Genomic DNA, 57,671 nt, shown 5'->3' with positions numbered 1-57,671 from the left:
TGCAGATGGCGCTCGCCAACGATGCGACTCTGTTCTACGGATGGCCGCGTTCACTCACGATGCTGGCAACGATCTGGACGCTTCCTGCGCTCACGGTTGTGGTCATCGTCTGCGCAGCGCTCTCCTGGGCGCGCGGATGGTGGTCGATTGCGGGGCGTGTGTATTACACGTTTCTGACCCTGGCAGCGATTGGATGTACGGCGACGCTGGCGTGGATGGGGGTGATGGTTTAAGGTTTAAGGTTTAAGGTTTTAAGGTTGGAAGGTTGCACGTGAGCAGGCCTGACTCTATGCCCTCGATGGTCAGCAAATCAGCAGGAGTTCTGGCTTTTGATACGGCTGCCTGTAATGCCCTGGCTTCGGCAACGTAAGGCGTAGCACGACGATTCTTTTCAAGCGCAAGTGCAACAAAGCCTGCACGTGTGGCTTCATAAGTTGTAACAAGGTCATCACTGGAACTCAGATGGCTCTTGTAAAGGAGGCGAGGGGATCATCATTTTCGCCAGACATAAACGCATTTTCGCAAAGACTCCCGTCCATGCTCCCCCATCTGTTGGCTGCTATTGCCTTTGCCATCAGGCAAGACAAGAATATGTTCGACAGAAAAACCCAATGTTTCGGCAATATCAGACAGAATCACATCGACTGAAATACTTGCGCCAGCGTATCGCACATTGTCATTCACCATAAACAACCGGGCGCCGGGCTTAAGCACGCGCGCACACTCCGCGATCACACACGCCATCTCATAAAAATAGCCCCTGACCATTCTGGGGATGCCATTGTTATTCAAGGCCTTTCGCGCTTTTTGGTCTTCCAGGTAGGTCAGAATGGACTGTAACAGTTTCTGCTCATCAGCAGCAGCCAGCGCCGTCGTCCATCGTGGATTAATGCTTAGCAAATCTTTGGTGCGATTTTCCACGGTACAACTGAGCATCTCCTGGCGGAGGCGCAGCAGCCCTTGCTTATCGATGCCGGGCAGGGCCAGCTCCAGGGCATACGTGCGCGTGTAATCGTAACGGTTACAGTAGGGCGGAGAGGTCATAATAGCAGCGATAGACAGGTCTCGTCTTGTTAGCCTGAAAACTGACGAGAAGGCGCGAGAGGGAAGGTTGAACAACGAATTTACTTTTGAATCGCAGAGACAACTGCTCGTTGAGGCGATCTATCTCGCTGAGAAGCACGTTCTGTTTTTCAGACGAAGTATTGGAAACTTTGACCGGATTGAGCATCACGTTGCACTCCAGATTTGTAACAGTTGAAGCAAGGATACAGCGTGGACAGCAATGCGTCGAACTGCTCACTACGATAGTCAGAGCCTCCGATCCACACGCTCGACCGCCAGCGCGGCGATCTGATCGCCCTGTGCATTGGGGAGGTACACATACTCTCCGGCGAGCCATTCGGCGAGTTTGCGCGCCTCGCCCCGGCTCAGGTATGTTCGCTGCGTATCAACCACAATTGTCTGAATACCGGATGCTACCACCGCACGACCGAGTGTTTGCAACTCTTCGGCAACCTGATCGCGCCCGGCGCGCAATCCAACGTTCGCTCGCCCATCGGTCAACAACACCAGCACCGTTTGCATAATGCCGCGCGCGCGCGCCTGTTGCGCCACGTCGATGGCTGCCAGCAGCGCGGCTGCCAGCGGTGTGCCGCCGCCGGTCGGAAGCAGATCGAGTGCGCGTCGCGCAAGCTCGACACTCTGCGACGGCGGCAGGAGGAGTTCGGCGCTTTGCCCGCGAAATGCCAGCAACGCCACCCGATCACGGTGGACATACGCCTTCTGAAGCAGGGCGTGAACTGCGCCTTTCGCCTGACGCATGCGGTGCAACGCCATACTGCCGCTGGCGTCCACCGCGAAAAGGAACAGCGCGCCAGCCTTGCTCCGGTACTGTTTGATCCGCAGATCATCGGCGCGCAGCAACACCCGCGATGATTGAGCATCCGCGCCAGCCTGCGAACGACGGAGCGGCTGGAATGGCGCAGCAACTCGCAGGGTGGCGGATACATCGATCCTGCCGCGTCGCGGATCTCCGGGGATGCTCCGAATATGCCGTCCGCGCTTCCCTGCAACCGTTCCACGCGAACCGGTCTTGCCGCGCCGCAACGCGCGGAACGGCAGTTGCTCCAGTTCCACCGGCAATTCGGCAGCCAGCGCACTGAGCACCTGTTCGGGCGGAATGGTCAACTCTTCGTCCGAGGGCGGTTCAGGCGGTGCGTCAGACGTGTCGTTTTCGGCATCGGGGGGAGGCGGAGGCGGCGCCTGATCGGGCGGTTGATCCGGCGGAGGGGGAAGACGGGTCGCGCGCGGTAGAATCACCAACCGAACTGCCAGCTCCAGGTCTTCCTGCTCGACCCGGTCGCGCAGACCAAGCGCGGCTGTGGCACAGGCGGCATAGACGGCAAACGTATCGGCGCGATGCCCTTCAACGCCACAGAGCGTTGCCATCGCCAGCAACTGTTCGATCTGCTCGTCTGCGATCTGCACCTGCGGCAGTTGCTCACGCGCCGCCAGCACCAGCCCGCGCAACAGATCGAGTTCATCGGTGTACGCATCAGAAGCCTGCGCGGGTGCGCGACTCATGTTGCGCCGCACAATTTCGGCGCGCGCCTGCTCGTTCATCGTGCGCGGCAACACCAGCAGCAGACCGAGCCGGTCGAGCAGATGGCGACGTGGCAGACCCTCAGCCGGATCGTAGGATCCGATAAAGACGAAACGCGCGGGAGACCGGATGCTGAGACCCTCGCGCTCCAGACGCACTTCGCCCGTATCGATTGCGGCGATCAGCGGATTGATGATCGCATCAGGCAGCAGATTGACCTGATCGGCATAGAGGATGCCGCCATCGGCGCGCGCCAGCGCCCCTGCCCGTGCGACCCGCCGCCCGACGCGCAGCGTCGCTTCGATATCCAGTCCCCCCAGCAGACCGGCTTCGTCGATGCCGAGCGGCAATTCCACAAATGGAACCGACCGGTCATCAGAGCAAAGCAGATCACGCATGCCACGCGCCAGGCTGCTCTTCCCTGCGCCTGCAGGCGCACCCACTGCCATCCCCCGCAGGCGCGGCTCGACTGCCAGCAGCAGCAACGCCTGTTGCGCAAGTTCCAGACCAACCAGTGCAGGCAGGGGAAGTGTCGCCATTACAAACGCACCGTCTTACTCTGCGCCCTCGAGCGGAAGGTTACAACAAATGCGCCCAAACGCACAACTGCGCCATCAGGCAGCGCAACCGGCGTCTGTGGCGTGAGCGCCGCATCGTTCACGAACGTTCCATTGGCGCTGCCCAGGTCGGTGATCGTCCACTGACCGCTGGCATAGCGCAGCAGCGCATGCCGCCGGCTGACACCGCTGGATCGCGCATCGAAGGGTGACAGATCGATATCGGGGAAGATATGATCCGCCGGGTCCTGACACCCGATCAGCATCTCGGCGCGATCGGTCGGCAGCGCCACGGTTCGCCCATCGTTCAGCACCAGCGCAAACGGCGGCACGGAAACCGGACCGGTCATCGTCAGAAGTTCGGTTTCGAGGCGCGCGAGTTCACTGCGGGCACGTTCGAGCAGGGCATTAATCGTCGCCTGATCCTGCTCGAGTTTGCGGATCTCCTCCTGTTTGCGCCCAATCTCCTCAACCTTCGCCAGCGTGCGCTGCGCATTCGCCAGCGTTTGCTGCGCAATCTGAAGTTCCGCCTCTTTGCGCGCCAGGCTGGCGCGCGCTTTCGCCAGCCCCTCTTCGGTGATTGCGCGCAACGATGAGGGTTGATTCTGGAGCGCCTGCTCATTGGCAGCGATGTAACTGCGGGTCGCAGCGATCTCCTCGGTCAATGCACTGATCGTCCGTTGCGCATCGGCGATCTCCTGCGCCAGCGCCTGTCGCGTGGTCATTGGAGTCCTCCCTCGTCCTGCATCAACGTTCTTTACTGAGAAAGACGTTGTGCGGGAGCGCGCTGTTGCGATTATAGCACCGAATCTTGTCGTCCTTTGCAACTTCTGATATACTCACCCCGAACACCTGTGCAGATATGCTGTGCTGTTGGAGGATGCATGCAACTTCTCTGGATCGATCCGCGAGCGCTGGAGCCGGATCCGCAGGGCGTTCGCGAGGACCCTGGCGATATTGATGGGCTGGCGGCGACGATTGCCGAGTATGGCTTGCTGCAACCGCTCGGCGTTGTCGATCTCGGGCGTAGCCGCTACCGGGTGGTGTATGGCAATCGACGGCGGCTTGCTGCGCTGAAACTGGGGCTGGAACGGGTGCCATGCGTGCTGCTCGATCCCGATGATCCGCGGGTATTCCTGCGCCAGTTGACCGAAAATCTTCAGCGCCGCGACCTGAATGACCTCGAGCAGGCGCGCGCATTTCAGAAATTGCGCGAACAGATCGCGCTCGATCGCGGCATCAGCGAAGAGAACGCGCTCGATGAAGCCACTGCACGCATGGTTGGTCTCTCACCCCGCACGGTGCGGCGCTACCTGGGTCTGCTCGACCTGCCGCTCGAAATTCAGGAGTATCTGCGGAAAGGCGAACTGAACGTCACCCAGGCGCAACATCTGCGACGTGTGCCGAATGAACGCACGCAGATCGAACTGGCGCGCGCTGCGGTTGAAGAAGGCATGTCGGCAGCCGAGATCAGTCGTCTGGCGAGTTTTTTCGCTGCCAACCCCAATCTCTCGCTCGATGATGCGCTGCACGCGCTCCAACAGGGGATCGATCTCACGGCTGGCGCGCCGGTTGTTCCCCGTCCGTCGTCTGACGGTTCGTTGCTCAAGGGCGCCGCAGTCGGTACGCTGCCCGACGATGAGCACGACGCCGATCTGTGGGATGAGGAAACGTCGGATGTGGATCTGGACGCTCCCGGCATCGAGGAAGAGACGATTGAGAATCAGCCAAAGAACAAAGCGCGCGTCTTCCGCATTCGTTCACTCGACCAGATGCTCGATGAAACCGACCGCCTGTTCCGTGCGCATGCCGAGGGCGATCTGATCAAGTGGGTGCGCAAGGATCAGGATGCGCCGATGAAAGTCGGGCTGCTGCTGAAGCAACTCGAGGCGCTGTCGCGCGCGTTGCGCGAGATCGCGCGTCAGCAGAACTGGGTTTTCGAGGAGGGGTGATTCACATATCCTGGATGCGCGGGCGTCTCACCCGCAGGGTGCGCGGGGATCTTGCCCGCAGGGGGCGCGGGCGTCCCGTCCGCAGGGAGCGCGGGCATCTTGCCCGCAGGGGGCGCGGGCGTCCCGTCCGCAGGGTGCGCGGGGATCTTGCCCGCAGGTGTGTGGGCATCTCACGTGCAGGGTGCGCAGGGATCTTGCCCACAGGGTGCATGAGCGTCGCGCGTGCAAGCAGCGATACCATCCATCTGCTTCTCCTTCTGTGGGGGAAGAGGGTTGCTTACAGTGGCAGGTTTTTCGAGAATCCCCTGCGTTTCTTCTCTCGTTTTGGGCATCAGAACGCCCCAACTCCCCCTTCGCCCCTTTGTGGGAGAAGGGGGCAAAGGGCATCAGGACGCCCCAACTCCCCCTTCGCCCCTTTGTGGGAGAAGGGGGCAAAGCGCATCAGGACGCCCCAACTCCCCCTTCTCCCCGTGTGGGAGAAGGGGGTTGGGGGGAAGAGGGGGCAAAGGCGCATCAGGACGCCCCAACTCCCCCTTCTCCCCGTGTGGGAGAAGGGGGTTGGGGGGAAGAGGGGGCAAAGGCGCATCAGGACGCCCCAACTCCCCCTTCTCCCCGTGTGGGAGAAGGGGGTTGGGGGGATGAGGGGCAAACGGACACCGGCACGCCGCTGCCCCTGAGCGCCCTATCGTCCCCCCATGCCGGTCAGGGTGACACCCTGGACGAAGAGGCGTTGTGACAGGAAGAAGACAGTGAGAACCGGGATCAGCGTAATGATCGACACCGCCATCAGCAGGTTGAACTGGGTGAAGTTCTGCCCGCGGAACAGGTTCAGTCCAAGTGCAAGGGTGTACAGGTCCTGCGAACGAATGTAGATCAGCGGATCGAGCAGGTTGCTCCAGTTCCCGATGAACGCAAAAATTGCCACAGTCGCCAGCGCCGGTTTGGAGAGCGGCAGAATGATCTCGAAGAAGATGCGCAGCGATGATGCGCCATCGATACGCGCTGCATCATCGAGTTCGGTCGGGATCGTCATAAAGAACTGTCGCAGCAGAAAGATGAAGAACGCATACCCGAACCATGCAGGAAGGATCAGGGGCCAGAGGGTGTTCACCAACCCCATCTGGCTGAACAACAGGAAGCGCGGCACGATCGTCACCTCACGCGGGATCATGAGGGTCGCCAGCAACGCCAGGAACAGAATGCCCCGCCCGCGGGCGCGCAGTCGCGCAAACCCGAATGCCACCAGGGAACAGGAAATCAGGTTGCCGATCACATTCGCGGAGGTGACAATCAGCGAATTGATCAGGAAGGTATTGAAAGGAAGAATAGTCCAGCCGCGCGGATAGTTCTGCCAGAGAAACGTCGTCGGAAAAAAACTGGGCGGGTAGGTAAACACATCTTCGCTCTGCTTCAGCGATGTTGAGACCATCCACAGAAACGGCAGAATAAATACCACCGATAACGCCAGGAGCAATGCATAGACTATCACCCGCTGTGCGAGCCGCTGATTACGCATGCCGAACAGCGGTCCGCTCTGCGTTCGCACACTGACTATCGTCGTCTGTTGCAGATCGGCATCCATTGATCACCTCTTCCGCCACACGCTTAGCGCGCAGCCTCGCCCTCGTAGAACACCCAGTACTTCGCGCCCAGGAACTGGAGCGCGGTGATCGCCATGATTACCACCAGCAGAATCCACGCCAGCGCCGATGCATACCCCATCTGGAAGAACTGGAACGCCACCCGATAGATGTACAATCCGAACATCAACGTCGCATTCGCCGGTCCGCCATTCGTCATGATCAACACCAGCACGAATCCCTGAAGCGATGCAATGAAGCCAACGATCAGGTTGTAGAAAATGACTGGCGACATCATTGGGACGGTCACATGCCAGAACTTCATCCACGGTCCCGCGCCATCGATGGAGGCCGCCTCATACAGATGCTGTGGCACACTCTGTAACCCGGCGAGATAGATCACCATTGAGCCGCCGGCGCCCCACAGACTCATCAGGATCAGCGCTGGCTTCGCCCATTGCGGTTGCATCAGCCATCCCGGACCCTTAATGCCGAACCAGGAAAGCACGGTATTGATCAGACCAAAATCCTGGTGCAGGATCATGATCCACAGGATTGCGACGGCAATACCGCTCACCACCGATGGCAGGTAGAAAATGGTGCGAAAGACCGAAATGCCCAACACCTTCTGGTTCAGCAACAACGCCAGCAGAAATGAGACGATCAGCCCCAACCCGACGCTGCCAACTCCGAAGTAGAGCGAATTCCACATCGCGGTGTAGAAGAGCGGATCGGCGATGAGACGCTGATAGTTCTGCAACCCCGTCCAGTTGGGCGGCGTCATCATCGACCAGTTCGTGAAACTGATGGCAAACGATGCCAGAATCGGTCCGGCATCGAACGCGATGAACCCGATGATCCAGAGCGAAATGAAGAGATAGAATTCACGCTCTTCGCGTCGCGCCAGTTTCCCCAGTTTGGGCTTCCCCATCGGTTTTGCCGCGGCGCGCCCGACGCTCTCTTGCACAGCCATACACAGTCCCTTCGCAGACAATGTTGGAGTCTGGAGGAGCGGCGCCCCCCCCCAGACTCGTTGACATCCATTACGCCCGGTTGACGGCAATGATCGGATCAACGGCGGCAAACACCTGGTCACAGGCTTCTTTCACGCTCAACTGACCGGCCACCACCAGGTCCCAGATCGGTCCTGCCGCCTGCGTCACCTGCGGACCGGTCGGTTGATCGATGATGTCGTGGCTGGCAATCGTGCGCATCGCCTGTTCGACATATTTTGCGCCAGGAGGGGCGAACTTCGAGTTGAGGTACGAGGGCCACGCCGAGAGGCGCGCCGGGCTGCCGCGACCGGTAATCCCCCACATATACGATTGTCCGGCGGTTGAGAGATACTCGTTCAGGTAGATCCATGCCGCGTCGGGGTTCTTGCTGTCGCGGGTGATCATGTAGGCGCTGCCGGCGGAGAAGGTGACATGCGCCTTCGGACCACGGGGCCACATGGCGATGTCCCAGTTGAACTTTGCGCCGGCCCGGATCGGCGGGGTCGCCCACGAACCCTGCAAGGTCATGGCGATCTTGCCGAACTGGAAGGCGGGCCAGGCGACGTTCTGCAGATCCGCCGGACTGGGCACGGCGCCCTTATCGCGCAACTCCTGCCACCATTCGAGCGCTGCGACCGCTTCCGGTTTATTGATCAGACACTCGTCCTCCTTCGGCTCGCGCAGGTATTGGGCGCCGAACGGCATCAGGTATGGCGGCGCAACCAGCGAGTCACCGAGGGTTGGAAGTTCACCCAAACCGAAAATCTTGTTCGGTCCTTCGCCCTGGGTCAGTTTCAGTGCAACTTCCTTCAATTTCTCAAGGTCCCACGTTTCATCGGGATACGGGATGCCAGCGGCATCGAAGATATCCTTGTTGTAGTACAGATTGGCAGGACCCTCATCGTATGGGATGCCCCACAGTTTGCCGTCGCGCTGGTAGGAGACGAGAGATTGCGGCGTGAAGTCCTGGAGGTTGAAGTCCTTCTCTCTGGCGATGTAGTCGTCGAGCGGGCGGAACAGACCATTCTTGATGAACTCCTGCGCCCAGGAGAACTGACAGTACATGATATCGGGCAGGGCGTTGCCAGCAGCCTGCGCGACATACTTCTGTCGATACTCGCCAAACGGCGTATTTTCCGCTTTCACGACGATGTTCGGATGACGCTGCATGAAAAGGGCATCGAACTGCTTCTGGCGCTCGAAGAAGACTGCGTCCCATGCATGAGCGACGCTGATCTCCACACGCTCTGTCGGATCGGAGACGGCGTTGGTGGGCCATCCGCTGTTGCCTTCCTCCGGATCATAGAGGGATGCTGGCGTCGGTTCAGTTGCTGGCGGAATGGTCGGCGCAGCGCCCGTTCCGGGTTGCTGCGGCGCCTGCCCGCATGCTGCCAGCACTGTTGCGATTGCCGCGCCACTCAAACCAAGACGCGCGCCGATCTGCAAGATTTCCCGTCGACTCAAACCGCGTTGTTTCAACTCATGCGCGAGTTCTTCCTCGTGATGGGTTGCCATAACGTGCTCCTCCATTGTTGCCAGCGTATATCTCGATAGTCTTGCCTGATCGTGATGGTTGCCACCGCCATTATGTCGTATTGGCGCAGTCGCACTGCCTGTGAGGGGTATCTGTACACTCGACCGTCACTGGAAGACCGATCTGTGTCGAACGATAAGATTCTCCTTTCTTTTCTGCACACACTTTTATAATTCAGTGAGGCGCAGGATGGGCGGTCATAAAGGTGAGCATGAACATCGACCCTTTATTCCCCTGCTTACAACCGGTTGACCGTTGCAATGACACAGCAGGGCGCTTCGAGATATTAGTTGAGCCATCCGGCGATCAGGACCTGCGCGATGACACAGCGAGGTGCATCGGGAGACGGAGAAGACACATGTATCTTATAATTTTCCGAATCGATTGTCAAGAAAAAGTTTACGTGCCATCGCCAACAGGCACACTCGTCAGTCGGATCACCTGGGGAGGCGTGTCAGAATGAGAAGAACGCAGGATCAACCAGACGGTGTAGACGGCGGGATCGCGCCCAGACGGGTCGAGCAGGCACGATGTCGCATACGAACACTCCGGAACCGTCGAGCGACGCCCCAGCACCTGAATCAGACCCATATCGAGCGCAAACTGTGGCGGTGTGATAGCCTCACGACGGACGTCAAACAGAACCACGGTGCATCCGTACACAACAACCAGCGCAAGAGCGACGAGCGACGCCGCGATCATTGGGCGTTGTCGCGCAAAGAGGCGCATATCACGTATCCCCGCTCATACACTCCACATCCTCTGGGGCAATGAAGATCGCTTATCGTTCATCGACATGTTTACCGTTGGCCATCGACGCAACTGTTGGTGTTGGTTCACGCTGTATGATATCGAGCAGACTGACGACCGTCTGATGCACTTTGTAGCGCACCAGCAACGCCAGCGCATCGGGGTCGCGTCGGTGACATGCCTCGAGGATCGCCTGGATTTCGAAGAGGGAAGTGTGCATCCGCTCCGGGAAGGCGTACAACTGAAACCGCCGGTAGCGCGCGCTCAAATCCCAGAGTTGCGTGAGCAACTGGAGTAAATGCCGTCGCCCGGCGGCGCGGTAGATAGTGAAGTGAAAGTCGCGGTGCAGATCGAGAAAGGCTTCGAAATCGTCTATCTTTGCGGTCTGTTCCATCTCAATCTTCAATCGATCAAGGGTTGCCAGATCGGCGGCGCTCAGGCGCGGCGCGGCGAGACGGGACGCAAGGTCTTCAAGCGCCTCGCGCACCTGGTAGATATCGAGCAGTTCTTCAACCGACAACGACTCAACAAAGACGCCGCGATGCGGCACGATGCGCACCAGCCCGCTCGATTGCAGGCGCGCCAGCGCCTCGCGCAGCGGCACCAGGCTGACGCCGAAACGTCGCGCCAGGTCGTTCTGATCGAGACGCGACCCCGGCGCCAGTTCGCCGCTCAGGATCATATCACGCAGGCGCGCCATAACCTGTTCGGTCATGGTGCGTTGTGGCAGATCGGTCATGATACGTTGAACACAATAATCTGGAAGGTGATAATGACTTCACTGCAACCATGCACCGCTGAGACGCTGAGCGCACAGAGAACGCCAAAAACAAAACGTGGTTCGATGCGCGGCGAAGCATACGTCTGAGCCAGACAATAGACTTTCTCTGTGGACGCCGCGTCTCTGCGGTGAAATATCCTTTTTGCAGTTGGACTTTGATATTTTATATTGCTTTCGCTGGCTCTGTCAAGACCCCATTCAAAGATAACTATGGATGCTTATTCCCATTCTGCCGCGTCGCACCAGGTAAGACTTGACACTGAAGAGACACCATCGTACACTACGCCTGTCGTATATATTTTATTGGAAAAGGCGATGGGGCGTATGGCGATCACCATTATCGGCGCCGAAGCGCGCGACATTCGGTTTCCCACCTCCCGCACCCTCGATGGTTCGGACGCGATGAACCCCGATCCCGACTACTCGGCGGCATATGTTCTGCTGCACACCAATGTTCCGGGTCTGACCGGGCACGGGCTGACCTTCACCATTGGGCGCGGCAATGAGTTGTGTGTCGCTGCCTGCCACGCCTTGTTCCCCATGGTGTTGAACCGTTCCCTTGAGTCGATCACCGCCGACATGGGCGCCTTCTGGCATATGATTACCGGTGATAGCCAGTTGCGCTGGATCGGTCCGGAGAAGGGAGTCATCCATCTGGCGACCGCCGCAGTGGTCAATGCCGTCTGGGACCTGTGGGCGAAGGTCGAGCAGAAGCCGCTCTGGAAGTTGTTATCCGATATGTCGCCGGACGAACTGGTACGCTGCATCGACTTCCGCTACATTTCCGACGCTCTGACACCCGACGAGGCGCGCGATCTGCTGCGCCGTCAGGAAGCGACACGCGCCGAACGCGAGTCGGAGATGCTGGCGCAGGGATTTCCTGCCTATACCACGTCTGCCGGATGGATCGGCTACTCCGACGATAAGGTTCGTCGGTTGTGCCAGGAAGCGATCAACGCTGGCTTTCAGCATATCAAAATGAAGGTCGGGCGCGATCTCGACGCCGATCGCCGCCGCGCCCGCCTGATCCGCGAGATTATCGGACCTGATCGCAAACTGATGGCGGACGCCAACCAGGTCTGGGATGTGCCGCAGGCGATTGCCTGGATGCACGACCTCGCTGAATTCGACTTCTGGTGGATCGAAGAGCCAACCAGCCCTGACGACATCCTTGGTCACGCGGCGATCGCCCGCGCAGTCGCGCCGGTCGGCGTCGCCACCGGCGAGCACGTGCAGAACCGCATTATCTTCAAGCAACTGTTGCAGGCAAACGCCATCAGTTTCTGTCAGATCGACGCCTGCCGCCTTGGTGGGGTGAACGAGGTGCTGGCAGTCATCCTGATGGCGGCGAAATTCGGCGTGCCGGTCTGCCCGCACGCTGGCGGCGTCGGGTTGTGCGAATATGTGCAACATCTGTCGATCTGGGATTATATCTGCGTCTCCGGGTCGCTGGAGAATCGTGTGATTGAGTATGTCGATCACCTGCACGAACATTTTCTCGATCCGGTCGTCATTCGCAATGCCCGTTACATGCCGCCGCAAAAGCCGGGGTATAGCATCGAGATGAAGCCCGAATCACTGGCGATGTACGAATATCCGCACGGTCCGGCGTGGCGGTTGCACGTTGCACGTTGAAGGTTGCGGGGGCAGCGGAGCGCTCCTCGTGGTCGCCCGATGTCGGAGCTTTCCCGTAACGGCATATCGAACCTCCAACTCAGAGAAAGGAACAGCAATGACGTACGAACCAACCCTCGAGTCTGTCCGTGCTCACGTCGTTCCCGACTGGTTCCACGACGCCAAATTGGGGATTTTCATTCACTGGGGTCTCTATTCCGTACCCGGATGGGCGCCGACGACCGGACCGCTCCACGAGGTGGTGGCAAGAGAGGGGTGGCAGGGATGGTTTGCACGCAACCCTTACGCCGAGTGGTACATGAACTCGCTGCGCATTCCGGGCAGTCCGACAGCATCGTACCATGCACAGCACTTTGGCGCCGACTTTCCGTATGAGCGTTTTGCCGAGACCTTCAACCGCGACACGTCGTCCTGGGATCCATCACGGTGGGCAGATCTGTTCAGGCGCGCCGGTGCGCAGTATGTCGTTCTCACCACCAAGCACCACGATGGCTTTCTGCTCTGGCCCAGCGCCCGTCCCAATCCGTTCCGCGAAGGGTACCACGCCTCTCGCGATCTGGTCGGCGACCTCACCGGCGCCGTGCGTGATGCGGGGCTGCGCATGGGTCTCTACTATTCTGGCGGACTCGACTGGACCTTCAATGATCGGGTGATCGCCGATATTATCGATCTGTTCATGGGCGTGCCGCAGCAACCCGAGTATGTTGAGTATGCGAACGCTCACTGGAAGGAGTTGATTGACCGCTACCAGCCGAGCGTGTTGTGGAATGACATCGGGTATCCGGCGGCTGCGAATCTGCCCGAACTGTTCAGTTATTACTACAACACTGTTCCTGAAGGCGTGATCAATGATCGTTTCACCCAGGCGCCGGTTGGCGACGGTCCGCCTGACCCGGCGGCGATCATGCAGGCGATCGCGCAGGGGATGCTGCCTGCTCCGCCGCACTTCGATTTCCGCACGCCAGAGTATGCCGTCTTCCCCGACATCAAAGCCGAAAAATGGGAGTCGTGCCGCGGTTTGGGGTATTCGTTCGGTTACAATCGCAATGAAACCGTTGACGATATGCTCTCGCCCGCCGAACTGGTGCGCTCCTTCGTCGATATCGTCAGCAAGAATGGCAACCTGCTGATCAACGTCGGTCCGATGGGCGATGGAACCATTCCGACCGAACAGGCGGAGCGCCTCGAAGCGCTTGGCGCGTGGCTGGCAGTCAACGGCGAGGCGATCTACGGCTCACGTCCCTGGACGCGCGCCGAAGGAACAACCGATGGCGGTATCGGGATGCGTTTCACGCGCAAAGGATCAGACCTGTACGCGATACTGCTCGACACACCGCAGCAACCACAGGTGACGCTCACCGGTCTCACTATCCCTGCCGGAGCGAGCGTTACCCTGTTCGGCTATGGCGACATCGCTGCGGTGCAACACGACAGCGGGCTGACGGTCACGCTGCCATCGCCGCTCGCCGACGCGCCTGCGCACACGATCAAAATCGCTGGCGGCGCCGCGTGAAGTAGTGTTGCACCGCTGAGAACGCAGAGGTTTCAGGGTTTTCGCTCTGCAAGCGTCACAGCGGTGGTCGTTCGCCGTCACTCCTGATCCGGCTGGTTCAGTTCAACCGCGAAGGTGACATCGATCTCCGGGTGCAGCGAGGAGCGCACTGAACAGTATCTGTTGAGCGCCAGATCGACTGCGCGTTGCACCTTTTCGAGCGTCGCCCCCGTGGCAACTACCCGGTAACAGAGAGCGATCCGGCGGTACCGCCACGGCGGATCGGCGTCCTGCTCGCCATCGACAGTAATGATCAGTCGATGGGGCGTCGTCCGCTGTTTCTTCAGAATTTCCACCAGATCGACCGCCGAACACGAAGCCAGTGCGATCAACAGGGTCTCCGAGGGTTTGACCCCTACGCCGCCGCCGGGCGAAAGGACAATACTGTGATTGGTGCTGTCCACGCCGAGGAATGTCCGATCGGGGATCCAGGTGAGTTCGATGTGCGCCATAGCGTTTGTCTTCCTGTCGAACAAAGCGTTTTGTTGTCATTGTACCCGACAATGTTACGACGCAGGCGACGCGGCCGGAACCGGCGGCTGGCGTTTGGGAAGCTCGATCAACGGGATTTCGTTCAGGCGCGTGACACCCTGCAACTGCAACTGCTCGGCGAAGTGGCACGCAACCCAGTGCTCACCGCCAATGTCGCGCAACGGCGGTCGTTCGACCTTGCAGATATCCTCAGCGTACCGACAGCGTGGATGGAAGTAGCACCCTGACGGAGGATTTGCCGGACTGGGCACATCGCCCGGAAGTTTGATCGGTCGTGTCCGCTTGCGTGGATCGGGTTTCGGAATGGCGGCCAGCAGCGCCTCGGTGTACGGATGTTTGGGATGGTAGTAGAGATCTTCAGTGCTCGCCATCTCGACGATATAACCGACGTACATCACCGCCACGCGATCCGAAATATGCTCAACCACGCTCAAATCGTGAGCGACGAAGAGATAGGTCAGATCATACTTCTCCTGCAAATCTTCTAGCAGATTGAGCACCTGCGCTTGGATCGACACATCGAGCGCCGAGACCGGTTCATCGCAGACGATCAGTTTCGGATTGAGCGCCAGAGCGCGTGCAATGCCGATACGCTGACGCTGACCGCCGGAGAAAGCGTGCGGATAGCGCGTCATATTCTCCGGGCGAATACCGACCTCTTGAAGCAACTCAGCTACCCTATCCCTGAGCGCCTGCCCGGATGCCACCTTCTGGATTTCAAGCGGCTCGCCGACAATCTGCCCAACCGTCAGGCGCGGATTCAGCGACGAGAAAGGGTCCTGGAAAATAATCTGCATATTCGGGCGCACCCGCTTAAGTTGCGCGCGACTCAGTTTCGCCAGGTCCACCTTCCCGATATTCGGATCATCAAAAATGATCTCACCCGCCGTCGGATCGAGGAGACGCAGGATCGTGCGACCGGTCGTACTCTTGCCACACCCCGATTCACCGACAAGACCGAGCGTTTCGCCCTTCTTGATATAGAAATCGATCCCATCAACGGCTTTAACATACCCGGACACGCGCCGCAGGAAACCGCTGTGGATCGGGAAGTGCTTCTTCAGACCCCGGACTTCGAGCAATATCTCGTCTGATTTGCCATTTTTCTTTGCGGTATCCATAGCGCTCCTCTACGTATACAGGTGACAGCGAACCGTATGCGTCTGCGATCCGGCGACGAAGATCTCTTCCGGCATCACGGTATCACACAGACCGGGGATGGCTGCCGGGCAACGCGGATGGAACGGGCAACCGGGCACGGTCGAATACGGATCGGGCACAGACCCCTTGATCGATTCGAGTTTCTGACCGCGGGCAATACCGAGACGCGGAATCGAACGCAGCAGCGAGATCGTGTAGGGATGCTTCGGATCGTAGAACATATCATCGACAGCCGCGCGCTCGATGATGCGACCGAGATACATCACAGCGACCTCATCGCACATCTGCGCCACCACACCCATATTATGGGTGATGAACATGATCGAGGTCCCGATCTCGTGCTGCAGATCGCGCATCAGGTCGAGAATCTGCGCTTCGGTCGTCACATCGAGCGCCGTCGTCGGCTCATCGGCGATCAGCAGGGTTGGCGTGCAGGAGAGCGCCATCGCAATCATTGCGCGCTGACGCATACCGCCCGACAACTGGTGCGGATAACTATCGGCGATGCGCTCCGGGTTCGGCATACCGACCTTGCGCAGAATATCAATCGTGCGACGGCGCGCCTCAGCTTTATCCTGCGTCTGATGAAGCAGGATCGCTTCCTCGATCTGATGACCGACTGTGTAACACGGGTTGAGCGACGTCATCGGCTCCTGAAAGATCATCGAGATATGGTTGCCGCGAATGCGGCGCATTTCAGGACCATTCTTCTCAAGTTTGGTGATATCGATCACTTCGCTAGTGTTGAACTCGCGGAACAGGATGCGTCCCCCTTCAATACGTCCAAACGACAACTGCATAATCGCAAGACCCGTCTGGCTCTTGCCACACCCTGACTCGCCGACGACGCCGAGCACTTTTCCGCGTGGGATATTGAACGACACCCCATTGAGCGCCCGCACGACCCCCAGCGAGGTGTAGAAACTGAGACGCAGATCCTCAACCCGCACTACATCGTCTTCACTGACGATCTGAATGTCGGTGTGCTCTGTTCCCGTCGCTGCTGCATTCGTCATATGAAGATCTCCTTATGCGTATGGATCGACTGCATCGCGCACGCCATCGCCGAGCAGGTTGAAACTCATCACCGTGATGATCAGCAGAATAACCGGTATCAACAGCCAGGGGTAGGTCACAACCGCCTGGACGCTCTGCGCATCGCGCAGGAGGATGCCCCAACTGACCGCTGGCGGCAGAATGCCGAGCCCCAGGAAGCTCAACGCCGTCTCCAGACCAATGGCGCCAGGAATGGAGAGCATGCCGACGACCACGATATGGCTCATGGCATTGGGCATGAGGTGCCGCGTAATGACGTGCCAGTGCGATGCGCCTGCCGCAATCGCGGCGGCGGTATAGTCTGCGCTGCGAAACGCCAGCACCTTGCCGCGCACTTCACGCGCCAGACCAGTCCAGCCGACGAGTGCGATGATCACCGTGATCAGGAAGTAGCGCACGGTGATCGGCACATTGAGCGGCAATGCCGCCGCCAGCGCCATATAGAGCGGCAGGTCGGGGAAGGAGCGGATCAACTCGATCAACCGCTGGATCAGGTTATCGAGCGCACCGCCAAAGTACCCGGAGGCAGTACCGACAATCGACCCAATCAAGACGAACAGAAACACACCAAAGAACCCAAGGGTCAACGAAATCTGTGATCCTTTCAACACCCGCGAGAAGAGGTCGCGCCCTTCTTTATCGGCGCCCCACAGAAACACGCGCGCATTGGCGTCGGGCGGCGCTTCAACGCCGAACAGATGCAGGCGTGACGGGAACAATCCCAGGAAATAGTACTCATGACCCTGAACGAAGAAACGGATAGGGTAGATCACACTCGGATCAGGCGTGTATATCCACTGGAACCGTTCCATATCCAGTTCCTGTTTCAACCCATAGATGCCCGGTCCCTCAGGACCCCAGACAATCTGCGTCGGGGGAGCGAACGCATTGTTCGAGTCGAGCACATCGTGCGGGTAGGGCGCCAGAAAATCCGAGAAGATCATAATCGTATACATCACACCCAGCACAATCAGCGCACCGACCGACAATTTGCTCTGGCTGAAGCGCCGCACCATCAACTTCCACTGCGGAATCTGGCCGACATCTTCCTGCTTCTTGCCTTTGGCGACTTTAGGCAGTTCACTTGCAGTCGTTGCCATAGCGCTAATCCTTACTAACAACGTTCAACGTTCAACGTTCAACGTTCAACGCTCCCATCGTCTATTCGAGACGCACACGCGGATCCACCCAGGCGAGCAGCAGATCGGCGAGCAGATTCCCGATCAGCAGCAACGCTGAAAGCATCACAAGGATGGTTCCCGCCAGGTACATATCCTGCGAGCGCAGCGCATCCAGGTAGAGCGGACCGATCGTCGGCAGACTCAGGATGATGGCAATCAGCGTTTCACCAACGACCAGAGCCGGCAACAGCGTTCCGAGCGCCATCACCAGCGGGTGAATAGCATTGCGCACCGCGTGCTTCCAGATCACCGTCGATTCTTTCAACCCCTTCGCGCGCGCCGTCTGAATGTACTGCATATTCAGCACGTCGAGCAGGTTTGCGCGCATCACACGAGTCAGACCGGCAGTAGTGCCGATTGCCAGCACGACGATAGCGATCCAGACGTGGCGCAGAAAATCCAGCACTTTGGCGATGCTCCAGGGCGCGTCGGCATACTGCGGTGAGAAGAGACCGCCAATCGGCTGATCCCACAAACGCGACGCAGTGATCAGCAAGATCAGCGCCAGCAGGAAACCGGGAATCGAAAGACCCAAAAACTGAATGAAGGTGATGATGTAATCGGGCCAGGTATAGCGATGTGTTGCCGAATACACGCCGATTGGAATGGAAACCACCCAGGTGAAAATGAGCGCGATCACCGACAACATCACAGAAAAGCCCAACCGATTATAGATGCGCTCTGCAACTTTCTGATCCGTCTCGAACGAGGTGCCGAAATCCCCCTGTAACGACCGCGAAATCCACTTCCAGTATTGAACATAGAACGGATCATCAACGCCATAGCGGTCACGCAATGCCTGAATCATCGATTCGGGCAGGTTTCCCCCCTGCATCCGCAGGCGCTGGATCTGCACATCGAGGATCGATCCGGGGGGAAGTTGAATGATCCAGAACCCAACAAAGGAAATTACGATCAACAGAAAAAACATGTTGACCAGGCGCCGGGCAATGAAGTTGATCATCTTTGCCTCGCTGCTCTCGATTCAGTACTGCGTACCGGGTGCTGATTTGCGGATTTGTACCTTACCCCCTCAATCCCCCTCTCCGTTACGGAGAGGGGGAGGCGCGTCAGCGCCAGGGGTGAGGTTCAAATGCGAACTACGCCTGGTGCGCGTCGGGGTTATCCCAGTACCAGGTCTCCGGGTCATAGACCGCCGGCGACGGGATGATCCACGGGTTGACGAAGCCACCCAACCCTTCCTTCAACAGGTCATCGCGGGTTGGTACGTTCATCAGGCCCTTCTTGACCAGGATAATGCGCGGCGGGTTGGCGATCGTTCCGGTGAAGAACGGCCCCTCCTCGATGTGGACCTTGATCATGTCCCACACGAGCTGGTGGCGCTTCATGGCATCCGGTTCCACCTTGCTCTTGTCGAACAGGTCGTGGAGTTTCTTAATCGCCGGCATATAATCCGGATCGGTGGGATTGATACGCGGCGGGTTGCGATCCCACGGATTCTTGTCCAGTTCTTCCTTCTCCGACGCCGTGCCGCGCAGTGTGTACCCGCGCCCGTGCAGCGGCGCCCAGCGCTCGGTCTCGTCCGCCACCAGCCACGATGGGAAGACCAGGTGGTTCGGGCCGTCGCCAACTTCCCACTCTGTCTTCATCGGAATTTCACCAGCGCGCCATTTCTCATCGGCGCCCTCACCTGGAATGGGCGTCAGCACTGCATCAATGCCGATCGCCTGCCAGTCGCGCACCAGACGCTCGTTCTTCGACAGGTGCTCGCCGCCAGGCGTTGCGTTGGCGCCATAGGTCACCTGGATCTGCAGCGGGCTGCCATCCGGCATGGTGCGCTTGCCGTCGGGACCCTTCTTGTAGCCTGCTTCATCCAGAATCTTCTCCGCCAGCGCCGGATCGTACTTGACGTAGCTATCGCGCCATGCAGCGTACACCTGCTTGCCCTGATCGTTGATGTTGTACTCGATCGCCTTCGGGCTGAAGGTGCCGGTGGTCAACTCGCCAAGCCCGAAGTAGACCGCCTTCTGCACATCGGCGCGGTTGTAGGCGTGCGACAGCGCCTGGCGGAACTTCGGATCGCGGAACACCGCGCGCATCTTCGGGTCTTTGAAGTCCATGTTGAAGAAGTAGAGCGAACCGGTGCCCGATCCAGAGTCCCAGAAGCGAACTTCGAGCTGGCTCTTGGACTCGGCATCGCGTAGCGACTGGACATCTGCCAGACCCTGACCGTGGAAGTGCGCGTGGTCGGCGCGTCCCTCCGTGTACGCCAGTTTCTCGATCTCCTTGTCCTTGACCGCCGTCACAATGATCTGATCGATATACGGCAACTGATTGCCTTCCTTATCGACTGCCCAATAGTAGGGGTTGCGCGACCAGACAGCGCGGACGCCTTCCTCGAACACATCCAGTTTCCAGCCGGTCAGACGCGGGCAGTCGGGGTTGTTGTGGTTGAACTTGCGCTGATGCTCTTCCCAGTCCTTGTACTTATCGGGGTTGAGCACCGGGTTGAACTGTTCCATATAGTGGCGCGGCATCACCCATGCCGGACCGATGAACATATTGACCCACATCGCCAGGCGGTCCGCCGTGAGTGGCGCCGGTGCATCGAAGACCATCTCGAAGGTATAGTCATCCGGTGCGTTGAGGGTCATCAGCGTGCCGGTGCCGGATCGCGCTTCATCCGGCGGGGCGTTGATCGGCTTGAGGCCGGCGGGGAACTCCTTCTCCTTGCCGTTACCGCCAACCGTATACTCCCACCAGTACATGATGTCCTTTGTGGTGAACGGCTGACCATCGCTCCACTTGATCCCCTCGCGGATCTTGAACGTCCACTTGCTCGCGTCCGCATTCGACTCCCAGCTTTCAACAAAACCGGGACCGATCGCCAGTCCATCCTTGAGCCAGCGCAGCGGCGACGAGCCATACTGCATCTCGTGGATGAAACCGGTAATACCCCAGTTGTTGTTGTAGGTCTTCTTCAGCACACCGCCATACTTGCCGACGGTAAGCCAGGAGTGGGGCGGCGTGTAGGGGTTCTTCGGCAGGCGCTCATCCACCGGCGGCAACTTGCCCTCCTGCACCAGTTTCGCCAGCATCGGCGCTTCTTTGAACTTGGTTGTCACCGGAGGAACGGCAGTCGCTGCGGGAGGAGTGGTCGGAGCGGGCGCGGCGGGCGCAGTGGTCGGTTGAGGCGCGGCAGGCGCAGTGGTCGGTTGAGGTGCGGCAGGCTGGCCGCCACAGGCTGCGATAGCGGCGCTGGCCGCCGTGACGGCTGACAGGCGCAGGAATGTGCGCCGGTTGAGCTTCCGTGCGTTGCTCACGTGGTACCTCCTTGTGCAGGGCATCTGTTACTCATGCATTGAGTGATCGATTCGGTCGTCAGAGAAGGGAATCTGAGAGTAATGCTCACCGTGACGGAGCACATACTGTATATTCGAGGGAACTATGCCATGATCCCTCCTTTCCAGATTCTGTACACGGTGTTCAGAGGTATTGTATCGTTGTTTTGAAAGACTGTCAAACTGAACCGGTCAACCTGAAACGAAGCAACCTGTGGATGCTTTTCGAGCACGTTTGATACAAACGTCACATACCCGAATGAACGCACTATCTGGATCACTTGCCGCAACCACTCCGTCCAGGGAAGCGGTCGCACGCTGCTGATGTCGGGGATCGGCTCGCGGTCGATGCCAAAGCGCGCAATCGTCACCCGGCATCTGCGGCGATCATCAGCGCATTCGAGACTTCCAGGCACAATCGTGTCATCTGGCAATCTGACGCTCACCGTCGCGCTGTACGGGTAGACCGACGGACCGTAGGCGTAATAGTTGACGGCCGCGGGCCAGACCTGATCGGTCGTGACGCGCTCGTAGACAATACCGCGCTGATCCAGGATCGTGGCGATGGCATCCGCATGGCTGGTAATCGGGCGCGGGCGGAGGGCGAACAGCAGCGCAGCCGCAAGCACACACGTGACAGACGATGCAGCGATCAGGATGAAACCAGATCTGGAGCGGCGCATGGATGTCAAGAACCGATAGCCGATAGCCGATAGCCGATAGCCGATAGCCGATAGCCGAGAACTGGGGATCAGAAACTTGCAACCTGCCCCCGTTCAACGTTCAACCTGCAACCTTCTTCACGACCACAATGTTATGCCAAGCGTCTGCTCGATCCAGACAACCCACGGCAAACGCTGCTGCTGCGTCAGTTCAGGCAACGCCTCGCGGTAGATCCCCAATTCGCGCACCGTGAAGAAGCAATCCGTCTTCCATCCGCGACAGTCCAGTCTCCCGGCGAGTTCTCCCTGCGCAGGAGTCACAATCAGCAAATTCGCGCCATAGGTGATGTCGTTGACAGTATCGGGCCAGGTGCGATCAATAAACACTCGTTCATAAGGGATGCCGCGTTGTTCCAGCACATAGCCAATTGCGTCGGAGAACGTGGTGAAACTGCGCGGACGAAGGAACGCGGCTGTGAGTGCCAGCGCTGTGCAACTCAGAAGGCACACGCCGATGACGAGAAGCGGCAGAACACGTTGTACAGAGGGTCGCGAGTTGGACGTCTTCTCCACGTTCGCACCCACTCTTGAACGTTCAAGGTTGAAGGTTGAACGTTGCAACCATCTTTAACCTTTCAACCTTTCAACCTTCCCCGTCCTTCGCGCGTCCCCGTCTGACCTTTTCCTTTCCGGGCAGACCTGTTTTCTTCGTCAGGTCGCGGTCGGTCGCAAACCAGAGTTCGGGTGGAATGCTGAACAGTGCAAACGCATAGTTGCCCATCGGCAGCCAGTACTCCCACTCTTCCGGCGTGCGCCCCTGATAGGTCAGCACGATCTGCCACTGCGCGACGTACATGATCCAGACCTTGCGCTTGCGCACGTCGTCGCCGTCACGGAACGTGTAGATGCGCTCGAACTTGATCAGATTGCCGTAGGTATCATCCGAACTCGACTCGATTACGCACTCCGGCAGTTGCGCCAACCCGTCGGCGATGCCTTTCTGCAACAGCGGCAGGTCTTCAGCAACTGCTTCCGTTTCGAGCTGGCGAACCCATGCCGAGAAGAACGTTTTCGGATCCTCGCGCTCAGGCGAGAAGAGAACCCCTTCCAGACCATGGTCAAGTTCAAAACGATGCCAGTCGGTGGGATACCGGAATGTAAAGCGTCCATGCGGATCGCAGTAGGTATCGACGCCAATAAAACGTGGACGGGGGGGACGTGCGGTATCGGTCATAGGAACACTCGTCTCTTTCGTTCTCGCAGCAACGGGATGTAACACTCATTAATGCTGATCCGGGCAACGCTGTATGCTACCATAAAAACATGCACGCAGCAAGCGTGGCAGGTGCAGGATGGATAACTGACTTTACAAAACCGTCACACGATGTTAAAATACAGCATCAAGAATATGGCAAAGAAAGCCACACAGGGCAACAGCCGCCCGCCTCTCCAGGCGGGCGCTTTCTTATATGCTACAACTGGAGAACGCCCATGTCGCGGAACAACAACTCAAATCACACCTACCACTGTCCAACGTGTGGCAGCACACTGATGCAGGAACACGACCGGTTGCGCTGTCCTGAGCCTGATTGCCCCGAGCATACCGCCAGCCTGTTTATCCCCTACGGTCCACGTCTGGTTTTGCGTGCACCCCGCGCCGATGGGCATACTGCTGTGACGATGCCCTGGGAAATGCCGGTTGATAAGCATGTCGCAAGGTGATCAACCTCAGGCGTCGCTTTCTCCTGAATCAGGGACGCATCCGCTCCACACCTGTCTCGTGACGTCATCCGCCTGCCCTGGTTGATGGTTGCCTCTTTATCGGCTGGCTGACGAGTCTTAAGAACTTTAGCGATTCTCCTGGAGGTTGAAAAAATGATCCTCCCGCAGGCTGCGAGCCTGCAGGAGGGTGTCATCCATTGAACCTATTGGGCAAGGTTGAACTCTCCACCAGAAGCAGGCGCCGCGTACAGTGCGGCAGACGCGAACGATGGTCAACGTATCTCCGCTCTCGCCTGCGCAGGCGGGCTTCGCCTTGCCTAGCCGAGGGCTTATGGTCTTTGAGGAATTATTCCGCTCTCGCCCGCGCAGGCGGGCTTTGCATTCCATAGCCGAGGGCTTCAGCCCCACGGCCAGCACAGTATAGCGGATTTATTTCTCAATCTTCATTAGCCCGACGGCACGAGGCGCATACGGATTAAGTGCTCAACCTTCATCAGCCCCACGGCGCGCCGTCGCCTGAAGGGCCTGGCTATCAGGGCGACGGCCGCTGACGCCGCCTATCGATTTAGCCCGCGCAGGCGGGCTTCGCCTTGACCAGCCGAGGGCTTATGGTCTTTGAGAATTATTCTGCTCTCGCCCGCGCAGGCGGGCTTCGCCTTGCCTAGCCGAGGGCTTATGGTCTTTGAAGAAATATTCCGCTCTAGCCCGCGCAGGCGGGCTTCGCCCTGGATAGCCGAGGGCTTTAGCCCGACGGCAAAAGGCGCATACTGGATTATATTCTCAATCTCCATTAGCCCGACGGCACAAGGCGTATAGCGGATTTATTTCTCAATCTCCATTAGCCCGACGGCACGAGGCGCATACGGATTAAGTGCTCAACCTTCATCAGCCCCACGGCGAGAGGACGAATACCGGTTTCTATGTTCATTCACCACCCGCCGCCGCTGCGCCCGCCGCCGCCAAAGCCGCCGCCGCTGCGCCCGCCGCCGCCAAACCCGCCGCCGCTGCGCCCGCCGCCGCCGAACCCGCCGCCGCTGCGCCCGCCGCCAAAGCCGCCGCCGCCGCGACTACCGCCGCTCCAGCTGCTCCGACGGGGCCGGCCATCGCTCAAGAGCGTTCCGACCAGTACGCCGCCGATGAAATCGCCGAGGCTATCATCGCGCTGCGACGCAGCGCGTATCTGTTCCTCAAAGATTCGTGACGCGCGCTCGGCTTTCTCATACGCCTCCTGCGCCCAGCGCAGTGCGCGCTGCATATCCGCCTCGTTATAAACCTGCCCGATCTGGTTATAACTGGTGCGCGCTTCCTGCAACAGAGCAAATCCGGCAGCGTCCCGGCTCACCAGACTCCCCGCCCGTGCTGACAGTTGCTCAGCGCGGCTGATGGCCGCCTTCGCGCGCTCTGATTCGGCGCGCACCCGTTGTCGCATGGCTTCGAGACGCTGGAAATGGCTCCGGATCTCTTCATAAATGCTGGCAGCCTGCTGTTCCAGCGCGGTATACCGCTCAATGGCATCACGCAATGCGGCTGCGCGCGCTTCCTCTTCTTTCTGATCGACGCTTTGCGCCGCTGCATAGGCCGCCTGGAGATTGATCTGCAACCCGTTGATTTTATCCTTCGCACCAACCGGAATGTCGCGCGGGTGAACGCTCACAAACTGAACGATCTTTTGCACTTCGGCGGTGGCGACCTGTTGCATCCGCTTGAGTTGCTCACGCAGCCGGTTCATCGCCTCGACTTCCGAGCGTGCTCCACGCAACGCCTCATCCGCCAGATGATTGGCTTCGTGCGCCAGGCGAATGATCTGCAACCAGTCGGGACGTTCCTGCCCGATTTCGGCGCGCGCCTGGGCCAGTGCCGACTCGGCGCGTGCAAGGAGTTTTTCGGGTTCCTTGCCCACATCGGGGTCGTTGGCGGCGATGAATGCGCGCCCCTGCATGATGTCTGCCTCGGCAGCCGCAATTTCGTCGCGCGCGGCGTCACGCGCGGCCTCCAGGTCTTTCAGGCGCTTGATGATCGCCTCGATGAGCGCGCGCGCGTATGCGATCCGCTCTTCCGCTGCATCCAGATCCGCGCTGGCTTCAATGAATTCCTGCCGTTCCATCGAGTTGCGTTCGGCTGCCCGTTCCCACAACTCCTGCGCCTCATCGGCGGCGCGCTCGGCTTCGCTGCCATTGCCGCGAATGTCGCTCCACGAACTTTCGGCAAACTCATCAACGATGTCGAAAACGCGCCATCCTTCATCGATGAATGCCGCAAGCGCTTCTCCCGCAGCCTTGACGTTCTCGATCCGTTCGAGGTTGGCACGGTAGCGCGCCGGCAACCCGCCGCCGCGAAGCACGCCCATCTCACGCGCTTTGTCTGCCTGATCGAGCAGACTGGCGACCCCTTCCGGTCCGACGACGGGCAGCGCCGCTGCCGCCTGACGCAGCAACCCTTCGGCAGTGTTGAACGATGCCATGCCTGCTTCGACGCGAAAACCCTGCGCTGCGACGCGTTCGGCTGCGGCTCGTCCGGCTGCGATCCCATCGGAAATATCGCGCATACGCGCAACAACATCGGCAAACGACGTTAGTGTGGCTGACGCTGCCTGAGCCGCCGTGATTGCATCGGCGGCGCGACGCTCCTCCAGCAATTGCTCAGCGCGTTCGACCAGCGACCCGGCGGTGCGGAGCGCCGCTTCGGACTGGAGATCGGCGCTGAGCGCGCTGAACTGCGCGGCAACGTCAGCCAGCGCTTTTTTTGCTTTGTCCACCTCACCCGGCGCAGCCTGCGCAATCCGGTCGAGTTCGGCGCGACGCGCTTCGACCTGCGCAAGTCGCTCGCGAGCGGCGGTTATCTCCTGCTCCAGCTGGCGGTACTGTTGCGCAACTGTCTCATAATCCGCCTGGGCTGGCGTCCGGCGCAGCGCCAGGTGCTTCTCGATCTCTGAGAACCGCTCCTGAAGACGCGCAACCTGTTGCTCGACGTCGCCCTGCATTGCAGCAAGCTGACGCACATCCGACTCAGTGTAGGAAACTTTGTCGAACTGCGCTTTTTCCCGGGCACTCCGCAGCGCCTGACTGACATCCACAATCGCGGAACTGGCGGATCGCCGCGCTTCTTCCGCAGCGGTGCGCGCCGCTTCCAGCGCCTTTGCCGCCGCGCGCCGCTTCTGGAAGCTGCTCCAGAACATTGGACCGCCAATCGCCAGCAGCACCAGAAAAATAACCCCGACCACAATCGGGACCGGGTTGATGGTGACGGTGGTTCCGCCTGCGGGAACGGGCGGTGAAGCAATTGAACGCTCGATCTCCGTGAGGGCATCAACCACGCCGCGGGTGGTATTGCCGCTCGCCAGACCGGGGTTCAGCCGGTTCTGGCGAATGGTTTCACTATTATTGTTCGTGCGCAGCGCCGCATTCCAGCGGTCGCCATACGCAATCTCCGAGTAGCTCGGACCGAACGACACATAGATAAGGATGGCATCGGCGTTGATCGCGCTCCCGTCGGCAAAACCGGCGCGCTGATACCTGCGCAGCGCATCATCCTCGCCGCCGCGCTGTACAACGAAGACACCGACCTGCGCACCGCGCGCGATGAGCGGTTGCGCGACACGCTGAACCGCATCCGTGTCCAGTTGTCCGGTTTCATCAATAATCGTGGGGTTCGACTGCGCCAGCGCCGGGGCGGCCAGGAGGGTCAGCAGCAGCGTCATCAGCGCCAGCGCGCGTGCCATGGGAACAGGGTTCGGAAACATCACGGGCGCCTCCTGTATTCACACATGTTCCCATTGTAGCACGGGTTCGCCGCACGTAGGGGCGCAGCGCCGCTGCGCCCCCAGGTAGCGCGACGGTTGGGGGATGGGCACGCCGCTGCGCCCCCAGGTGGCGCCACGGTTGGGGGATGGGCGCGCCGCTGCGCCCCTACGTGGTGCGACGGTTGGGGGATGGGTGCGGTGGCGCACCCCGCCGGAACGAACCGCCCCCTGATCCCGTGCAGGGAGAGGGGGCGACCGAAAGGCGTCACGATGCCGCAAACCGGCGCCTACCGCACGATAAGCGGCAGATACACTCGCTTCGTGGCAAGCGCATAGCGGGCGATGTAATCGGCGAACGGGTTGTTGCCGGTGTTGAGGAAGTTGCCGCCGGCGTACACGTCATCGCTCGACGGCACGGCGAGCGCGTAGACCGGACCGAACACTCCCGCCGTGCCGCTGACCAACGCCGTCCACTGTACGCCGTCCCAGCGGGCGAGGTAGTCGGCCGCACTGTTTCCGCCCGCTTTGGTGAAGTCGCCGCCGACGTACACGTTCTCGCCACTGATGGCAACGGCATAAACATTGTCGTTGATCGCACTCGCCCCGCCGACGGCGTTCCAGTTCGTGCCGTCCCAGCGGGCGATGTTGTTCGCGCCGCGCACGCCGCCCGCGTCGGTGAAGTTGCCACCGACGTAGACATCGCTTCCGCTGAGGACGATAGCGCGAACAGCGGTGTAGAAATCGCCGCTAATCGCATTCGCCCCGCCGATGCGATTCCAGGTGTTGTTCGCACTGTTCCAGCGGGCAATGTAGTTGGCGCCGCGCACGCCGCCCGCGTTGGCGAATCTACCGCCAGCATACACGTCCGTGCCGCTGATGGCGATGGTGTAGACGGAGCCATTGAGCCCGACCGTCCCGCTGAGCAGCCCGCTCCAGCTCGTGCCGTTCCAGCGGGCAATGTAGTTCACGCCGGACGCGCCGAGCGTAGCGTCGGCGGTGAAGTCGCCGCCGACATACACGTCCGTGCCGCTGATGGCGATGGTGTAGACAGGTCTATTGAGTCCGACTGTCCCGCTGAGCAGTCCGCTCCACTGCATGCCGTCCCAGCGGGCGACAAAGCTCGATCCGGGTATGTCGCCGGCGCTGATGAAGCTGCCGCCGACGTACACGTTCGTGCCGCTGATGGCGATAGTGTAGACCTCGCCGTTGATCGCATTCGCCCCGCCGACGGCGTGCCACTGTGCGCCGTCCCAGCGGGCAATGTAGTTTGCGCCGGGCACATTGCCAGCGTTGGTGAACCGACCGCCGACATACACGTCCGTGCCGCTGACGGCAACGGTGTAGACAGTCCCATTGAGCGGTCTGGCGGTTTTGCTGCCAGGCGGAACGAATGACGAACCGGTCCAGCGGGTAAGGAAGTCGTTTGCGTTGTTCCCGCCCGCGTTGGTGAAGAAGCCGCCGACGTAGACATCCGTGCCGGTGATGGCGATAGCGTAGACGGCGGAGGAAGAGCCGGGAATCGCATTCGCCCCGCCGACGGTGTGCCATTGCGCGCCGTCCCAGCGGGCAATGGCGTTCGCACCGGGCACACCGCCAGCGTTGGTGAACCGGCCGCCGACGTAAACGTCCGTGCCGCTGAGGGCGATGGTGTTAACCTGGCTGTTGATGCCGAAGGTGCCGCTGAGCAACCCGCTCCAGGTTGTGCCGTCCCAGCGGGCAATGTAGTCCGCGCCGGTCACGCCGCCTGCGCCAGTAAAGTTGCCGCCCACATACACGTTCGTGCCGCTGATAGCGATGGCATTGACAAAGTTATTGATCGCACTCATTCCGCCGACCTGGTTCCAGGTGTTATTCGCGACGTCCCAGCGGGCAATGTAGTTCGCGCCGCTGACGCCGCCAGCGTCGGTGAAGTTGCCGCCGACGTACACCTCCGTGCCGCTGAGGGCGATGGTGGTGACGACGCCAAAGCCACTGATCCCAGTGCCGAGCGCGTTCCAGTTCGTGCCGTCCCAGCGGGCGATTCGGTCAGCATTAGAGTTGCCGCCAGCGTCGGTGAAGTCACCGCCGACGTACACGTCCGTGCCGCTGATGGCGATGGCGTTGACAGGTGCGCTGATTGCGTTTGCCCCGCCGACGGCGTGCCACTGCGCGCCGTCCCAGCGGGCAATGTAGTTCGCGCCGGTCACGCCGCCAGCGTTGGTGAAGTCGCCGCCGACATATACATCCGTGCCGCTGATGGCGATAGCGGTGACGATGGTGGAGAAACCGCCGCTAATCGCATTCGCCCCACCGACGGCATGCCACTGCACGCCGTCCCAGCGGGCGAGGTAGCTCGCGCCGGTCACGCCGCCAGCGTTGGTGAAGCTGCCGCCGACGAACACGTCCGTGCCGCTGATGGCGATGGCGTTGACTGACCCGTTGAGCACTCCTTCTACCCCCGTGCCCAGATTCTCCCAGGTGTATGTGAGCGCCTGCGGGCTAAAGATCGGGCCGTTGTCCGGGTCGAGGGTCACATTCCAGCCATTGATGTCCACCGCGCCGTTGAACGTCCCATCCAGATGTAGCGTCCCGTCCGGGGCGAGCAGGTCTTCCGCCGGAATAGTCTGTGGGTTGTTGTCCTCATCATTGTCGGTCGCCGCAACGGGTGCGGATACGGCGCCTGTCGTGTGCACTGCGACCGGCGGCGCTACGGCGACAACCGGCGCGGGCGGACCCGCTACCGGAGCGGAGTGGACGACTGCGCCCGCTGCTGGTGCAGCGACGGCGACCAGCAGCAGCGCTGCGAGCATACGTGCGATGCGGATGAGCGCCATTGGTCTGGACCTCCTGTGTCTGAAGCGCGAATGCAGGGCGACTGTGTCTCCCCTGTGGATGCCCGCTGCCGGGAGCGGGAAATAAGGAGCGGATGGCAAAGCGCAGGAAGAGATGCCCCAAACGCATTGGATCAGAGTGAACCGTCAACATGGACGTGTGCATCGCACTAGAAGATACGAGTCGCTATTAACCACGATAGTGTGCACGTTTAACGAAGGCAATAGGACTTTAGTACCATGCAAAAATAGGAATATTGGGAGATACAAAATAGTACTATTGTCTCATTATCTCGTGGGATCGGTGCAATGAACCGCAGGAGGGGTGCGGCGACGCTGCGCCCTGCGCAGGGTTTGGGGTGGGTGCGGCAGGGCGGCGGCGCAGGGTGGGCGCGGCGGCGCAGGGTCCGTGATATACTCTGCTGCATCAATCAACGCCGACCCGATGGCGAAAGGCGCAGCTATGCCCTCCACCCGTCACATCTACATCGCCCAAACGCAACCCGGCTTCGAGGCAATTGCTGCGACCGAGATTGCACAACGTCTCGATGGCGCTCACATCCTCGATGTGCGCCCGGTCGCCGATAAGAACGGCATGGTACGGTTCGCATACACCGGTGATCCGCGTGATCCGCTGACGCTGCGGACAGTTGAGGACATCTTTGTGGCAGCAGCGGAGACGCGCGATCTGGCGCCGGGATTCGCAGCGTTGCGCCAGCTTGAGCATCTGGCGACGACGGCGCCCGGCATCGAGCGCGCCATCCGCCTGGTGCGTCTGGTCGATCCGCGGCGCGGCGGCGAAGGACGGATCCACTACCGCGTGGTTGCGCGGCAGGTCGGGCGCGCGCCCTACCGTCGCGTCGATGCGCAGATCGCCGTTGAACGCGGGATCGCAGCGCGCCCGGATCATCGCTGGCGGCTCAGCGCCGACGGCGGGATTGAAATCTGGCTGACGCAATGGCCCGGCGAAGCGCTGCTGATGGTGCGCCTGAGCGATGAGCGGATGCGCCACCGCACCTACAAAGTGGAACATCTCCCCGCGTCCCTGCGCCCGGCGGCTGCGGCTGCGCTGGCATGGCTCACGTCGCCGCGTGACGATGATGTGTTTCTCGACCCGATGTGCGGTGCGGGCACGATTCTGATCGAGCGGGCGCACCTGGGGCGCTATCGCGCCTTGATCGGCGGCGACAGCGATCCTGACGCAGTCGCCACGGCGCGGGCAAACATCGGGTCGCGCTATCAACCGATCTCCATTCACGAATGGGATGCGCGGCAGTTGCCGCTCGACGCCGGATCGGTGACGGCGCTGGCGGTCAATCTGCCGTTTGGCGCGCAGGTGGGATCGGTCGAAGAGAACCGCGACCTCTACCCGGCATTTCTGCGCGAAGCGGTACGGGTGCTGCGCCCCGGCGCCCGCTTTGTTGCGCTGAGCGGTGATGTGCGCACGTTAGGCGACGCGCTGCGCCGGAACAACCGCCTCGTGCGGCGCGAAACCTACCCGGTGATCATCCTGGGGCGCCGGGCGGTGGTGGTGGTGGCGGAACGGGTGTAGGCATTGTTGAAGGTGGGAAGGTTGAACGTTACACGTTGAACGTTACACGTTGCGCGTTACACGTTGTGCGTTACACGTTGTGCGTTACACGTTGAACGTTACACGTTGCGCGTTACGCGTTGCGCGTTACACGTTGCGCGTTACACGTTGCGCGTTACACGTTGCGCGTTACACGTTGCGCGTTACACGTTGCGCGTTACACGTTGCGCGTTACACGTTGCGCGTTACACGTTGCGCGTTACACGTTGCGCGTTGAACAATGGGATTCTTGGTTCTCGGTTCCCGGTTCTCGGTTCCTGGTTCCTGGTTCTTGGTTCCTGGTTCCTGGTTCTTGGTTCCTGGTTCTTGGTTCTCGGTTCTCACGTCCCTAATCCCGCAACCCAACGAGCATTGACACGTAGATTCAGTGCTGCAACCAAATCGTCAACGAGTCGATAACACCAACTTAATCAAGATCGGTTAGACTGCAACCAGGATGCGGCTTCCTTCGTAAGAGGTAGATTATGCAATCGGTTACGCGGGCAATCGGCATCGGCTACCTCCTCATCTGCCTGCTGGCGCTTCTTGCCACGGCATTCGTCGGTCCTGTCGGCGACGCGCCCTTCCCGCTCCCCATCGGCCCGGCGCAGGACCCAGTCGTAGTAACGATCTGGTATGGCACCGAGAAACGGCAGTGGTTTGAAGATGCCGCGCAGCGGTTTGCGGCAACCAACCCGCGTGTGGGGAACCGCCCGATCCAGATTGTGCTGCGCGGCATCGGTTCGCGTGAACTTGCCGTGCGCGCCGCGCGGCGCGAGTTCGGCGGCGACGGGCAACCGACGGTGATCAGCCCGGCGAGCAGCATGTGGGTCGAGGTGGCGCGCACCGACTGGGCGGCGCTCAATCGCGGTGCGCCGTCGTTCATCACCGAAAATCCGGGTCAGGTGACGCCGCTGGCATTAACGCCGCTGGTGGCGGTGATCTGGCAGGAACGCGCCCAGTTGCTCTGGCCCCAGGGTCCGGAGAACTTCTGGCAGAACCTGCACGCGGCGCTTACCGATAGTGAGGGATGGATCGGCGTCGCCAGAGCGCGCGGTTTCGCTCCCGGCTCGCCAGAGTACCAGAAAGCCAGCAACTGGGGGTTCGTCAAATTCGGTCATACCTCGCCGCTGACCTCGAACAGCGGCGCACAGGCGTTGATCCTCATGGCGTATGGCTACCATGGTAAAAGTCGGGGTTTGACGAACGCCGACGTGCTCTCCCCTGAGTTCCAGCAGTGGATGCGCGATGTCGAGATGGCGGTGCTCGAATTCGGCGACAGCACCGGTTCGTTTATGACCAGCATGGTGCAGTTCGGTCCGAGCAAGTACGATCTGGTGCTGGTCTACGAGAACCTTGCGCTGGAGAATATTGTCGCCGCCCAGAACCGCTGGGGGGACATCCGCATCTACTATCCGCCGGCAACCATGTTCAGCGATCATCCCTATGCCATCCTGAATGCGCCGTGGGTGACGCCGGAACAGCGGCAGGCGGCGGAGCAATTCCGTAATTTCCTGTTGTCACCCCCTATCCAGGAGATCGCCTTTCGCCAGTATGGGTTCCGCCCGGCCATTCCCGATGTGCCGGTGCTGACCAACGATCCGTCCAATCCCTTCGTCAAATACAGCGCATATGGCGCGCAGGTCGACACGCCGCCGCTCGTAGAGACGCCATCGGGCGAGGTGGTGACCACGATCCTCAATCTCTGGCGGCGACAGATCAATCGGTGATCGATGTGAAGGGTGCACGTTGAAGGTTGAAGGTTGCACGTTGTAAGGTTGAAGGTTGAACGTCGGACGACAACGTGTAGGGGCGCCGCGGCGCTGCGCCCGGACCGGCAGCGGGGGCCATGGCGGGGGCGGCGGCGCGCAAGGGGCGAGGGGTGAACGTTGCGTGTGAGAAGGTTACAGAGGGTGCAGTCATCCGTTTCCCGAACGAGTTGCCAGGTGTAGTGATTAACATAAGGAGTTGTTGATCTATGCCACACATACTCCGATGGCTTCTGATCCTGGTTCTGGTGGCGCCGGCGCTGACAGCGTGCGGCGGAAACGGGATTGGTATCGCTCCGGGCGCAAATACGATCGAGATCAGCATTGCCTACGGCAGCGAGAAGCGCGCCTGGTTGGAAGAGGCGGTCGGGCAGTTCAACGCCGCCGGTCAGAAAATTGCGAGCGGCGCCACCATCCGCGTCACTGCGACGCCAATGGGTTCGACCGACTCGATGAACCAGATTCTGAACGGCACGATTCAGCCGACCATCTGGAGTCCGGCGAGCCGGATTCTGCTGCCGGTCGCCAACGATGAGTGGGGCAAACGGAACAACGGCGCCACGCTGGTCGATGAAAATGCGCCGCTCCTGGTGCTCAGCCCGGTTGTCATCGCTATGTGGAAGCCGATGGCCGAAGTGCTTGGCTGGCCCAACAAACCACTTGGCTGGAGCGACCTCGCCGAACTGTCGGCGAGCGGCAAAACCTGGGCGGACTTTGGCAGACCGGAGTGGGGTCCGATCCAGTTCGGTCACACCCACCCTGATTACTCCAACAGCGGTGTTGCAGCGATTATTGCCATCAGTTATGCGGCAGCCGGCAAAACGCGCGGATTGACCGTCGCCGATGTGCAGAATCCCCAGGTCGCCCAGTTCATGCAGAATATTGAGAGCGGCATCATCCACTACGGTGAAAGCACCGGTTTCTTCGCCGACCAGATGTTCAACCGCGGACCGGGGTATCTCTCAGCCGCCGTGTTGTACGAGAACCTGGTGATCGAGTCCTACAACCGCGACCGCTACCCCGCCGTTTCGCAGCCGGTTGTCGCCATTTACCCGAAGGAGGGCACCTTCTGGAGCGATCACCCGTATGCTGTGCTGAATGCGCCCTGGGTCAGCGCCGAACAGCGCGAGGCGGCGGATGTGTTCCTGCGCTATCTGCTTGATCGCCCACAGCAGGAACGGGCGCTGAGTTACGGCTTTCGCCCCGCCAGCACCGATGTGCCGGTAGGAGCGCCGATTGTTGCGGAAAACGGCGTCGATCCGCAGCAACCTCAGACGTTGCTCGATGTGCCGCGCCCTGATGTGCTGGCCGCCATTCGCAGCATCTGGGTGGAAAACAAAAAACGGGTCGATGTGATGGCCGTCCTGGATGTGTCCGGCAGCATGGCAGATGAAGCGCGCCTGGAACAGGCAAAAACAGCGCTGCGCATTTTCATCGAGCAGTTGCAGGACGACGACGGGTTCGGGTTGACCATCTTCAGTGACAGTGCAACCGTTCTCACACCAGTCTCTCCCATCGGTCCCAAGCGCGCCGAAATCCTTAATCGCATCGCGGGACTCACGCCGCGCGGCGGCACGCGTCTGCTCGATACAACCGTCGAAGCGTACCAGGAAATGAGCGCCACACCGCCCGGTCAACGCATCCGCGCAGTTGTGGTGTTGACCGACGGGCTGGACAACAAGAGCCAGCGTAATGCGCAAGACGTGCTCAATCTGCTCAGGCAGGACCGGGAGGGATACAGTATCAAAGTCTTCACCGTTGCGTTCGGCGGCGATGCTGATGTAAACTTGCTGAAGGAAATCGCCGAAGCGACCGGGGCGAAGAGTTATGTCGGCAAACCGGGAGAACGCGGCAGCATTGAACGTGTTTACCAGGACATCGCAACGTTCTTCTGACTCCGTGAATAGAACACGGATCGACGCGGATACGATGGATCGGCACGGGTGGGGATGTACGTCTCCGGCGGGCTGATGGTCTTTGAACAAATAATCCGCCATAGCCCGCGCAGGCGGGCTTCGCCCTGGATAGCCGAGGGCTTTAGCCCGACGGCAAAAGGCGCATACTGGATTATATTCTCAATCTCCATAAGCCCTGGCTGAGGTCGGGCAAGCCCTGCGGGCTGGATCAACCCGGCGCCCCTCGGCAGAGGGAAGGGTGACGGACACGCCAGCCCCGCAGGGGCTTTCCATGCGCTTAGGGAGGGCTGATGGTCTTTGAAGCAATAATCCGCCATTCTAGCCCGCGCAGGCGGGTTTCGCCCTGGATAGCCGAGGGCTTATGGTCTTTGAATACATAATCCGCTCTCGCCCGCGCAGGCGGGCTTCGCCCTGGATAGCCGAGGGCTTATGGTCTTTGAACGATTACTCCGGTATAGCCCGCGCAGGCGGGCTTTGCCCTGGGTAGCCGAGGGCTTCAGCCCCACGGCTAGTGCGGTATATCGGATTAAGTTCTCAATCTCCATCAGCCTCACGGCAAGAACGAATACCGGTTTATATTCTTGATCTTCATCAGCCTCACAGACACAACGTATTGAGGGTGCACCTATGAACTCTATGACCCTTCCACTCCTTGCGGCGCGCCAACCGCTGGCGATCGTCGTGCTGGTAGTCGCAATCATTGCCGGGTTGACCATTGCAGACTGGTTGTTCCCGCTCGGACTGCTGGCGTATGCCCTGATGGTCTTCTTCGGCATGCGCGACCCGGTGCTGATCGATGCCGCGCGTCGTCCGCCGCCAGCGCCGCGTCCGCGTCTCACCAGTCCCACATTTCGCGCGCAGATCGAAGCTATTGAACGCACCCACCAGGAGATCACCCGCAGCGCTGCCCAATCCGGCGGTCCGCTGGCGCGCCTGCTGCTCCCGATCGCCGAACAGGGGCGCGAACTGGTCGAAGAGGCGTACATCCTGGCGGACAAGGGACAGATCATCGAACGCTACCTGGCGTCGGTCGACCGGCGCAAGCTTGAGCAGGAGGTCGCCGCTATCGACCGGCAAATGCAATCGACACAGGACCCGTACACCCGGTCGCAACTCGAAGAAACGCGCCAGGCGCGACTGGAAAAAATCCAGAATGTGCGCGACCTTGACACCTATATCGGTCGCATTAGCGCACAGTTGCAGAACATCAGCGCCAGCCTCGATAATGTCCTGGCAGAAACAGTGCGGCTGCGCACCGCCGATGCTGCCAGCGCCGACAGTACGACCAGTCAGGTGGCGCGACGCCTGGCAGATCTCAAATCCGACATGGACGCATTCCAGGCGGTGCTCGACACTGCGCTGGCGCGGAGCGGTGCGATGTAGGATGAGGCGCACGGCGCACAGCGCGAAGCCGGGCAGGCGTTCCGGCGCGCCCCTGCACGTTCCATTGCCCGTGTTCCCTCGCCAGAGGTGGTACAATAGAAGGGTATTCGTAACTGTTCACACCCGAGGTAATACACGCGCCTGATGGTCTTTGAGTAATTATTCCGCTATAGCCCGCGCAGGCGGGCTTCGCCTTGCCTGGCCGAGGGCTTCAGCCTGACGGCTAGTCCGGTATAGCGGATTAAATTCTCAATCTCCATCAGCCCGACGGCAAGAGGCGCATACCGGATTAAATTCTCAATCTCCATAAGGCGAGGGTGTTCCGCCCTCGTCGCGTCTACGAGGGCAAGATGCCCTCGCTCCCAGGAGAATGTGAACACGTATGCTGCGCTTCGCTAGAGTGGTCGGCAACGCCAGACTCGCGCAACTCGCTCATCTTCCCAGGAGGCATGGTTCATGACCCGGACGACCGCCCATCGCCCCCCGGCGCCGGACACGCCGCCCGAAACCGATCCGTTCCGCTACGGCTGGCGTCTCGTGCCGCGCCCCACCCCCGACGACCCCTACAACCTGGAACAGGTTCCGCTCACGCTGGAGGACGTCCTGCACCCTGAAACCGGAGACTTCATCGTGCATAGCGACCGCCACGAGACCGACCGGATGTACCTGACCGCCGTGCTGCGCGCGCGCCTTGAGTCCGCTGGCGTCGCCATCGTCCTCAGCGATGTGCGCATCGCGTGGGATATTCCCGACCTGCGTCCGCACGGACCGGATGTGATGGTCATCCCCGGCGTGGCGGAGCGGCAGGATTGGAGCACCTTCGACGTGGCGGTCGAGGGGGCGCGTCCGGCGCTGATCATCGCAATCACCTCGCCGGAGACGCGCGCGAACGATCTGGAGATCAAGGTTGACCATTATGCGCGGGCGGGGGTGGCGCAGTATGTGATTGTGGACGACGCCAGGCGACGGGGGGGAAAGCGGCGTCTACGCCTGCTCGACTACCGGTTGGAGGCGGGGGCGTACCGCCTGCACGCGCCAGATGCCGCACGGCGAGTGCATCTGGTCATCGCCAATCTGTGGCTGGGGGTGGAGGGCGACCACGTGGTCTGCTACGACGAGCGGGGTGCGGCGTTCGGCGAGTATGCGACGGTAGTGCGGCAGGCGGCGGAAGCGGCAGAACGCGCGCAGCGGGAGGCGCAGGCGCGGCGGGAGGCCGAAGGACACGCGCAGCGCGAGGCGGAACGCGCGCAGCGGGAAGCGGAAGCGCGCGCGCGCCGGGAAGCCGAAATACGCGCGCATCGGGAGGCGGAGGAGCGCGCGGCGCTCGCGGCGCGGTTGCGCGACCTGGAAGCGGAACTGCGGCGATTGCGCAGCCGCGACGGGACCGACGGGTGAGGATCTGCGTCAGGAGTACATTATGCGCAACAACATATCACTGCTTCTCCTGCTCATTGCTGGATTGGTCATTTCAGGCTGCGGCAATCCAACGGACGGAGGTGGCGTTCCAGCCAACGCCATCACCATCACCATCACCTACAGTCCTGAAAAAGACGAGTGGCTGAAGGATCGCATTGCTGCGTTCAACCGTGCACGTGAGCAGGTCGATGGGCAACCGATCGTGGTCGAGGGGATCAACAAATCGAGCGGCGCTGCGCGTACCGAGATCAGGAATGGACAATTGAAAACCACCATCTGGTCGCCGTCCGCTTCAACCTGGCTGGAAGTGTTGAAATACGAGAGTGGCAATCCGAATGTTGCCGTATCGAACCAGCCCCTGGTGTTGACGCCGGTGGTGATCTCGATGTGGCGTCCAATGGCGGAGGCAATGGGTTGGCCCGAGAAGTCGATCGGCTGGTCAGACATGCTGACGCTGATCGAGGATCCGCGCGGATGGGGGGCGTATGGTCACCCGGAGTGGGGGCGCTTCAGTTGGGGACACACCGACCCGGAGATCAGCACGACGGCGCTCTCGACGTTGCTGGCGGAGTTCTACGCTGCAACCGGCAAACAACGCGACCTGACGGTGGCGGATATTCAGCGACCGGAGAGTCAGGAGTTTATTCGTAAACTGGGCAAAGGGATCAAGCACTACGGCTACAATACGCTGGTCTTCAGCGAAAATATGCGGAAATTCGGGATGGGATACATCTCGGCGTTTCCGATGGAAGAAATCACCCTGATCGACTTCAACAAGAACAAAAACCCGCCGACGCCGCTGGTTGCGATCTATCCACGTGAAGGCACCTTCTGGCACGATAATCCGTTCATCATCATGGCAACCGCATCGCCGCAGGAGCGCCAGGCGGCAGAGCGCTTCTACGACTTTCTGCTATCGGTCGAGAGCCAGCAACTGGCGATGAGCTACGGCTTCCGCCCGGCAAATGTCGATGTGCCGCTGGCAGACCCGATCAGTCTGGCGTATGGCGTTCAGCCGCAAGGGGTGCAGAGCGTGTTGCCGACACCGCCAGCTGAAGTGATCGTTGCTGCCAAGAATGCCTGGTCGATCAACCGCAAACGAGCCGACATCCTGCTGGTGGTCGATGTCTCCGGTTCAATGGAGGGCGAAAAATTGGAGGCGGCAAAATCCGGGCTTGGAACCTTCCTGAGCCGCATTCTTCCAGAAGATCGGGTTGGGTTGATCGTCTTTTCGACAGATGCACGTGTTGTTGTGCCGCCTGCTCCGTTGAGCGAGGCGCGCATTGCGCTCGACGACGCCATTGCGCAATTGAACGCGCGCGGCAAAACGGCACTGTACGATGCCCTGATCACTGGCAAACAGGTTTTCGACGACCTGCCGCCACCTGATGAAGAACGGATTCGCGCAATCGTGCTACTTTCAGACGGACTTGACAATGCCAGTCGCACGACACTCGACCAGGTCCGGCTGGCATTCGACGAGACTGGCATCAGCATTTTCCCTGTGGCTTACGGATCGGATGCGGATCTTGCAGCGCTGGAGCAGATTGCGACATTCTCGCGCACCATCGTGGTGCAGGGCGACACCGGCGATATTGGTCAGATTTTCGAGAATCTGAGCAGGTATTTCTAGGTTAGCGGCGCGAGGCGAGGGGTGGCGAGGCGAGAGGCGCGAGGGGGGAGGGGCGAGAGGTGAGAGGGGTTGAAGGTTGAACGTTGCACGTTGAACGTCGGACGACAACGTGTAGGGGTGCATCGGACATGTGCGCCTGCGCCGGGTGACTCCGCCCAACCTCAAGGGTTCGGGGAGAGGGGCGACGCGCGAGGGGATGAGGCGAGGGGCAAGAGGCGCGAGGCGCGAGGGGATGAGGCGAGGGGCAACGTAGGGGCGCAGCGGCGCTGCGCCCAGACCGGCAGCGGGGGCGGCGGCGCGAGGCGAGAGGGGAGGAGTTGCCGATCACTCCTCCGAGAGCAGCAACACGCGCGCAATCTGAAGCCACTCGGCATCGAGCGAACCGGAGGCGACCGGTCTGCCTGCCTGGCGATACCAGTAGCCAGCATTGGCGAGGTCGCCTTCCTTGCGATGCAGATAGGCATGCACCCAGGCGCCGTCGAGACTATCGTCGTCCTGCGCTGCGCGGTGCGCGGCGTTCCAGTCGCCGCGCGCATCGTACCAGAGCGCCTTCAACGCACCGCTCAGATCGGGCGGCGGCGCATCCCCCTGTAATGACGCCCGGAATGATTCGATATCACGGATCATGGGTTTTCTCCTGCAATGTGAGCGTGATACGCGCCATCAAGCGTGCTTCGACCCCTGGCGGTAGATCGAGCGGTTCATCACGCAAAGCGCGATAGATATGAATGGTGCGACTCAGGGTATCATACACCGTCCGACAGTCAGGGCAACTGGCGAGGTGGTATTCCAGTTCGCGGCAGAGCGACTCGGCGAGTTCGCCATCGAGATAGTCGTTCAGTTGCGCCAGAATGGCGCGGCAACGATCCAGATCGTCGTGCCGATGATGAGGAGTGTCCATGGGAGACCTCCAGGCGCCGGGGTTGCTGGCGCTCAGTGTTCCTGCATATATGTGGAAAGCAATTCCCGCAGACGCAACCGCGCGCGGTGCAAACGGACTTTTACCGCACTTTCGCCCAGACCGAGCATCGCCGCAGTCTCTTCAGTGCTCAAACCCTGGAGGTCCCGCAGAACGAAGACAATGCGCAGCGTTTCGGGGAGCGTCATCAGCGCCTGTTCCAGGGTAGCGCGCAGTTCACTGTTCAGCGCTGCAGCTGCCGGGTCGAGCGTCCACGGCGTTAGATGTTGCGGTATCTCGTCCGCCTGGATCGTATCGGCGACATGATCGATAGCCACGCGCGGCGACCGCTGGCGCAGCAGCATGAGCGCTTCGTTGGTTGCGATGCGGTAGAGCCAGCTTCCCAATCCGCTGCGTCCTTCATACGTATCGAGTTTGTCGCACGCTTTGATAAATGTCTGTTGCAGCGCCCCTTCCGCTTCGTCGGCGTCGCCGAGCAACCGCAGCGCCTGGGCATAGACCAGCGGCGCAAAGCGTTTGATCAGGCAGGCGCATGCATCAGGCTCACGGCGGCGCAACCCGGCAAGCAATGCTTCTTCATCGTCGTAGATCGTCAGATCGATGGTCAGTCCGGGCATGGTATTGCTTTCATCGTTCAGATGCAATCACAGCAATGGGCGTTACACGGTCGTGTTTGAGTCGGATGCAGGCGGACGGTTGAGGAACGCCTGTTGCAGGCGATCAAAGAGTGCACTGCGCTCTCCCATCGGAATGATGTGTCGTCCTTCGTCGTGGAGCAGCACTATCAGGCGTTGGGTGGTATCGAGCACGACGCGGCAGTTGCGACACTGTGCAATATGTTCCTGCATCTCGGCAGCCAGCGCAGCATCCATCTCGTGATCGAGGTAACTTGACAGGTGGGCGATCACTTCTTCACACGTCATGGTCATGGTCTCCACGGGAGGATGGCGATGCCACCCATTCGCCAAAGTATTCACTCACCCGTTCGCGGAGCGCCAGGCGTGCGCGATGGAGGCGCACCTTCAGCGCACCTTCGCTCACACCAATGATCTGCGCACACTCGGCGGTCGAGAAGCCTTCGATGTCACGGCATATGAACGCTGCGCGCAGCGTGATCGGCAGTTCTGCGATGGCGTTCCGCAGAATCTCTTGCGCCTCGCTGCTCAACAGGCGATCCTCCGGTAGCGTACTCCAGTCCGTCAGCGCCGATGGCATGGGAAGGGGACCATCTTCATCGGGCAACGACTCTTCGGGGCGACGGCGGCGCAGGATCATCAGGGCGTGATTGTAGGCAATGCGGTAAAGCCACGTGCCCAGGCGCGCATGCTGTTCGAAGCGGTCAATTGCTTCGAGAGCTGAGATGAATGTGGACTGCAACGCCTCTTCGGCATCTGCCTCATTACCGACGATCCCATACGCGAGACGGTAGATCCTATCGGCATACTGTTCAAAAAAGGTTGCAAACGCCTGGGGATCGCGTTGACGCAACCCGGCAATCAGAGCAGACTCATCATTCATACAATGCACGCAAAGTCGGTGACATATATTCCATACTATTATAGCAGGGAAGCAGTGTGCTGCTCCGATGCGGGAACAACAGCAATGAGCGAAAGGGATTAAGCGCATGACCGACCCAATGACCCGCTTTCAACGTCTGCAACAGCGATACCGTGATGGCGACATTCCGTGGGACCACGAGCTGCCGCCGCCCGAAGTCATTGCTGTGGCGGCGGAACTTCCGCCAGGGCGCGTGCTCGACCTGGGATGCGGCACAGCGCGCGCGTGCGTCTATCTGGCAGCGCGGGGATGGCAGGCGGATGGCGTCGATTTCGTGCCTGAAGCGATAGATCTCGCCGAAGAGCGAGTCCGTCGCGCAGGAGTTGCTCATCGGGTACGCCTGTTTACCGCCCCGGTCACCAACCTTCATTTCTTAAGCGAAGCGTATGATCTGGTTCTCGATGTCGGTTGTATGCACGGTATGAGCGGAGAGGAACTTCAGGCGTATGCCAGCGAAGTGATACGATTGACGCGACCTGGCGGGTTATACCTGTTGTTTGCGCACCTGAACGATGGAACATCGAGCGAGATGTCGCGCTGGATTGCGAAAGGCGAGGTAGAACGCCTCTTTCTCCCTGCGTTCTCAGTCGAACGTGTTGAACATGGGATCACCCATGTCTGCGACACAACCTGGCCCTCGGCGTGGTACTGGCTCAGGCGCAGGAGCTGCTAAAATCGCTTACTCCTCAGCAGATGCGCGGCGTGGCGCTATGTGCGATGGAGATCGCGTCGCCATCCATTGGCGAATATGTTGCTCAATTGAGGTCTGAAAAGCAATAATGCGCTGCGCCAGCGCCGCCACGAATGGTATGGACGAAGACGCCAGTGAACGGATCGAGCGATTCCACCAGGCGCGCATTCGGCGCAGCCCGCGATCGCGCGGGCCGACCAGAAGGATGCCAGCAATAACAACAAGAAAGCCAAAAGGTATCGGCGAAATCGAGAGAAGAAGGCCCCCGATGATACAGATCCAACCAACGATGGTTCGAAGCAGCCGCATTGCCTGAGCCAGCATAATCACGCCTTTCGGTCCAGAAGCATCATCTCGCTTTATTTACAAGTGTATCATATCGATGCAGCGGTTGGAAGGGTAATCATTCCCATTCTGGGCGAAAGTCATACCCTGTTAACCTCTATACGTCAGAATGAATCTGTGCTACCATCCCGCCATGAATACTGAACTCACGGTACATCGATGATGATGGATGAAAACAGGCTTCAGGACATTGTGCTTCGATGGGCGCAAACGAGGGTTTTAGTTGTTGGTGATTTTGTCCTCGACCGACGTTTGCAGATCGATCCGGCGCGCATCGAGCGTTCGGAAGAGACCGGGCTGCCTGCGCACCAGGTAGTTGCGGTCACGATTGATCCTGGCGCAGCGGGGCGCGTTGCTGCTGTGCTGCGTGCGCTTGGATCGGCGGTTATCACGCTGGGTGTGATCGGCGACGACGGCGACGGGTATGAACTGCGGCGCAGCCTGCGTGCGTTGGGTATCGATGAGCGTGCGATGGTTGTTGCTGCCGACCGACATACCGCAACATCGATCCATCCAGTCAATCAAAGCGCAACAGCGCTGTCCTATGACCTGGAGCGGCTCGACATCCGCTCGCGCTCGCCGCTGGCGCCGTCCACCACGGCAGCGCTGATCGAGCGATTGCGCTCACTGGTGATGCAGGTGCATGCAGTCATTGTCGTTGATCGCATACCCGACGACGAATGTGGTGTGGTCACGCTGCGGCTGCGGCTGGAAATCGCCGATCTGGCGGCTCGCTATCCAGATGTCTGGTTTCTGGCACACTCGCGCTGGCGAACCGGACTGTTCAGGAACGTGATAGTCGTACCGAATGCGCGTGAGTGTGTGCGCGCCGTCTACGCCAGCGACAGTGATCATCCGCCGCTGGCGCTGGTCGGGCAGGCTGCCGGGCAGTTGCACCGCCGCACCGGGAAGCCGGTGATCGTCACGCTTGGTCTGCGCGGGATGCTGGTGATCCATAACGACGGCATGACCCATATCCCTGCGATTCCGGTTACCGGACCGATCAATGCCGTTGGTGCGAACGATAGTGCGCTGGCAGCGGTGGCAGTTGCGCTGTGCGCCGGAGCGACGCTGGACGAAGCGGCACAGGCGGGCAATCTGGCGGCTGCGGCGGCGATGCGTTCCGGTGCGACCGACGGAGTGGCACCGGATCAGATCGTGGCGCTCTGGCGGGCACACCACAAGTATAGCTGATAGGCGATAGCCTGATAGCTGATAGCTGATAGCCGATAGCCTGATAGCTCATGGCTGGTGGCTGCTGGCTGGTGGTGTGATAGCCGATAGCCTGATAGCTGATAGTCGATAGCTGATAGCTGATGGCCTGATAGCCGATAGCTGATGGCCTGATAGCTGATAGAAACTACAGCAGTTCTCATACATTGACCATTGTTCCTATCCGCCGTGTCGCGCGAGGTCATCGCTGCCGGTGGAGTGTAGACCGAAATTATGGTCTTTTGAATAAATAATCCGGTAGAGCCCGCGCAGGCGGGCTTTGCGTTCCATAGCCGAGGGCTTATGGTCTTTGAGTAAATAATCCGCTACAGCCCGCGCAGGCGGGCTTCGCCTTGCCTAGCCGAGGGCTTATGGTCTTTGAATAAATAATCCGCTATCCGAGACCGACATACTGTAAAAGCTTTGACGAGCCGGTTGCAAACGACGCGAAGAAGGCATCCAGGTGGTTGCGCAACTGATCGAGATCCGTCGCCCAGCGATGCAGGTGGGTGACCTCCTGACGCATCCACCGCCACAGCTTCTCGATCGGGTTACACCACGACGCATACGTCGGCAACGGCATCAGTTGGATGGGCAGGCGGACATCTCCAGCCCGGCGCACGGCCCGCACACTGGGGGTGGCCGGCCAATTGCCAGGACGGGAAAACGCCCAGCGGGTTGTTTGCGGCTCAAGCGCCACCAGGACATCCGGATGAAAATGGACCGGCCAATTATCCAGAATGACATAGATGCGCTCAGCCTCAGGATAGGCAGCGTGCAGATCCTGGTAGAATCGCACCAGCGTCGCCAGGCCAATCGTCTTCGCCCGCCGGGTGACCACCTGGCCCGTCACAACGTCCAAACTGCCCACGATGCGCAGTTCGCAATCGGTCGCCAGACTCCGTTCCGCCCGCACCTGATCGGCGCCCGCCCGCCCATACCCGTTGGCCAGGGTCGGTTGCCGGGTGACCGTGACTTCATCCAGATACACGGTCACCACCTGGTTGGGGTGCGCGCGGGCATCCTCCACCACGTCTGCGATCTCCTGCAGTTTGGCCTGATAGTGGGGATCAGGGCTATGCACATGACTGCGGGCGCGCTGCCAGGTGATGCCCAACCGATCCAGAATACGGGCGATCCCGCTCAGCGAGGCGTCGCGCCCCCACGCCAACTGGCTGCGGATGGCGTCCAGGGTCCAGCGCGTCTGGGTCAGCCCGCACTGCCGCGGGTCACGGCGGACCAGATGCTCTACCTCAGTAGCCGCCGTCTCAGGGTCATGGCGGTCAGGGGGAAAAAGCGGGCTTGCGCCCGCGTCCGTCCCGGATGGGGAGGCTATCGATGCCCTCGGCTTCCCAGCGATTCAGCCAGAGATAGACGGTTTCCGGATGGCGCGGACGCAGCAAGCGTTCGCGGGCCACGACGGCAGGCGGTACGCCAGACGCGATGAGCAGTAATGCCGCCGCCCGTTCGCGCAAATAGGGCTTGGGGGCGTGATCGCGCAGGTCTTCGAGGGCCTCCCGCTCCTCGACGGACAAGTGAAGGGTCCGGCGTGCCGGCATCGCAACCTCCTGAGAAAGGCTTGACACGGATGAATATTAGTATAACGGAATATTTATTCAAAGTCCATTAGCCCGACGGCAAGAGGCGTATAGCGGATTTATTTCTCAACCTCCATCAGCCCCACGGCAAGGGTGCATACCGGATGTATTGCTCAATCTCCATCATTTCGGTCGCTGCATTGTCTATCGGCTATCGGCTATCGCTTATCGGCTATCGCTTATGCCTCACCGGACGGTCAACGGCAGGTACACGCGGAACTGGGTCAGGCGCGCGACATAATCGGCATATGGATTCCCGCCTGCATTGATGAAGTTGCCACCGACGTACAGATCGTTGCCGCTGATGACGATGGCGTAGACAGAGTCATTGATTGCATTCGTTCCGCCGACGGCGTGCCACTGCGTACCGTCCCAGCGGGCAAGGAAATCCAGATCGGATACGCCTCCGATGGAGGAGAAACTGCCGCCGACATAGACATCATTGCCACTGATGGCAATGGTGCTGATGCTGTTAAGGGTCTGGTTTCCATCGCCGAGCGCATGCCACTGCGCGCCGTCCCAGCGGGCAAGGTTATTCGCGCCGGGAACTCCACCCGCATTGGTGAACCGACCGCCGACATAGACGTCGTTGCCACTGATAGCGATAGCGTAGACTGTGCCGGTGATCGCCCCTGGTGGACCGACAGCGTGCCACTGACTGCCGTCCCAGCGAGCGATAGCGTTTGCGCCTGGTACACCTCCGGCATTGGTGAAGTTACCGCCAATGTAGACGTTGCCGCCGCTGACGGCAATGGCGTAGACTGTGCCGGTGATCGCCCCTGGTGGACCGACAGCGTGCCACTGACTACCGTCCCAGCGAGCGATAGCGTTTGCGCCTGGTACACCTCCGGCATTGGTGAAGTTACCGCCAATGTAGACGTTGCCGCCGCTGACGGCAATGGCGTAGACTGTGCCGGTGATCGCCCCTGGCGGACCGACAGCGTGCCACTGGCTGCCGTCCCAGCGGGCAAGGCTATTCGCGCCGCTGACGCCGCCGATCCTGGTGAAGGCGCCGCCGACATAGACATCTGTTCCACTGACGGCGATAGAGGATATAACGATCTCATCTCCAACAGGGCGCCACCGGGCGCCATCCCAGCGTGCAAGATGGTTTGTGCCAGGCATGCCTCCGGCGCCGGGAAAGTCTCCGCCAACATACACGCCTGTTCCACGGACGACGAGTGCACGAACATGGTTGTCAACTCCTGTGCCAATGGCGTGCCACCGACTGCCATCCCATCGGGCGATGCGGTCGGCGCTGCTAGCGCCCCCAGCGTCCGTAAACGCGCCGCCGACGTAGAGATTGCCGCCGCTAATGGCGATGGCGTTGACTGTGCCGCTGATCCCGAATGTGCTATCGAGGAGATCGGTCCACGTGACGCTGGTTGTACCGCTTAGAATGGCGCAGGCAACATAATCGGCGCCGCTGACGCCCCCGGCGTCGGTGAAGTCGCCGCCGACGTAGATATGCGTGCCACTGATAGCGATGGTGTTGACCGTAGTGTTGACCGTGCTGCTGATCCCGAACGTGCCGCTGAGCAGTCCGCTCCACTGCGTACCATTCCAGCGGGCGACATAGTCCGCGCCCGGCACGCCCCCGGCGTCGGTGAAGTCGCCGCCAACGTAGACGTGCGTGCCGCTGATGGCGATGGTGTTGACTGTGTTGCTGATCCCGAACGTGCCGCTGAGCAGTCCGCTCCACTGTGTACCATTCCAGCGGGCGACATAGTTTGCGCCCGGCATGCCCCCGGCGTTGGTGAAATCGCCGCCGACATAGACATTCGCGCCGCTGACGGCAATGGCGTTGACCGGTCCGTTGATCGCCCCTGGGGCGCCAACCGCATGCCACCGGCGACCGTCCCAGCGGACGAGGTAGTCGGCGCCGTCAACCCCGCCGACATTGGTGAAATTGCCGCCGATGTACACGTCGCCGCCGCTGACGGCAATCGCGTAGACCGTGCCGGTAATCGCGTTCGTTCCGCCGACGGCATGCCACTGACTGCCATCCCAGCGGGCGAGGTTATTCGCGCCGTTCACGCCGCCCGCATTGGTAAACCGACCGCCGACGTAGACATCGCTGCCGCTCACGGCAATGGCATAGACGGAACCGTTCAATCCTTGCAGACCTGTTCCCAGGTTCTGCCAGCCGCCGCTCTGACTCTGCGGGCTGACGATCGGTTCTTCGTGCGGGTCGAGCGTCACGTTTCTGCCGATGAGGTCAAGGCGACTGTGGGTGTGTCCATCTACGTCCAGCCTGCTATCAGGCGTGAGCGGGTCATCTGCCGGTGCGTCCGGGGTTGGCTCAGGCGCTGGCGGATCGGTGATCACGGTGATTGGCGCGGCGATGCCGATGTTGATGGCGCTGGCAATGACGAAGCAGATGATGAGCAGTGGACGGATGACGATCATCGTGGTTCTCCCCATCAGCAAGAAACGAATCAGAGCCAACCGGTGTCGCGCTGCGATGTCGGGCGCCTGGTTCGCTGCTTTGTGTATTGGTGGTGCGCAACTGACAGGGGTGCGTGGAACTGCCAGAATGCGGTTGGACGACGTGACAATGAGAGAAGCGGCGCTGCCTGCTGTTGATTGCCGGGATGCCTGGTGTGTGAGAGATAGTTGCAGGGAGCATTATCAGCAATCTGGAAGATGGATATGACGACAACTGCCTTGAGTATACGGTCCATCAATGTGGATTTCAATGCGCCTTTTATCCCGGCGAGAGATAGTACCTTATTGTTGAGAACCGGGAGCCGAGAACCGAGAACCGGGAGCCGAGAACCGAGAAGCGGGAACCAGGAACCGGGAACCGGGAACCGGGAACCGGGAACTGAAGACTGAGAGCTGGAGACAGTGACCTGAGGAAGTATGCTCCGGTGAGTACGCAGGGGAGGCGTGCGGTGCACGATGCGCCTGACACACGCCGTGGTGCAGGCTTTCGCCGGTGTGCCGACGCGCATGCATGATTCATCGAGCGCTATGCGGGGCGGCGCAGGACAGGACAAACGTTCGAGGTTCCAACGTTGAAGGTGCAACGTTGAACGTTCAACCTTCAACGTACAACATTGCACCTTCAACCTTCAACGTACAACCTTCAACGCCCCACCGCCTCATACGCTTCGATCAGCATGCGCTCGGTCGTTTCCCAGCCGACACATGCATCGGTAACCGATACACCATAGCGCAATTGCGTAAGATCAGCCGCAATGGGTTGCTTTCCTTCGTACAGGTTGCTCTCGACCATCATGCCGATCACAGCGTTGCTGCTGGCGATATGGTCGCGCAGCACGTCGCGCCATACCTGCGGCTGGCGTCGGTAGTCGCCGCCAGCGTTGGCATGGCTGCAATCGATCATGATTGCGGGTGATAGACCGGCTGCTCTCATTGCCTGTTCGGTGCGCGTAACGGTTTCGGCATCGTAGTTCGGTCCGGCGCTGCTGCCGCGCAGAATGATCATCCCATCCGGGTTGCCGGTCGTGCGCACGACGCAACTGCGCCCTTCCTGATCGATGCCGAGGAAGGAATGCGCCTGGCGCGCCGCCAGAAACGCATTGATCGCCACCTGTACATTGCCATCGGTGCTGTTCTTGTAGCCGACCGGCATCGAGAGACCGCTGGCGAGTGCGCGATGGGTCTGCGACTCAACGGTGCGTGCGCCGATCGCGGTCATACTGATCAGGTCGGTGATGTACTGCGGGCTGATCGGGTCGAGCATCTCGGTGGCAGTGGGCAGTCCCATGGTATTGATGTGCAGCAGCAGTTCGCGCGCACGGCGCAATCCTTCGTTCATGTCGAACGAACCGTCGAGGTGCGGGTCGTTGATCAACCCGCGCCACCCAACCGTCGTGCGTGGTTTTTCGAAGTAGGCGCGCATCACGATGACGATCCGGTCGCGCATTTCGATCGCCAGGCGCAACAGACGACGGGCGTAGTCGAGGGCGGCGTCGGTGTCATGGATCGAACAGGGACCAACGACCGCCAGCAGGCGCCGGTCTTCGCGCTGCATGATGCGCTTGATCGCCTCGCGTGTTTCGTAGACGGTCTGGGCGGCAGCTTCGGTGATCGGGTAACGCTCGCGCAGGACGCGCGGCGGCGTCAGCGCTTCAAAGGCAAGAACGTGCAGGTTATCGACGGGTCGCACGTGAATGTACTCCTTGCTATTATTGATATTCTGTGTCTTCGGGCTCTGGGAAGGGACCAAACTCGTCGTAACGTTCCCACAATGAGAGTTTCGCATCATCAGCGACTCTGGATGTTGCTGTCGTAAGCAACATCTGACGCGCCGTAGCAGCTGGCATACTCTCCTGATCGACCGCACCGGCGCGGTAGCGCGCCATCACATCGCCATACATGTCGGCGAGTTTGAGGTACGCCATCGCGCGCACAATACCGGCGTTCAGCGCGCGGTCATCGCCTGCCATCAGTCGCTGGTGCAATCCGGCAACCACCGGCTCGCGCACGTCCTCATCGATCACCGTTGCATACGCCAGCGCCAGGAGCGCCATATCGTGCTCGATGTCACTGCGGTTGGGATCATCGACGCACGTCCAGAGCAACGCTACTGCGGAACCGCCTAATCTGCCGATCATCTGCGGCATGTCTTGCTGCCAGATATCGCGCGCGTGGCTCAGGCCTGCGAATGCAGCGTCGGTGCTCTTCAGCAACGGTTCGACCATGCGCAGCGGACGTAGTTCGCCAAGCAGGCGCAATGCATGGATCGGTGCATATGCGACCGGCGGCTTTTCGTCGAGCAGCGGGATGCTGGTTGCCAGGTCGATCAGCGGATCGACGGCTGCGTCGCCGCTCGCAAGAATCAGATCAACCAGACGCCTGCCGGGTCGCAATCCAGCGTGTTGCAGTTGCCGGACATAGTTGCCGGCAGTGGTTTCGAGACTCATAGGATGCTTCTCCCTGTTCCATCAGCCAATCCTTCATCAGCGGCATCGGTCGCCAGCCAGTCGCACAGTGGGCGAAAGGTTCGGCGGTGGTGCGGCGTGGGACCGTACCGGCGCAACGCCTGTTGATGTTGCACCGTGCCGTACCCTTTGTGTGACGCGAAGCCATACTGGGGCCAGCAGGCATCCAGCGCATCCATTAATCGGTCGCGGGTGACTTTGGCGATGATCGACGCTGCCGCGATTGACAGACAGCGCGCATCCCCCTTGATCAGCGCACGTTGCGGCAGGGGCCAGTTGTCAAGGGTGACTGCGTCGATCAGCAGCGCGTCAGCCGGGCGTGGCAGGCGCAACAGTGCGACCTGCATCGCCAGGCGTGTGGCAGGCAGAATGCCGTGACTGTCAATGATGTGCGCTGGTGTTGCCCCGACCGCCCACGCGACGGCGAGGCTCGTGATCCGCTCGAACAGGTCTGCGCGCTGCGCCGGCGACAACATTTTCGAGTCGGCGACGCCATCGAGGACGTCCGGTGTATCGATCACCGCATCCGGCAGGATGACCGCCGCAGCAACCACCGGTCCTGCCAGGCAACCGCGACCGGCTTCGTCGAGTCCCGCAATTGCGCGGTATCCTGCGGCGCGCAACGCCCGTTCTTCTTCAACTGTCGGGCAGATGCGGATCATGCTTCTGATACGTACCGATCACATACTGGACGATACCGCCGGGCGCCTGCACTTCGCTGAAAGCCGTTTCCAATCCGGCGCGCTCGAACAGAGCGGCGAAACGTTGCAAGACGATGGAAGCGTCTGACGTGGGATTGCGCGGCGACCGTTGCAGCGTCAGGCGATAGGCCACATCGACGAGCCGGGCGTAGGGGGAGTCATCGGCGAAGCGCGCCCAGACTGCAATGGCAACCGTGCCGCCGGGACGAAGAACACGCCGGATTTCGACGATCGTCGTTTCGGCGGCGATATAGTCGCTCGGAAAAGTTGCCAGAACCGTATCGAACGAAGCCGAAGCGAAAGGGAGCGCGCCAGCATCGGCGCGCACAAGTGATGCGGGGAAGCCAGACCGTTGCAACCGGCGACGGGTCAGCCGGATCATGGAAGGAGAACGGTCGAGTCCGACACGTGAGCCTGTATGACACTGTGCCAGCGCCAGTTGCACATACCCTGTGCCACAACCGAGTTCCAGTGTTGCGCCGCGTGCAAACTTCAGCGCCGTCAACGTCCAGTTGCGCCACTGCCCCGCCGATACCAGCGCCGCAACGGTATCGTAGGTCCAGGCGAATTCATGGTAGAAGCGCGCAAATCCCCAACGTATCAGACGAGCGTAGAGCGAACCTGGCGCGCCGACTGCCATGGGGAACGTCAACCGTTTCTCGACGTTTACCGTCGCTCCTTGATCCGCGCTGCTTTGCCGGTCAACCCGCGCAGGTAGAACAGCCGCGCGCGTCGCACCTTGCCGCGGCGGACGACCTGGATGCTCTCGACGCGCGGCGCATGGACCAGGAAGGTGCGCTCAACGCCAATCCCGTGCGAGGCGATGCGCCGCACGGTAAAGTTCTGGTTCAGCCCGCTGCCGCGCTTCCGAATGACGACCCCCTCGAACTCCTGCACGCGCTCACGGTTGCCTTCAACGACGCGCACACCGACGCGCACCGTGTCGCCGACATCGAACTCGGGTACGTCCTGCTTCATGTAGCGGCGCTCGATCTCTTCTATAATCTGCTGTGACATCGCCATTCACCTTTGTACACACAAAGAGAGCAGGGCGAACCCGCTCACGCCCTGCCTGCTTGAATACTGATGCGGATTATAGCATACGCTCGCAGTGGAGGCAAATGACCATGAACGAACCGCTCGAAATCGGCGTTACATTTCCGCAGACGGAGATCGGCGCCGACCCTGGCGCAATCCGCGCGTATGCGCAGGCGGTCGAAGCGCTTGGTTATCGCTACATTCTCGCGTATGACCATGTGCTTGGAGCGGATGTGTCGGTGCGCCCCGGATGGAGTGGACCGTACACCAGCGAATCGATGTTCCACGAGCCGCTTGTTTTGTTCGGCTACCTGGCAGGAATCACAGCCGCAATCGGCCTGGTGACTGGGGTCATCATTCTGCCGCAGCGACAGACGGCGCTCGTCGCCAAACAAGCGGCGGAAGTGGATGTGTTGAGCGGCGGGCGGTTGCGTCTTGGCATTGGCATCGGATGGAATGAGGTCGAATATCGGGCATTGGGGCAACACTTCCATGATCGCGGCGCGCGCAGCGAGGAGCAGATCGCGGTTCTGCGCGCTCTGTGGGCGGAAACGGTTATCACCTTTCACGGACGCTGGCATACCATCGAGGCAGCCGGGATCAATCCGTTGCCGCCACGTCGCACTATTCCGATCTGGATCGGCGGCTACGCTGAGGCAACCCTGAAGCGCGTGGCGCGTATCGGCGATGGCTGGATCACGTTCCGCCCGCCGGATGAAACCATGCGCGCCGCTATCGCGCGATTGTCCGACTATGCACGTGATGCCGGACGTGATCCGGCAACGATCGGGATCGAGTCGCAGTTGAGTCTACGATCGGTCGCTGAAGATCGCTGGCAGGCGTATGTTGACGGTTGGCGTGCGCTCGGCGCCCGTTATCTCTGTCTCAATACGATGGGCATGGGGCTGACGAGCGTCGATCAGCATATTGCTGTACTGCAACGCGCGGCTGAAACGCTGGGAATAAGCGCGACGGACGCAGCGTAGCGACATTGTGGTACTATGATAGCGCAGCCCAAAACATCAGGAGAGAACGCATGATCTTCGATGATAATCCCCATGCCTCGATTCGCATCCTGCGGACGCGTATGCCGTATGCGCCGTTCGATATGCGTCCATGGTCGCCAGCAATGAACATATTTGAGACCGACGAGTCCATGCTGTTGGTTGTCGAACTGGCAGGCGTCGAACCGGCGAATGTTCAGATCGAGGCGCATCCACAATTCGTGCGGATTACAGGCGTGCGGCAGATTGCGTTGCCTCACGATCTGCGTCGCCTGCATCGGATGGAGATCGCTTCGGGAGCATTTCAGATCGAGGCGCCCTTCGACCGTCCAATCGATCCGGATCGGACAACTGCCCGCTTTAACAACGGGTTGCTGGAAATCTGGCTCCCCTTCGCCGGGCGCGGCACACGACAGATTGTGATTCACGTTCGTCAGGAGGGTGAGCCATGAGCACGCCAACGCCGCCCCAGAATGCGCCGGAGATACCGGAGATCCTGCCGGTTCTGCCGCTGAACAACGTCGTGCTCTTTCCAGGCATGTTCCTGCCGCTGGTCGTAAGCGGCGACATGTGGGTCAAACTGGTGGATGAAGCCGCTCTCTCGACCAAGATGGTCGGCGTCTTTATGCGCACCCAACCTGGCGAGGGGTTCGATCCGCTGGCGCTGGCGCGTACCGGAACGGCAGCGCTCATTGTGCGCATGCTGCGGTTGCCGCACGGGGCGGTGCAGATCCTGGTGCAGGGGCAGGCGCGCATCCAGATTATGCAACTGATCGTCAGCGAGCCATACCCGCAGGCGCGCATGTCCATCCATCGCGATCCCGCCGTGCTGTCGGTCGAAGTGAGCGGTCTGGCGCGCGCGGCGCTCGCCGCCTTCCAGCAGATCATCCAGCTCAGCCCAACCCTTCCCGATGAACTGGCAATCGTCGCCGCCAATACCGCACAACCGGGCATGCTGGCAGACCTGATCGCTGCCAACCTGAATCTCAAACCGGAAGATCAGCAACTCGTGCTCGATACGCTCGATGTGCAGGATCGTCTGCGTCAGGTGCTCAGTTTCCTCGAACGTGAACGCGAAATCCTGACGATTGGACGCAAGGCGCAGGAAGAAATGTCGAAGAGCCAGCGCGAGTATGTGCTGCGCCAGCAACTAGAGGCAATCAGGCGCGAACTGGGCGAGACCGATGAACATGCTGCCGAAATTGCCGAGTTGCGGCGGCGCCTGGAAGCGGCGAACCTGCCCGAAGAAGCCCGCAAAGAAGCGGAACGCGAAATCTCCCGTCTGGAACGCATGCCCCCCGGTGCTGCCGAGTATGTCGTTTCGCGCACCTACCTGGACTGGCTGCTCGACCTGCCGTGGAACGTAAGTACGGAAGACAACCTCGATCTGGCGCAGGCGCGTCAGGTGCTCGATGAGGATCACTACGACCTGGAACGCATCAAGGAGCGGATTATCGAATACCTGGCGGTGCGCAAACTGCGACTGGAGCAGAATGCCACCGGCAGCGCTCGCGGTCCGATCCTCTGCTTCGTTGGTCCGCCGGGGGTGGGGAAAACCAGCCTGGGCGCCTCAATTGCACGCGCGCTGGGACGGAAATTCGTGCGCGTGGCGCTTGGCGGCGTGCGCGACGAGGCGGAGATCCGCGGTCACCGCCGCACCTATATCGGCGCACTTCCGGGGCGCATCATCCAGGGGATCAACCGCGCTGGCAGCAACAATCCGGTCTTCATGCTCGATGAGGTGGATAAACTCAGCGTCGGCTTCCAGGGCGATCCGGCGGCTGCGCTGCTCGAAGTGCTTGACCCGGAACAGAATGCCGCATTCGTTGACCGCTACCTGGATGTGCCGTTCGATCTGAGCCGTGTGCTCTTCATCTGTACCGCCAACCGTTCCGACACCATTCCGCCAGCATTGCTCGACCGGATGGAGTTGCTGGAACTGGCAGGCTACACCGAAATGGAAAAACTCGAGATCTGTCGTCGCTACCTGATCCAGCGCCAGCGGAGCGAGCAGGGTCTGGCGGAACGTGGTCCGACGATCACCGAAGCGGCGCTCCGCCGGCTCATCCGCGAATACACCCACGAGGCGGGCGTGCGCGACCTGGAGCGACGGATCGGCGCCATTTACCGCAAAATGGCGACGCGCGCTGCGGAAGGTCAATCCCTGCCAGATCAGGTGGATGCTCCCGATCTCGACGATCTGCTGGGACCGCCGCGCTTCCGCAGTGAGACGCTGCTCGGTGAGGATGAAGTCGGCGTGGTGACCGGGCTTGCCTGGACGCCGACTGGCGGTGATGTGCTCTTTGTCGAAGCGAGTGTGGTGCCCGGCAACGGTCAGTTGACCCTGACCGGGCAACTCGGCGATGTGATGAAGGAGTCGGCGCGCGCCGCACTGACCTATGCGCGTTCGCGGGCGCGTTCGCTGAACATCCCGACCGACTTTGCCCAGATCTGCGATATTCACATCCACGTGCCGGCAGGCGCCGTACCAAAGGATGGTCCTTCGGCTGGCATTACTATGGCAAGTGCCCTGATTTCGGCGCTTACCGAGCGTCCTGCCCGTAAACACGTGGCGATGACGGGCGAAATCACGTTGCGCGGCAAAGTGCTTCCAATCGGCGGCGTCAAGGAGAAACTGCTGGCGGCGCAACGCGCTGGCGTGCATACTGTGCTGCTGCCAAAGGCAAATGCGCCCGATCTGCGGGAAATTCCGGAAGAAACCCGTCAGCATCTCGAGATCATCCTCGTCGAGCATATGGACGAAGTGTTGCCGCACGTGCTCCATCCCCGCAGCGAGCCAGCGACCCAACCCGAGTTGACGCCAGCCGATGGGATGGGAACAGCGCAGACGACGTAGACGTGTCTTTCACCAATGAGAACTGGAAAGGAGCTCAACAATGGTGTTGAAGGAACGTATGGACGGTCTCCTGGGCGCCGCCGTCGAGCGTGGCGATGTGCCTGGAGTTGTGGCGGTCGTCGTGGACCGCAAAGGGGTGTTGTACGAAGGAGCGTTTGGGAAGCGCAACCTGACGACCGGCGCGCCGATGACGCCTGATACGGTCTGCTGGATCGCTTCGATGACCAAGGCGATCACCGGCGCATGCACCATGCAGCTGGTCGAACAGGGAAAGCTTGACCTCGACGCCCCCGCCGAACAGTGGGTCCCCATGCTGAAGGAAGCACAGGTGCTGGAGGGTTGGGACGACGAGGGCAAACCAAAACTGCGCCCGCCGACGCGTCCGATCACGCTGCGCCAGTTGCTGACGCATACGGCAGGGTTTTCCTACGAGTTCTGGAACGCGGATATTCTCCGATACCAGGAAGTGATGGGCATGCCCAACATCGCCAGTGGCAAGATCGCAGCGCTGAAGACTCCGCTCCTCTTCGACCCTGGCGAGCGCTGGGAGTATGGCATCAGCATCGATTTTGCCGGTCTGGCGGTCGAAGCGGTCAGTGGCAAGAAACTGAGTGCATATATGCAGGATCACCTGCTCAGTCCACTCGGCATGAACGACACGGCGTTCAAGATTCGTTCGGATATGCGCGCGCGCCTGGCGACGATCCACGCACGTGGCGAAGATGGCGCGCTCACACCGATAGAGTTTGAGCTGCCGCAGGATCCCGAGTTTGATCTGGGTGGCGGCGGGCTGTACGGCACGGCAGGCGACTACGCGCGCTTCGTGCGGATGGTGCTCAACCGCGGCGAACTCGATGGCGTGCGTGTGCTCGACGCCGAAACGGTTGATCTGATGTGCCAGAATGCAATCGGCGACCTGCGCGTCACACCGATGAAAACAGTGATGCCGCAGTTTTCGAATGATGCCGAGTTCTTCCCAGGGCTGCCCAAGGGATGGGGTGTGACCTGGCAGGTCAATCTCGAACCGGCGCCTACCGGTCGTTCGGCGGGCAGTCTGCAATGGGCTGGCATAGCGAACTCGTA

General features: G+C 60.5%; 49 protein-coding genes and 2 pseudogenes (2 of these 51 only partly in view). 17 read left to right on the top strand and 34 right to left on the bottom strand.

What is annotated here, in order from left to right:
- On the top strand, positions 1-233 hold the 3' end of the coding sequence (locus ROSERS_RS14555) for an alpha/beta fold hydrolase (protein WP_232282620.1). It extends 1,777 nt beyond the left edge of the window; only the last 233 of its 2,010 coding nucleotides appear in the window; its start codon lies off the left edge, out of view; its stop codon occupies positions 231-233.
- 37 nt (positions 234-270) lie between these two features.
- On the opposite strand, the pseudogene ROSERS_RS25100 reads toward ROSERS_RS14555, so the two are convergent.
- The 4 genes and pseudogenes from ROSERS_RS25100 to ROSERS_RS14535 form a co-directional block, all read right to left on the bottom strand.
- Positions 271-462 (bottom strand): annotated as a pseudogene (locus ROSERS_RS25100) (AvaI/BsoBI family type II restriction endonuclease); the annotation flags it as partial.
- A gap of 30 nt (positions 463-492) precedes the next feature.
- Positions 493-1,050: pseudogene (locus tag ROSERS_RS14550) on the bottom strand (site-specific DNA-methyltransferase); the annotation flags it as partial.
- A 261-nt stretch (positions 1,051-1,311) separates the two neighbouring features.
- Complete coding sequence (gene bchD, locus ROSERS_RS14540; RefSeq protein WP_011957538.1) at positions 1,312-3,144, bottom strand: magnesium chelatase ATPase subunit D; 1,833 nt, start codon at positions 3,142-3,144, stop codon at positions 1,312-1,314.
- Positions 3,144-3,887 carry an FHA domain-containing protein gene (locus ROSERS_RS14535; RefSeq protein WP_011957537.1) on the bottom strand — a complete coding sequence of 248 codons (744 nt, stop codon included), beginning with the start codon at positions 3,885-3,887 and terminating at the stop codon, positions 3,144-3,146. Before ROSERS_RS14535 ends, bchD begins: the two co-directional genes overlap by 1 nt.
- 159 nt (positions 3,888-4,046) lie before the next feature.
- On the opposite strand from ROSERS_RS14535, the gene ROSERS_RS14530 reads away from it, so the two are divergent.
- A complete protein-coding gene (locus tag ROSERS_RS14530; protein WP_011957536.1) occupies positions 4,047-5,114 on the top strand; it encodes a ParB/RepB/Spo0J family partition protein in 1,068 nt (355 codons plus the stop codon).
- A 682-nt stretch (positions 5,115-5,796) separates the two neighbouring features.
- Here ROSERS_RS14530 and ROSERS_RS14520 read toward each other — a convergent pair.
- The 5 genes from ROSERS_RS14520 to ROSERS_RS14500 form a co-directional block, all read right to left on the bottom strand.
- Positions 5,797-6,696, bottom strand: a complete 900-nt coding sequence (locus ROSERS_RS14520; protein ID WP_011957535.1) for a carbohydrate ABC transporter permease — start codon at positions 6,694-6,696, stop codon at positions 5,797-5,799.
- Between the two features lie 23 nt (positions 6,697-6,719).
- Positions 6,720-7,667, bottom strand: coding sequence for a carbohydrate ABC transporter permease (locus ROSERS_RS14515; RefSeq protein ID WP_011957534.1), 948 nt, complete (start codon positions 7,665-7,667; stop codon positions 6,720-6,722).
- 70 nt (positions 7,668-7,737) lie between these two features.
- Positions 7,738-9,204 carry an ABC transporter substrate-binding protein gene (locus ROSERS_RS14510; protein WP_011957533.1) on the bottom strand — a complete coding sequence of 489 codons (1,467 nt, stop codon included), beginning with the start codon at positions 9,202-9,204 and terminating at the stop codon, positions 7,738-7,740.
- A 418-nt stretch (positions 9,205-9,622) separates the two neighbouring features.
- The gene (locus tag ROSERS_RS14505; protein ID WP_011957532.1) at positions 9,623-9,952 is read right to left on the bottom strand and encodes a hypothetical protein; all 330 of its coding nucleotides are present in this window, start codon (positions 9,950-9,952) and stop codon (positions 9,623-9,625) included.
- A 52-nt stretch (positions 9,953-10,004) separates the two neighbouring features.
- Positions 10,005-10,712 (bottom strand): GntR family transcriptional regulator, encoded by a 708-nt coding sequence (locus ROSERS_RS14500; RefSeq protein WP_011957531.1) that lies wholly within the window; start codon positions 10,710-10,712, stop codon positions 10,005-10,007.
- Positions 10,713-11,078: 366 nt separating this feature from the next.
- On the opposite strand from ROSERS_RS14500, the gene ROSERS_RS14495 reads away from it, so the two are divergent.
- Positions 11,079-12,389, top strand: a complete 1,311-nt coding sequence (locus ROSERS_RS14495; protein ID WP_011957530.1) for an L-fuconate dehydratase — start codon at positions 11,079-11,081, stop codon at positions 12,387-12,389.
- Between the two features lie 28 nt (positions 12,390-12,417).
- Positions 12,418-13,902 (top strand): alpha-L-fucosidase, encoded by a 1,485-nt coding sequence (locus ROSERS_RS14490; protein WP_269625718.1) that lies wholly within the window; start codon positions 12,418-12,420, stop codon positions 13,900-13,902.
- Between the two features lie 77 nt (positions 13,903-13,979).
- On the opposite strand, the gene ROSERS_RS14485 is transcribed toward ROSERS_RS14490, so the two are convergent.
- From ROSERS_RS14485 to ROSERS_RS14445, 9 genes are all read right to left on the bottom strand, one after another.
- Positions 13,980-14,393: an OsmC family protein gene (locus ROSERS_RS14485; protein ID WP_011957528.1), complete on the bottom strand. Its 414-nt coding sequence runs from the start codon at positions 14,391-14,393 to the stop codon at positions 13,980-13,982.
- Between the two features lie 54 nt (positions 14,394-14,447).
- The gene (locus ROSERS_RS14480; protein ID WP_011957527.1) at positions 14,448-15,554 is read right to left on the bottom strand and encodes an ABC transporter ATP-binding protein; all 1,107 of its coding nucleotides are present in this window, start codon (positions 15,552-15,554) and stop codon (positions 14,448-14,450) included.
- 9 nt (positions 15,555-15,563) lie between these two features.
- Complete coding sequence (locus ROSERS_RS14475; protein ID WP_011957526.1) at positions 15,564-16,610, bottom strand: ABC transporter ATP-binding protein; 1,047 nt, start codon at positions 16,608-16,610, stop codon at positions 15,564-15,566.
- 12 nt (positions 16,611-16,622) lie between these two features.
- Positions 16,623-17,750, bottom strand: coding sequence for an ABC transporter permease (locus tag ROSERS_RS14470; protein ID WP_011957525.1), 1,128 nt, complete (start codon positions 17,748-17,750; stop codon positions 16,623-16,625).
- A 61-nt stretch (positions 17,751-17,811) separates the two neighbouring features.
- On the bottom strand, positions 17,812-18,795 hold the full coding sequence (locus ROSERS_RS14465; protein ID WP_011957524.1) for an ABC transporter permease: 984 nt from the start codon (positions 18,793-18,795) through the stop codon (positions 17,812-17,814).
- 136 nt (positions 18,796-18,931) lie between these two features.
- Positions 18,932-21,115 carry an ABC transporter substrate-binding protein gene (locus ROSERS_RS14460; protein ID WP_011957523.1) on the bottom strand — a complete coding sequence of 728 codons (2,184 nt, stop codon included), beginning with the start codon at positions 21,113-21,115 and terminating at the stop codon, positions 18,932-18,934.
- Positions 21,116-21,237: 122 nt separating this feature from the next.
- Positions 21,238-21,816 carry a hypothetical protein gene (locus ROSERS_RS14455; RefSeq protein ID WP_011957522.1) on the bottom strand — a complete coding sequence of 193 codons (579 nt, stop codon included), beginning with the start codon at positions 21,814-21,816 and terminating at the stop codon, positions 21,238-21,240.
- A 117-nt stretch (positions 21,817-21,933) separates the two neighbouring features.
- Positions 21,934-22,368 (bottom strand): hypothetical protein, encoded by a 435-nt coding sequence (locus tag ROSERS_RS14450; RefSeq protein WP_011957521.1) that lies wholly within the window; start codon positions 22,366-22,368, stop codon positions 21,934-21,936.
- A 70-nt stretch (positions 22,369-22,438) separates the two neighbouring features.
- Entirely contained in the window at positions 22,439-23,029 is a 591-nt protein-coding gene (locus ROSERS_RS14445) for a hypothetical protein (protein ID WP_011957520.1), read from the bottom strand.
- A gap of 257 nt (positions 23,030-23,286) precedes the next feature.
- Here ROSERS_RS14445 and ROSERS_RS26095 point away from each other — a divergent pair, with 257 nt between their 5' ends.
- Positions 23,287-23,517 carry a hypothetical protein gene (locus tag ROSERS_RS26095; protein ID WP_157041094.1) on the top strand — a complete coding sequence of 77 codons (231 nt, stop codon included), beginning with the start codon at positions 23,287-23,289 and terminating at the stop codon, positions 23,515-23,517.
- A gap of 928 nt (positions 23,518-24,445) precedes the next feature.
- On the opposite strand, the gene ROSERS_RS25580 is transcribed toward ROSERS_RS26095, so the two are convergent.
- Positions 24,446-27,256 (bottom strand): hypothetical protein, encoded by a 2,811-nt coding sequence (locus ROSERS_RS25580; RefSeq protein ID WP_011957518.1) that lies wholly within the window; start codon positions 27,254-27,256, stop codon positions 24,446-24,448.
- 287 nt (positions 27,257-27,543) lie between these two features.
- Positions 27,544-30,069: a beta strand repeat-containing protein gene (locus tag ROSERS_RS14425; protein ID WP_011957517.1), complete on the bottom strand. Its 2,526-nt coding sequence runs from the start codon at positions 30,067-30,069 to the stop codon at positions 27,544-27,546.
- 460 nt (positions 30,070-30,529) lie between these two features.
- Between ROSERS_RS14425 and ROSERS_RS14420 the strand changes: the two genes are divergently transcribed.
- The 6 genes from ROSERS_RS14420 to ROSERS_RS14395 all read left to right on the top strand — a co-directional run bounded on the left by ROSERS_RS14420 (position 30,530) and on the right by ROSERS_RS14395 (position 39,753).
- Entirely contained in the window at positions 30,530-31,618 is a 1,089-nt protein-coding gene (locus ROSERS_RS14420) for a methyltransferase domain-containing protein (RefSeq protein WP_157041092.1), read from the top strand.
- A 503-nt stretch (positions 31,619-32,121) separates the two neighbouring features.
- Positions 32,122-33,366: a substrate-binding domain-containing protein gene (locus tag ROSERS_RS14415; RefSeq protein ID WP_011957515.1), complete on the top strand. Its 1,245-nt coding sequence runs from the start codon at positions 32,122-32,124 to the stop codon at positions 33,364-33,366.
- 248 nt (positions 33,367-33,614) lie between these two features.
- Positions 33,615-35,300 carry a vWA domain-containing protein gene (locus tag ROSERS_RS14410; protein WP_011957514.1) on the top strand — a complete coding sequence of 562 codons (1,686 nt, stop codon included), beginning with the start codon at positions 33,615-33,617 and terminating at the stop codon, positions 35,298-35,300.
- A gap of 648 nt (positions 35,301-35,948) precedes the next feature.
- Positions 35,949-36,704, top strand: coding sequence for a hypothetical protein (locus ROSERS_RS14405; RefSeq protein WP_011957513.1), 756 nt, complete (start codon positions 35,949-35,951; stop codon positions 36,702-36,704).
- Between the two features lie 456 nt (positions 36,705-37,160).
- Complete coding sequence (locus ROSERS_RS14400; protein WP_011957512.1) at positions 37,161-38,099, top strand: Uma2 family endonuclease; 939 nt, start codon at positions 37,161-37,163, stop codon at positions 38,097-38,099.
- 22 nt (positions 38,100-38,121) lie between these two features.
- Positions 38,122-39,753, top strand: a complete 1,632-nt coding sequence (locus ROSERS_RS14395; RefSeq protein WP_011957511.1) for a VWA domain-containing protein — start codon at positions 38,122-38,124, stop codon at positions 39,751-39,753.
- Positions 39,754-40,077: 324 nt separating this feature from the next.
- Here the strand turns inward: ROSERS_RS14395 and ROSERS_RS14390 are convergent, their stop codons facing one another.
- From ROSERS_RS14390 to ROSERS_RS14370, 5 genes are read right to left on the bottom strand one after another with little or no spacing between them, the layout of a single operon-like run.
- Entirely contained in the window at positions 40,078-40,380 is a 303-nt protein-coding gene (locus ROSERS_RS14390) for a hypothetical protein (protein WP_011957510.1), read from the bottom strand.
- Entirely contained in the window at positions 40,370-40,654 is a 285-nt protein-coding gene (locus ROSERS_RS14385; RefSeq protein WP_011957509.1) for an anti-sigma factor family protein, read from the bottom strand. The genes ROSERS_RS14390 and ROSERS_RS14385 overlap by 11 nt, the downstream gene beginning before the upstream one ends.
- Before the next feature lie 32 nt (positions 40,655-40,686).
- Positions 40,687-41,289, bottom strand: coding sequence for a sigma-70 family RNA polymerase sigma factor (locus tag ROSERS_RS14380; RefSeq protein ID WP_011957508.1), 603 nt, complete (start codon positions 41,287-41,289; stop codon positions 40,687-40,689).
- Between the two features lie 42 nt (positions 41,290-41,331).
- Positions 41,332-41,595, bottom strand: coding sequence for an anti-sigma factor family protein (locus ROSERS_RS14375; RefSeq protein WP_011957507.1), 264 nt, complete (start codon positions 41,593-41,595; stop codon positions 41,332-41,334).
- Positions 41,585-42,190, bottom strand: coding sequence for an RNA polymerase sigma factor (locus ROSERS_RS14370; protein ID WP_011957506.1), 606 nt, complete (start codon positions 42,188-42,190; stop codon positions 41,585-41,587). The genes ROSERS_RS14375 and ROSERS_RS14370 overlap by 11 nt, the downstream gene beginning before the upstream one ends.
- Positions 42,191-42,296: 106 nt before the next feature.
- Here ROSERS_RS14370 and ROSERS_RS14365 point away from each other — a divergent pair, with 106 nt between their 5' ends.
- Entirely contained in the window at positions 42,297-42,902 is a 606-nt protein-coding gene (locus ROSERS_RS14365) for an SAM-dependent methyltransferase (protein ID WP_011957505.1), read from the top strand.
- 522 nt (positions 42,903-43,424) lie between these two features.
- Positions 43,425-44,459: a bifunctional heptose 7-phosphate kinase/heptose 1-phosphate adenyltransferase gene (locus tag ROSERS_RS14355; protein WP_232282619.1), complete on the top strand. Its 1,035-nt coding sequence runs from the start codon at positions 43,425-43,427 to the stop codon at positions 44,457-44,459.
- A gap of 412 nt (positions 44,460-44,871) precedes the next feature.
- Here ROSERS_RS14355 and ROSERS_RS24240 read toward each other — a convergent pair whose 3' ends face one another.
- From ROSERS_RS24240 to rplS, 9 genes are all read right to left on the bottom strand, one after another.
- Positions 44,872-45,720 (bottom strand): IS630 family transposase, encoded by an 849-nt coding sequence (locus ROSERS_RS24240; RefSeq protein ID WP_232282849.1) that lies wholly within the window; start codon positions 45,718-45,720, stop codon positions 44,872-44,874.
- A gap of 40 nt (positions 45,721-45,760) precedes the next feature.
- On the bottom strand, positions 45,761-46,036 hold the full coding sequence (locus ROSERS_RS26865; RefSeq protein ID WP_049767522.1) for a helix-turn-helix domain-containing protein: 276 nt from the start codon (positions 46,034-46,036) through the stop codon (positions 45,761-45,763).
- Between the two features lie 225 nt (positions 46,037-46,261).
- Entirely contained in the window at positions 46,262-48,484 is a 2,223-nt protein-coding gene (locus tag ROSERS_RS14345) for a hypothetical protein (RefSeq protein ID WP_011957501.1), read from the bottom strand.
- A 29-nt stretch (positions 48,485-48,513) separates the two neighbouring features.
- Positions 48,514-48,759 (bottom strand): hypothetical protein, encoded by a 246-nt coding sequence (locus ROSERS_RS26090; protein WP_157041091.1) that lies wholly within the window; start codon positions 48,757-48,759, stop codon positions 48,514-48,516.
- A gap of 407 nt (positions 48,760-49,166) precedes the next feature.
- On the bottom strand, positions 49,167-50,213 hold the full coding sequence (locus tag ROSERS_RS14340; protein WP_011957500.1) for a 3-deoxy-7-phosphoheptulonate synthase: 1,047 nt from the start codon (positions 50,211-50,213) through the stop codon (positions 49,167-49,169).
- 19 nt (positions 50,214-50,232) lie between these two features.
- Positions 50,233-50,970: a hypothetical protein gene (locus ROSERS_RS14335; RefSeq protein WP_011957499.1), complete on the bottom strand. Its 738-nt coding sequence runs from the start codon at positions 50,968-50,970 to the stop codon at positions 50,233-50,235.
- Positions 50,967-51,641, bottom strand: a complete 675-nt coding sequence (locus ROSERS_RS14330) for a ribonuclease HII (protein WP_049767600.1) — start codon at positions 51,639-51,641, stop codon at positions 50,967-50,969. The genes ROSERS_RS14335 and ROSERS_RS14330 overlap by 4 nt, the downstream gene beginning before the upstream one ends.
- A complete protein-coding gene (locus tag ROSERS_RS14325) occupies positions 51,625-52,341 on the bottom strand; it encodes a class I SAM-dependent methyltransferase (RefSeq protein WP_232282618.1) in 717 nt (238 codons plus the stop codon). The genes ROSERS_RS14330 and ROSERS_RS14325 overlap by 17 nt, the downstream gene beginning before the upstream one ends.
- 14 nt (positions 52,342-52,355) lie before the next feature.
- Positions 52,356-52,706 (bottom strand): 50S ribosomal protein L19, encoded by a 351-nt coding sequence (rplS, locus tag ROSERS_RS14320; RefSeq protein ID WP_011957496.1) that lies wholly within the window; start codon positions 52,704-52,706, stop codon positions 52,356-52,358.
- Positions 52,707-52,816: 110 nt separating this feature from the next.
- On the opposite strand from rplS, the gene ROSERS_RS14315 reads away from it, so the two are divergent.
- The 4 genes in view from ROSERS_RS14315 to ROSERS_RS14300 are tightly spaced (at most 50 nt apart) and all read left to right on the top strand, a layout consistent with a single transcriptional unit that may run on beyond the window.
- Positions 52,817-53,713 (top strand): LLM class F420-dependent oxidoreductase, encoded by an 897-nt coding sequence (locus ROSERS_RS14315; protein WP_011957495.1) that lies wholly within the window; start codon positions 52,817-52,819, stop codon positions 53,711-53,713.
- 50 nt (positions 53,714-53,763) lie between these two features.
- On the top strand, positions 53,764-54,183 hold the full coding sequence (locus ROSERS_RS14310) for an Hsp20/alpha crystallin family protein (RefSeq protein ID WP_011957494.1): 420 nt from the start codon (positions 53,764-53,766) through the stop codon (positions 54,181-54,183).
- Positions 54,180-56,588 (top strand): endopeptidase La, encoded by a 2,409-nt coding sequence (gene lon, locus ROSERS_RS14305; RefSeq protein ID WP_011957493.1) that lies wholly within the window; start codon positions 54,180-54,182, stop codon positions 56,586-56,588. The genes ROSERS_RS14310 and lon overlap by 4 nt, the downstream gene beginning before the upstream one ends.
- A gap of 40 nt (positions 56,589-56,628) precedes the next feature.
- On the top strand, positions 56,629-57,671 hold the 5' portion of the coding sequence (locus ROSERS_RS14300; protein ID WP_011957492.1) for a serine hydrolase domain-containing protein. Its footprint extends 127 nt past the window's final position; 1,043 of the gene's 1,170 nt are visible here — the first part of the coding sequence; its start codon is at positions 56,629-56,631; its stop codon lies off the right edge, out of view.

Origin of the sequence: Roseiflexus sp. RS-1 (assembly GCF_000016665.1) — a bacterium.
Lineage (GTDB): Bacteria > Chloroflexota > Chloroflexia > Chloroflexales > Roseiflexaceae > Roseiflexus.
This window is presented reverse-complemented; position numbering and strand designations above follow the sequence as displayed.

Bases quoted from the DNA above. Each gene is read 5' to 3' on its own strand.
- bchD (WP_011957538.1), bottom strand. From the start codon at position 3,144: ATGGCGACACTTCCCCTGCCTGCACTGGTTGGTCTGGAACTTGCGCAA.
- ROSERS_RS14535 (WP_011957537.1), bottom strand. From the start codon at position 3,887: ATGACCACGCGACAGGCGCTGGCGCAGGAGATCGCCGATGCGCAACGG.
- ROSERS_RS14530 (WP_011957536.1), top strand. From the start codon at position 4,047: ATGCAACTTCTCTGGATCGATCCGCGAGCGCTGGAGCCGGATCCGCAG.
- ROSERS_RS14520 (WP_011957535.1), bottom strand. From the start codon at position 6,696: ATGGATGCCGATCTGCAACAGACGACGATAGTCAGTGTGCGAACGCAG.
- ROSERS_RS14515 (WP_011957534.1), bottom strand. From the start codon at position 7,667: ATGGCTGTGCAAGAGAGCGTCGGGCGCGCCGCGGCAAAACCGATGGGG.
- ROSERS_RS14510 (WP_011957533.1), bottom strand. From the start codon at position 9,204: ATGGCAACCCATCACGAGGAAGAACTCGCGCATGAGTTGAAACAACGC.
- ROSERS_RS14505 (WP_011957532.1), bottom strand. From the start codon at position 9,952: ATGCGCCTCTTTGCGCGACAACGCCCAATGATCGCGGCGTCGCTCGTC.
- ROSERS_RS14500 (WP_011957531.1), bottom strand. From the start codon at position 10,712: ATGACCGATCTGCCACAACGCACCATGACCGAACAGGTTATGGCGCGC.
- ROSERS_RS14495 (WP_011957530.1), top strand. From the start codon at position 11,079: ATGGCGATCACCATTATCGGCGCCGAAGCGCGCGACATTCGGTTTCCC.
- ROSERS_RS14485 (WP_011957528.1), bottom strand. From the start codon at position 14,393: ATGGCGCACATCGAACTCACCTGGATCCCCGATCGGACATTCCTCGGC.
- ROSERS_RS14480 (WP_011957527.1), bottom strand. From the start codon at position 15,554: ATGGATACCGCAAAGAAAAATGGCAAATCAGACGAGATATTGCTCGAA.
- ROSERS_RS14475 (WP_011957526.1), bottom strand. From the start codon at position 16,610: ATGACGAATGCAGCAGCGACGGGAACAGAGCACACCGACATTCAGATC.
- ROSERS_RS14470 (WP_011957525.1), bottom strand. From the start codon at position 17,750: ATGGCAACGACTGCAAGTGAACTGCCTAAAGTCGCCAAAGGCAAGAAG.
- ROSERS_RS14465 (WP_011957524.1), bottom strand. From the start codon at position 18,795: ATGATCAACTTCATTGCCCGGCGCCTGGTCAACATGTTTTTTCTGTTG.
- ROSERS_RS14455 (WP_011957522.1), bottom strand. From the start codon at position 21,816: ATGCGCCGCTCCAGATCTGGTTTCATCCTGATCGCTGCATCGTCTGTC.
- ROSERS_RS14445 (WP_011957520.1), bottom strand. From the start codon at position 23,029: ATGACCGATACCGCACGTCCCCCCCGTCCACGTTTTATTGGCGTCGAT.
- ROSERS_RS26095 (WP_157041094.1), top strand. From the start codon at position 23,287: ATGTCGCGGAACAACAACTCAAATCACACCTACCACTGTCCAACGTGT.
- ROSERS_RS25580 (WP_011957518.1), bottom strand. From the start codon at position 27,256: ATGTTTCCGAACCCTGTTCCCATGGCACGCGCGCTGGCGCTGATGACG.
- ROSERS_RS14425 (WP_011957517.1), bottom strand. From the start codon at position 30,069: ATGGCGCTCATCCGCATCGCACGTATGCTCGCAGCGCTGCTGCTGGTC.
- ROSERS_RS14420 (WP_157041092.1), top strand. From the start codon at position 30,530: ATGCCCTCCACCCGTCACATCTACATCGCCCAAACGCAACCCGGCTTC.
- ROSERS_RS14415 (WP_011957515.1), top strand. From the start codon at position 32,122: ATGCAATCGGTTACGCGGGCAATCGGCATCGGCTACCTCCTCATCTGC.
- ROSERS_RS14410 (WP_011957514.1), top strand. From the start codon at position 33,615: ATGCCACACATACTCCGATGGCTTCTGATCCTGGTTCTGGTGGCGCCG.
- ROSERS_RS14405 (WP_011957513.1), top strand. From the start codon at position 35,949: ATGAACTCTATGACCCTTCCACTCCTTGCGGCGCGCCAACCGCTGGCG.
- ROSERS_RS14400 (WP_011957512.1), top strand. From the start codon at position 37,161: ATGACCCGGACGACCGCCCATCGCCCCCCGGCGCCGGACACGCCGCCC.
- ROSERS_RS14395 (WP_011957511.1), top strand. From the start codon at position 38,122: ATGCGCAACAACATATCACTGCTTCTCCTGCTCATTGCTGGATTGGTC.
- ROSERS_RS14390 (WP_011957510.1), bottom strand. From the start codon at position 40,380: ATGATCCGTGATATCGAATCATTCCGGGCGTCATTACAGGGGGATGCG.
- ROSERS_RS14385 (WP_011957509.1), bottom strand. From the start codon at position 40,654: ATGGACACTCCTCATCATCGGCACGACGATCTGGATCGTTGCCGCGCC.
- ROSERS_RS14380 (WP_011957508.1), bottom strand. From the start codon at position 41,289: ATGCCCGGACTGACCATCGATCTGACGATCTACGACGATGAAGAAGCA.
- ROSERS_RS14375 (WP_011957507.1), bottom strand. From the start codon at position 41,595: ATGACGTGTGAAGAAGTGATCGCCCACCTGTCAAGTTACCTCGATCAC.
- ROSERS_RS14370 (WP_011957506.1), bottom strand. From the start codon at position 42,190: ATGAATGATGAGTCTGCTCTGATTGCCGGGTTGCGTCAACGCGATCCC.
- ROSERS_RS14365 (WP_011957505.1), top strand. From the start codon at position 42,297: ATGACCGACCCAATGACCCGCTTTCAACGTCTGCAACAGCGATACCGT.
- ROSERS_RS14355 (WP_232282619.1), top strand. From the start codon at position 43,425: ATGATGATGGATGAAAACAGGCTTCAGGACATTGTGCTTCGATGGGCG.
- ROSERS_RS26865 (WP_049767522.1), bottom strand. From the start codon at position 46,036: ATGCCGGCACGCCGGACCCTTCACTTGTCCGTCGAGGAGCGGGAGGCC.
- ROSERS_RS14345 (WP_011957501.1), bottom strand. From the start codon at position 48,484: ATGATCGTCATCCGTCCACTGCTCATCATCTGCTTCGTCATTGCCAGC.
- ROSERS_RS26090 (WP_157041091.1), bottom strand. From the start codon at position 48,759: ATGGACCGTATACTCAAGGCAGTTGTCGTCATATCCATCTTCCAGATT.
- ROSERS_RS14335 (WP_011957499.1), bottom strand. From the start codon at position 50,970: ATGAGTCTCGAAACCACTGCCGGCAACTATGTCCGGCAACTGCAACAC.
- rplS (WP_011957496.1), bottom strand. From the start codon at position 52,706: ATGTCACAGCAGATTATAGAAGAGATCGAGCGCCGCTACATGAAGCAG.
- ROSERS_RS14315 (WP_011957495.1), top strand. From the start codon at position 52,817: ATGAACGAACCGCTCGAAATCGGCGTTACATTTCCGCAGACGGAGATC.
- ROSERS_RS14310 (WP_011957494.1), top strand. From the start codon at position 53,764: ATGATCTTCGATGATAATCCCCATGCCTCGATTCGCATCCTGCGGACG.
- lon (WP_011957493.1), top strand. From the start codon at position 54,180: ATGAGCACGCCAACGCCGCCCCAGAATGCGCCGGAGATACCGGAGATC.